The organism is Aeromonas salmonicida subsp. salmonicida (genome assembly GCF_001643305.1).
Classification (GTDB): domain Bacteria; phylum Pseudomonadota; class Gammaproteobacteria; order Enterobacterales; family Aeromonadaceae; genus Aeromonas; species Aeromonas salmonicida.
In genome coordinates, this window is the sequence record NZ_LSGW01000086.1 from 1 (window position 1) to 46,353 (window position 46,353).

39 protein-coding genes and 1 pseudogene are annotated in these 46,353 nt (G+C 60.5%); 20 read left to right on the forward strand and 20 right to left on the reverse strand.

The window, feature by feature from the left end; genetic code table 11:
- Window positions 1–674: sensor domain-containing diguanylate cyclase (locus tag AXW79_RS16240; RefSeq protein WP_063968080.1), on the reverse strand; the 674-nt coding region annotated here is incomplete at its 3' end.
- A 498-nt stretch (window positions 675–1,172) separates the two neighbouring features.
- Between AXW79_RS16240 and glnK the strand changes: the two genes are divergently transcribed.
- The 3 genes from glnK (at window position 1,173) to AXW79_RS16255 (ending at window position 4,013) form a co-directional block, all read left to right on the forward strand.
- Complete coding sequence (gene glnK / locus AXW79_RS16245) at window positions 1,173–1,511, forward strand: P-II family nitrogen regulator (RefSeq protein WP_005316576.1); 339 nt, start codon at window positions 1,173–1,175, stop codon at window positions 1,509–1,511.
- Between the two features lie 25 nt (window positions 1,512–1,536).
- Window positions 1,537–2,778, forward strand: coding sequence for an ammonium transporter (locus tag AXW79_RS16250; RefSeq protein ID WP_011899195.1), 1,242 nt, complete (start codon window positions 1,537–1,539; stop codon window positions 2,776–2,778).
- A 602-nt stretch (window positions 2,779–3,380) separates the two neighbouring features.
- A complete protein-coding gene (locus AXW79_RS16255; RefSeq protein ID WP_005316583.1) occupies window positions 3,381–4,013 on the forward strand; it encodes a porin family protein in 633 nt (210 codons plus the stop codon).
- Window positions 4,014–4,278: 265 nt separating this feature from the next.
- On the opposite strand, the gene AXW79_RS16260 is transcribed toward AXW79_RS16255, so the two are convergent.
- Window positions 4,279–5,283, reverse strand: a complete 1,005-nt coding sequence (locus tag AXW79_RS16260) for an AraC family transcriptional regulator (protein ID WP_225854277.1) — start codon at window positions 5,281–5,283, stop codon at window positions 4,279–4,281.
- Between the two features lie 57 nt (window positions 5,284–5,340).
- Here AXW79_RS16260 and AXW79_RS16265 point away from each other — a divergent pair, with 57 nt between their 5' ends.
- Window positions 5,341–5,739: a VOC family protein gene (locus tag AXW79_RS16265; RefSeq protein ID WP_005316589.1), complete on the forward strand. Its 399-nt coding sequence runs from the start codon at window positions 5,341–5,343 to the stop codon at window positions 5,737–5,739.
- Window positions 5,740–5,966: 227 nt separating this feature from the next.
- On the opposite strand, the gene AXW79_RS23820 is transcribed toward AXW79_RS16265, so the two are convergent.
- The 7 genes from AXW79_RS23820 to AXW79_RS16295 all read right to left on the reverse strand — a co-directional run bounded on the left by AXW79_RS23820 (window position 5,967) and on the right by AXW79_RS16295 (window position 18,275).
- A complete protein-coding gene (locus tag AXW79_RS23820) occupies window positions 5,967–6,803 on the reverse strand; it encodes a pentapeptide repeat-containing protein (protein WP_227534397.1) in 837 nt (278 codons plus the stop codon).
- 711 nt (window positions 6,804–7,514) lie between these two features.
- Window positions 7,515–9,578 carry an exodeoxyribonuclease V subunit alpha gene (gene recD, locus AXW79_RS16270; RefSeq protein WP_005316594.1) on the reverse strand — a complete coding sequence of 688 codons (2,064 nt, stop codon included), beginning with the start codon at window positions 9,576–9,578 and terminating at the stop codon, window positions 7,515–7,517.
- Window positions 9,575–13,195 carry an exodeoxyribonuclease V subunit beta gene (gene recB, locus AXW79_RS16275; RefSeq protein WP_005316597.1) on the reverse strand — a complete coding sequence of 1,207 codons (3,621 nt, stop codon included), beginning with the start codon at window positions 13,193–13,195 and terminating at the stop codon, window positions 9,575–9,577. Before recB ends, recD begins: the two co-directional genes overlap by 4 nt.
- Window positions 13,195–16,599, reverse strand: a complete 3,405-nt coding sequence (gene recC / locus AXW79_RS16280) for an exodeoxyribonuclease V subunit gamma (protein ID WP_005316602.1) — start codon at window positions 16,597–16,599, stop codon at window positions 13,195–13,197. The genes recB and recC overlap by 1 nt, the downstream gene beginning before the upstream one ends.
- 232 nt (window positions 16,600–16,831) lie before the next feature.
- On the reverse strand, window positions 16,832–17,224 hold the full coding sequence (locus AXW79_RS16285) for a DoxX family protein (RefSeq protein WP_005316605.1): 393 nt from the start codon (window positions 17,222–17,224) through the stop codon (window positions 16,832–16,834).
- Between the two features lie 40 nt (window positions 17,225–17,264).
- Window positions 17,265–17,951, reverse strand: coding sequence for a pirin family protein (locus AXW79_RS16290; RefSeq protein ID WP_005316607.1), 687 nt, complete (start codon window positions 17,949–17,951; stop codon window positions 17,265–17,267).
- Between the two features lie 30 nt (window positions 17,952–17,981).
- On the reverse strand, window positions 17,982–18,275 hold the full coding sequence (locus AXW79_RS16295; RefSeq protein WP_005316610.1) for a hypothetical protein: 294 nt from the start codon (window positions 18,273–18,275) through the stop codon (window positions 17,982–17,984).
- A gap of 257 nt (window positions 18,276–18,532) precedes the next feature.
- On the opposite strand from AXW79_RS16295, the pseudogene AXW79_RS16300 reads away from it, so the two are divergent.
- Together AXW79_RS16300 and AXW79_RS16305 are read left to right on the forward strand one after the other, a co-directional pair.
- Window positions 18,533–19,433: pseudogene (locus tag AXW79_RS16300) on the forward strand (LysR family transcriptional regulator).
- Window positions 19,434–19,871: 438 nt separating this feature from the next.
- Window positions 19,872–20,636, forward strand: a complete 765-nt coding sequence (locus AXW79_RS16305) for a helix-turn-helix domain-containing protein (protein ID WP_005316617.1) — start codon at window positions 19,872–19,874, stop codon at window positions 20,634–20,636.
- Between the two features lie 142 nt (window positions 20,637–20,778).
- Here the strand turns inward: AXW79_RS16305 and AXW79_RS16310 are convergent, their stop codons facing one another.
- Window positions 20,779–21,543: a UTRA domain-containing protein gene (locus tag AXW79_RS16310; RefSeq protein WP_005316620.1), complete on the reverse strand. Its 765-nt coding sequence runs from the start codon at window positions 21,541–21,543 to the stop codon at window positions 20,779–20,781.
- 232 nt (window positions 21,544–21,775) lie between these two features.
- Here AXW79_RS16310 and AXW79_RS16315 point away from each other — a divergent pair, with 232 nt between their 5' ends.
- The 6 genes from AXW79_RS16315 (at window position 21,776) to AXW79_RS16340 (ending at window position 27,089) form a co-directional block, all read left to right on the forward strand.
- A complete protein-coding gene (locus AXW79_RS16315; protein ID WP_005316623.1) occupies window positions 21,776–22,822 on the forward strand; it encodes an ABC transporter substrate-binding protein in 1,047 nt (348 codons plus the stop codon).
- A 9-nt stretch (window positions 22,823–22,831) separates the two neighbouring features.
- Window positions 22,832–23,665: an alkaline phosphatase family protein gene (locus AXW79_RS16320; RefSeq protein WP_005316627.1), complete on the forward strand. Its 834-nt coding sequence runs from the start codon at window positions 22,832–22,834 to the stop codon at window positions 23,663–23,665.
- A complete protein-coding gene (locus AXW79_RS16325; protein WP_005316629.1) occupies window positions 23,665–24,561 on the forward strand; it encodes an ABC transporter permease in 897 nt (298 codons plus the stop codon). Before AXW79_RS16320 ends, AXW79_RS16325 begins: the two co-directional genes overlap by 1 nt.
- Window positions 24,554–25,330 carry an ABC transporter permease gene (locus tag AXW79_RS16330; protein ID WP_005316632.1) on the forward strand — a complete coding sequence of 259 codons (777 nt, stop codon included), beginning with the start codon at window positions 24,554–24,556 and terminating at the stop codon, window positions 25,328–25,330. Before AXW79_RS16325 ends, AXW79_RS16330 begins: the two co-directional genes overlap by 8 nt.
- Before the next feature lie 6 nt (window positions 25,331–25,336).
- Window positions 25,337–26,344: an ABC transporter ATP-binding protein gene (locus AXW79_RS16335; RefSeq protein ID WP_005316635.1), complete on the forward strand. Its 1,008-nt coding sequence runs from the start codon at window positions 25,337–25,339 to the stop codon at window positions 26,342–26,344.
- An 85-nt stretch (window positions 26,345–26,429) separates the two neighbouring features.
- Complete coding sequence (locus AXW79_RS16340) at window positions 26,430–27,089, forward strand: HAD family hydrolase (RefSeq protein ID WP_005316638.1); 660 nt, start codon at window positions 26,430–26,432, stop codon at window positions 27,087–27,089.
- 38 nt (window positions 27,090–27,127) lie between these two features.
- Here the strand turns inward: AXW79_RS16340 and AXW79_RS16345 are convergent, their stop codons facing one another.
- Window positions 27,128–28,738, reverse strand: coding sequence for a sensor domain-containing diguanylate cyclase (locus tag AXW79_RS16345; protein ID WP_005316639.1), 1,611 nt, complete (start codon window positions 28,736–28,738; stop codon window positions 27,128–27,130).
- A gap of 109 nt (window positions 28,739–28,847) precedes the next feature.
- Here AXW79_RS16345 and AXW79_RS16350 point away from each other — a divergent pair, with 109 nt between their 5' ends.
- Both AXW79_RS16350 and AXW79_RS16355 read left to right on the forward strand, forming a co-directional pair.
- Entirely contained in the window at window positions 28,848–29,288 is a 441-nt protein-coding gene (locus tag AXW79_RS16350; RefSeq protein ID WP_005316642.1) for a DUF2214 family protein, read from the forward strand.
- Between the two features lie 146 nt (window positions 29,289–29,434).
- Window positions 29,435–30,334: a DMT family transporter gene (locus AXW79_RS16355; RefSeq protein WP_005316644.1), complete on the forward strand. Its 900-nt coding sequence runs from the start codon at window positions 29,435–29,437 to the stop codon at window positions 30,332–30,334.
- 125 nt (window positions 30,335–30,459) lie between these two features.
- On the opposite strand, the gene AXW79_RS16360 is transcribed toward AXW79_RS16355, so the two are convergent.
- Both AXW79_RS16360 and AXW79_RS16365 read right to left on the reverse strand, forming a co-directional pair.
- A complete protein-coding gene (locus AXW79_RS16360) occupies window positions 30,460–31,320 on the reverse strand; it encodes an AraC family transcriptional regulator (RefSeq protein ID WP_005316647.1) in 861 nt (286 codons plus the stop codon).
- Window positions 31,317–31,802: a GNAT family N-acetyltransferase gene (locus tag AXW79_RS16365; RefSeq protein ID WP_005316650.1), complete on the reverse strand. Its 486-nt coding sequence runs from the start codon at window positions 31,800–31,802 to the stop codon at window positions 31,317–31,319. Before AXW79_RS16365 ends, AXW79_RS16360 begins: the two co-directional genes overlap by 4 nt.
- Before the next feature lie 161 nt (window positions 31,803–31,963).
- Between AXW79_RS16365 and AXW79_RS16370 the strand changes: the two genes are divergently transcribed.
- The gene (locus AXW79_RS16370; protein WP_005316653.1) at window positions 31,964–33,412 is read left to right on the forward strand and encodes a catalase; all 1,449 of its coding nucleotides are present in this window, start codon (window positions 31,964–31,966) and stop codon (window positions 33,410–33,412) included.
- Window positions 33,413–33,757: 345 nt separating this feature from the next.
- Here AXW79_RS16370 and AXW79_RS16375 read toward each other — a convergent pair whose 3' ends face one another.
- Complete coding sequence (locus tag AXW79_RS16375) at window positions 33,758–34,084, reverse strand: YnjH family protein (RefSeq protein ID WP_005316654.1); 327 nt, start codon at window positions 34,082–34,084, stop codon at window positions 33,758–33,760.
- 215 nt (window positions 34,085–34,299) lie between these two features.
- Here AXW79_RS16375 and AXW79_RS16380 point away from each other — a divergent pair, with 215 nt between their 5' ends.
- Window positions 34,300–35,508: a hypothetical protein gene (locus tag AXW79_RS16380; protein ID WP_005316655.1), complete on the forward strand. Its 1,209-nt coding sequence runs from the start codon at window positions 34,300–34,302 to the stop codon at window positions 35,506–35,508.
- 145 nt (window positions 35,509–35,653) lie between these two features.
- A complete protein-coding gene (locus AXW79_RS16385) occupies window positions 35,654–36,427 on the forward strand; it encodes a substrate-binding periplasmic protein (protein ID WP_005316656.1) in 774 nt (257 codons plus the stop codon).
- 53 nt (window positions 36,428–36,480) lie between these two features.
- Here AXW79_RS16385 and AXW79_RS16390 read toward each other — a convergent pair whose 3' ends face one another.
- Window positions 36,481–36,861 carry a hypothetical protein gene (locus AXW79_RS16390; protein ID WP_005316659.1) on the reverse strand — a complete coding sequence of 127 codons (381 nt, stop codon included), beginning with the start codon at window positions 36,859–36,861 and terminating at the stop codon, window positions 36,481–36,483.
- 195 nt (window positions 36,862–37,056) lie between these two features.
- Between AXW79_RS16390 and AXW79_RS16395 the strand changes: the two genes are divergently transcribed.
- The 3 genes from AXW79_RS16395 to dhaR all read left to right on the forward strand — a co-directional run bounded on the left by AXW79_RS16395 (window position 37,057) and on the right by dhaR (window position 41,586).
- Window positions 37,057–38,436 (forward strand): bifunctional NUDIX hydrolase/phosphatase PAP2 family protein, encoded by a 1,380-nt coding sequence (locus AXW79_RS16395; protein ID WP_011899201.1) that lies wholly within the window; start codon window positions 37,057–37,059, stop codon window positions 38,434–38,436.
- The gene (ydiK, locus tag AXW79_RS16400; protein ID WP_005316664.1) at window positions 38,433–39,521 is read left to right on the forward strand and encodes an AI-2E family transporter YdiK; all 1,089 of its coding nucleotides are present in this window, start codon (window positions 38,433–38,435) and stop codon (window positions 39,519–39,521) included. Before AXW79_RS16395 ends, ydiK begins: the two co-directional genes overlap by 4 nt.
- Window positions 39,522–39,684: 163 nt before the next feature.
- A complete protein-coding gene (dhaR, locus tag AXW79_RS16405; RefSeq protein WP_011899202.1) occupies window positions 39,685–41,586 on the forward strand; it encodes a dihydroxyacetone kinase operon transcriptional regulator DhaR in 1,902 nt (633 codons plus the stop codon).
- A gap of 93 nt (window positions 41,587–41,679) precedes the next feature.
- Here the strand turns inward: dhaR and AXW79_RS16410 are convergent, their stop codons facing one another.
- The 5 genes from AXW79_RS16410 to AXW79_RS16430 all read right to left on the reverse strand — a co-directional run.
- Window positions 41,680–42,762 carry a glycerol dehydrogenase gene (locus AXW79_RS16410; protein ID WP_005316671.1) on the reverse strand — a complete coding sequence of 361 codons (1,083 nt, stop codon included), beginning with the start codon at window positions 42,760–42,762 and terminating at the stop codon, window positions 41,680–41,682.
- A gap of 159 nt (window positions 42,763–42,921) precedes the next feature.
- Window positions 42,922–43,638 (reverse strand): dihydroxyacetone kinase phosphoryl donor subunit DhaM, encoded by a 717-nt coding sequence (dhaM, locus tag AXW79_RS16415; RefSeq protein ID WP_005316674.1) that lies wholly within the window; start codon window positions 43,636–43,638, stop codon window positions 42,922–42,924.
- Window position 43,639: 1 nt separating this feature from the next.
- The gene (gene dhaL, locus AXW79_RS16420; protein WP_005316677.1) at window positions 43,640–44,269 is read right to left on the reverse strand and encodes a dihydroxyacetone kinase subunit DhaL; all 630 of its coding nucleotides are present in this window, start codon (window positions 44,267–44,269) and stop codon (window positions 43,640–43,642) included.
- A 15-nt stretch (window positions 44,270–44,284) separates the two neighbouring features.
- Window positions 44,285–45,355 (reverse strand): dihydroxyacetone kinase subunit DhaK, encoded by a 1,071-nt coding sequence (gene dhaK / locus AXW79_RS16425; RefSeq protein WP_005316680.1) that lies wholly within the window; start codon window positions 45,353–45,355, stop codon window positions 44,285–44,287.
- 238 nt (window positions 45,356–45,593) lie between these two features.
- The coding region (locus AXW79_RS16430) for an NCS2 family permease (protein WP_043151270.1) at window positions 45,594–46,353 on the reverse strand (760 nt) is incomplete at its 5' end.

Here is a 46,353-nt window from a genome sequence, read left to right on the forward strand (position 1 = left end):
CTGTCATTGATCTGCTTGAAGTCATCCACGTCCATGGCGATCACCGACAACGGCTGATGAAAGCGCTTGGCCCGTTCGCACTCCATCTGAATATCCCGCTCAAGCCGATAACGGCTGGCGGCGCCGGTCAGGGCATCGGTTTCTGCCAACTGGCGGTTCTCTTCCGCTTTTTGCTGCAAGGTCGCATTGAGCTGCACCAACTCGGCCGTGCGTTTGGCGATCAGCTGCTCCAGTGAATGGTTGCGTGACTCGAGCTGTTCATAGAGCAACTTGCGAGCATGGATATTGCGGTGGGCGCCTATCATGCGCGCCACTGAACCATCCGGATTACGCGCTATGATATGGCCGCAATCCTCGATCCAGATGTAGCTGCCATCCTGACAGCGGCAGCGGTACTCGACCCGATAGTCGGGCGCTGAACCACTCAGATAGGCATCGAAGCAGGCCATCACCCGCGCAATGTCGTCGGGGTGAATCACCCCCTCCCAGGTGAAAACGTTGTTGCCAAGGGAGTGGGGCTCATAGCCCAGCATCAGATACCAGCCTGGGTTGCGATAAACGAAGCCGGTGTTGGCATTCCAGTCCCAGATCCCGTCGCTGACCACCTCCAGAATGCCGTGCACTACGGCTTCACTGACGTCCGAGATCCTGATCGTGTCACTCTCTTGCAGCATAGAGACCATCCTTGTTCTTCTGCCCCGCACAGTGGCGAGGATGCTCAAGCCCGATTGTTGAATAAACAGCGGAGGGAGAACTATCACCCGAAACCTTGCCCACCGCTCTTTGCCCGCCCAGACCTGCCCTGCTATTGGCCATATTATCGGCAGAAATCAGGTTCGTATGAACAACGGCTGCAACCAGTGTGGTTCAGGTTATTGCGTCTGTCCGGTTATAAATCCGGGATGACGCAGGCAAGGCCATGAGCCATGCACACCCAGTCGACAAAGGACTCATCCAGCCGAGCCAGGGACGCCCCCCTGCGGCTGCGTTTCAGTAGGTGGCGATAATTGCACCAATGAGGGGCACCTCTTTGGCGCGGCTCTGTCCAGATTGGGTAAACATCACGCTATATGGGCTAGAGACAAACTTAAGGCATTGAAAATAAACACTAATACTTTTGGCTCACTAATTGCTTTGATCAGGCTCAACCACCAAAGGATTGGGGAAGCTGCATGAAACTGATCACCGCCATTATCAAGCCATTCAAACTGGATGACGTTCGCGAAGCCATCGCCAGTCTCGGCGTCGAGGGGCTGACCGTCTCCGAGGTCAAGGGCTTCGGTCGCCAGAAGGGGCACACCGAACTCTATCGCGGAGCCGAATACCAGGTCGATTTCCTGCCCAAGGTAAAGCTGGAGATCGCCACCCTGGCCGACAACGTCGAGCACATCATCGAAGCCATATGCAAGGCCGCCTACACCGGCAAGATCGGTGACGGCAAGATTTTCGTCTATGACCTGCAGGCTGCCGTGCGGATCCGCACCGGCGAGACTGACGCAGAAGCCCTTTGATACAACAGGAACCGAGGAACACAACATGGAAGAGTTGATCAAGTCCGTTTCAGAGCTGCGCTATGCGCTCGATACCTTCTATCTGCTGATATCCGGCGTGCTGGTCATGTGGATGGCCGCCGGTTTTTCCATGCTCGAGGCCGGGCTGGTACGCGCCAAAAATACCACTGAGATCCTGACCAAGAATATTCTGCTCTATGCCATTGCCTGCATCATGTTCCTGCTGGTTGGCTACAACATCATGTACGTGGACAACGCGGCCGGTGGCTGGTTGCCAAGCTTCGGCAGCCTGATCGGCACCCAGGCTGATGATGCCGGTCACTCACTGCACTCCGACTTCTTCTTCCAGGTGGTGTTCGTGGCGACCGCTACCTCCATCGTCTCGGGGGCCGTGGCCGAGCGGATGAAACTCTGGTCCTTCCTGCTGTTCTGCGTGGTGATGACGGGCGTCATCTATCCGATGGAAGGGTACTGGACCTGGGGCGGCGGCTTCCTCAAAGAGGCCGGTTTCTCCGACTTCGCAGGCTCAGGCATAGTGCATTTGGCCGGTGCCGCCGCCGCCCTCGCCGCCGTGCTGCTGCTCGGTGCCCGCCGCGGCAAATATGGCAAGCAGGGTGAGATCTACCCCATCCCGGGTTCCAACCTGCCGCTGGCAACCCTGGGTACCCTGATCCTCTGGATGGGCTGGTTCGGCTTCAACGGTGGCTCTCAGCTGGTGCTCTCCACCGCTGCCGACGCTACCGCCATCGGCACAGTGTTCGTCAACACCAATGCCGCAGCGGCAGCCGGTGTGGTCGGCGCCCTGCTGGTCAGCAAGCTCACCTGGGGCAAGGCGGATCTCACCATGATCCTCAACGGCGCTCTCGGCGGCCTGGTTGCCATCACGGCCGATCCCGCCTCCCCCAGCCCCCTGTTCGCCAGCCTGATCGGTGCCTTGGCCGGCGCCCTGGTGGTCTACGCCATCGTCGCCTTCGATCGCCTGAAGATTGATGATCCGGTCGGCGCCATCTCGGTACACGGTGTCTGCGGCCTGTTCGGCCTGATGGTAGTGCCCCTCTCCAACGAGAGCGCCACCTTCTCGGCCCAGCTGCTGGGTGCGGCCGTCATCTTCGGCTGGGTGTTTGGTGCCTCCCTCATCGTCTGGGGCCTGCTCAAGGCCACCATGGGGCTGCGAGTCAGCGAAGAGGAAGAGATGATGGGAGTCGACGTGCACGAATGCGGTATCGATGCCTACCCCGAGTTCGTCACCGTCAAATCCAGCATCTGATCGACTGAACAAGCACAATGCAACAGGGCCGGAGGCAAACCTCCGGCCCTGTTTTTTATCGCCAGAAACGGGTGCTGTGTGGATATCCTGGGTGCGCAGTGCCATGCACCCTCGTCATGCCCCAGTGAGGCCAATGGCAAAAATGTGTTCAACACAGGGCAAAGGTGCGCTGTTTATCGGGCTTGAGACACTCTGTGGGATTGAACGAATAACCGCCATCATGCCCATGATGACCTCTGTTTACATTCGCACAATAAACAAACCAACGATCAAAATGTCATTACCGACAGATGAAGAAAATATTCAATAAAATCAGATTTGTGCCATTCAAATTCGCCCCTGCCATTATATCTTGCCAGCCCACCTTGTTTTTATTTATATAAATAAAGCTAAAACTCTAAATGAGTCACTTATTGAGCATGATGTTCTGCCATTATTTTCCATAATATAAAAACCCATGATGACAATGGGTTGTTATTGCCGAATGCACTGACTATAATCCGCGGCCCCCCAGCAATGGCGGATAAAGGGAATATAAATAAACTTCATGGATAGAGGTATTTCAACCACGCAGAGTTCACGCATACAGGAATAATTTATCCATGAATACCTTCAATAAAGCGCTCGTTTTCTCCCTGCTCGGTCTGGGTATCAGCACTGCCGCTTGTGCAGAAGGCTGGTATGCAGGGCTGGATCTGATCACCTCCAAGGCAGATCTGGATGGCATGGCGCAGCAAGCGTATGACGCCAAATTGATGGACGATCGTCTCGATGGCGGTAGTCTGATCGTGGGTTACAGCTTCAAACCCTGGCTGGCCATCGAAGGTGGCCTGCATGCCCAGCAGATGAGCCAGCTGATGTGGATCACCAGCTCGGTGGCCACCGGCTTTGTTGATACCACCATAGACACCCGCAGCATCAGCTTGGCCGCCAAGTTCAGTCAGCCGCTGGCATATGGCTTCTCTGCCTACGCCAAACCCGGCCTCGCCTATACCCGCACCGAAGTCGAAGTGATTGGCAACGGCAGCATACCCGCGCTGGGAGTGAACGAGCAGGGTCGTATCGACGAAGCGAAAGGCCGGGTTCACCCCAACCTGGAAGTCGGTTTCGACTATGCCTTCAACAGCAGCATCTCTGCCGGTATCGGCTATGAGCGTCAATTCAGCGCCCTGACACTGGGTGACGATCACCACTCAATGGATACGTTCAAGCTGGGTCTTCGTTACCACTTCTAAGTTATCTTGTTCCTCAGGGGGAGATCTCCCCCTGCTTTTCCCGCCAATGGATCTTCTCTCCCGGTTTCCATCCGCCAGAATATAAGTCAAATCCGCCATTCAGATTATTTGACGATCTATATCCAAATCCGGTAATGGCTTTGTTACCTGATCCGCGCCGATATTCACCCTACTTATTCCCCCCATGTTTCACCCATGTTTGGGCATCTCATTAGATGCGGGCCAATATAGCTCAGTTGCCGCGCCAAATGGTGCCAGACAACCCCTATTTCGCTATTTCCCGATCAGGTCTGTGCGCCGCTGCTTCTATCGACTCAGTGCCGCCTCTCCGTGCGGATCCGGCTTTAAATGCGGGATGGTGCAGATTTCGATAATGGCTGGGAGCCAGACCCTGCTGGCGCTTGAAGGCGGTGGAAAAGTGATACTCGTTCTTGAAGCCGCACAACTGGGCCACCTGTTTCACCGAGTCGCCGCCGCTGGCCAGCAAGAGGGCGGCTCGTTGCAAGCGCAGCCGTTGCAGCAAGGCCATGGGGGCCAATGCAAAGTGCTGCTGACAGAGACGATAGAGCTGGCGCTGCGAGAGATGCAGGGCGTCTGCCATCCGCCCTATGTCCCAGCACTCGGTCAGGGATTCTTTGAGCATCAACTCGAGACGCAGGGCCTGCCGCTCGCCGCGGCTCTGCCCTTCTCCCTTTTGCAGCAGGCGGCGCAGATAAAAACCGAGTTGTTCTACCAGCAGCGCACTGAGCCGCGGGTCCTGGTGGCGCTCCTGCTCCGCATAGAGGTTCTCGATAGTGCGAAGCAGGGTTCCCTGCTGGGAGGTACATCCCAGCCTGGGGTGGCTGGCGAAGGCATCCCAGGGGGAATCCTTGTGCAGCAGCAGCCACACCAGATCCCAGTCGCCACTCGCCGCCGGTTGTGGCTCCAGCGCTGGCAACTGCCTCTCCGGTAATAGCGTCTCTGGTAGCTGATAGCAGAGCGGCTGGCCCGCCGGGATCAGGGCCCACTCCCCGACTTGCAGCCGCTCAAGACGATCGCCAATCAACACCTCCCCCTCTCCCCCCAGGGTGAGCAGAAAACAGTGCACGTCCTCAAAGCAACGCTCGATCCTGTAGTGGGTGCGCAGGCGAGAATAGCCCGCCAGCCATACCTGCTCTTGGGCAAGGGCGGGCAACAGGCTGTCACAGCAGATCTGTTCGCGGCAGTCGGGGGAGACATCAATGACTTCAGGATTGGCAGTTTCAGACATCATCAGGACGGGCTCAGCCATGTCGAACATTCAAGGCCCAGCATAGCATTAAGGGCATCAAGTCAAAGGAGACCAGCCATGCACATACATCACGTCGCCATCTGGGCACAGGATCTGGAGGCGCTCAAGGCATTCTACTGCACCCTGTTTGGCGGGCAGGCCAATGAGCGATACCACAATCCGGTCAAACAGTTTTCGTCCTACTTCGTGCGCTTCGAGGGGGGCGCCAGTCTGGAGCTGATGCACAGCCCCATCCTCTTTCCGGCAGATCTCAGCCTGCCGCACCCGCTGCAGGGGCTGGCCCATATCGCCTTCTCCCTCGGCAGTGTGGAGGAGGTGGACAAGATGACAGCCCGCCTCAAGCTGCTCAAGGGCGCCGAGGTCAAACACCTGGACGGCCCCCGCTGGACCGGCGACGGCTATTACGAAAGCACCTTTCTGGATCCCGAAGGCAACCGGCTGGAGCTGACAGTTTAGCCCCTTGATTGGCCCCTCATCCAGATCCTCTCCGTAGGTTCGATTAGCAAAGCGTAATCGGACGGCGGTAACGACATTGCGCCCTTCTCCCGCTTATATCAAAAGGAGGAGAAGGGCTGGGGATGAAGGGAAGGAAAAAAGAGATTACGCGGTAAACGTTGGGCTTCGCTGAGCCTGCAAAACCCAACATACGAAATACCTTCAGAGAGAAGGCTTTACAATATTTCTCATATGGAATCATCCATAATTTTTGATGTAAATTGACGCACGTACCTACAGCCATCTTTATTAAAGTAATCATGAATATTTTCTGCGTAGCGCTCATTCGTCAAGTTATATCCAGACAATATGGAGTACAGACTAAACTTCTTAGTTATTGATAATTCATGACCCGTGCAAAAATATTTTGAAAGTTTTTCCTTTGCAATAATCTCATCCTTTTTAAAAACTTTACCAGTGTTATCATTGGCTTCCCCAGATGTAAAAACATATGATATTTTTTGATTGGAAAAATTATTCAGACTAAAACTGGAATCGAAAAGACCAATTGCATTAAAGTCATTATCATAAAGCTTTGAGTGTTCTATGTTGGAACCATAGAATTGAGAACCTAGAAAGGTACTTCCAATTAATATGCTATTTCTAATTTGTGTATCACTAAAAATAGAACCGATTAGATGAGTGTTGTTGAAAATAACAGATTCAATATTGGAATTGAAGAATGAGCTGCCATCCAGAACAGACATGGAAAAATTAACCCCATGCAGGTTTGTGTTGACAAAATTTGTTCCCATCAGTCTTGCAAAACTAAGATTTGCACCAGATAAATCTGAATCATGAGCCCAAACTCTAGGTATAGACTGGCCCCATAAATCCAAATATTTCAAGCTTCTTGACCTTAAATCCAATGAAATTGAACGTGATATATTATATACATCCTCATGATATCCAGTCATAAGCGCAAAGCTATTAGCATTTTCATCGGGAGTATAAATTTTCTCTGTTCGATCTATTTTAATATGCGGAATAAACCATACTGTCCCCCCATCTTCATCATCTAACAAAGCTGAATTTTGCTTTATATAAAAAATCGGAGAGAAACTTGAGCTGATGAATATTGTATCTACACAGATGTATAAATGTAATGTCATGCACACTAAAAGTAGTTTATGAAAACTTTTCCTATAATCATCCCTATATAAATGCAATGTAGATTTGTAATTTTTCCCACATGAATATAAACAGATAACAAATGCCATAAGCTGTAGCAAAAAATACACTTTACTTTGATAGTCTGACAGCCTAATTAATAGCAAGTAAGTTGTGAGTGGCCCACTAAAGAAAACCGAAAAAATGACAACACATCTCAATATAATAGTGTTCGTGTCATTTTTTATTTTAAAAGAAAAAATAGACTTTGATGGCGATCGTACGATTTTGCATCGCCACTCCATAAGATAATATTCTCGTGATATGTAAATTGAGATTATAGATATAACAAAAGAGCTAAATATCAAAAAGCCTACAACTGACGTTTGTGTATTTATTATAGGTATATTAAAACCTTTTTGTGTATTAATAAATGCGCATCGGAAATAGAAAATAAATTCAGTAAAATAAATGCCTGCACTAAGCAATACGTTGTGAAAATTTTTACAAAATTAGCCTCATCACCTGAGATCGTTTCTGTTGATGTATTCTTACTTCGATTCAACATATTTATACTCTAATCGCTAAATAAAAGGCGGTAAATCCCTTTACCGCCGTCCCATCACTCACTCCCCCAACCTCTCCGCCAATCCGGAATAACGCTCGGTCTTTTTCCGTACCGCTTGTGCCAGCAGGGCGCGATCGCCGTAGAGATCGAGGCACGCCTTGGCCCGGGTGATGCCGGTATAGACCAGCTCGCGGGTCAAAAGCGGGCTAGGGCTGTCGGGCAGCACCAGCACTGTATGGGCAAACTCCGAGCCCTGGGATTTGTGGATGGTCATGGCGTAGACAGTCTCGTGAGGTGGCAGGCGGCTGGGCAAGAGTGCCCGCAGGGTGCCATCCGGCTGCTCAAACCATACCTTGAGGCGACCAGTTTCATCGGGCAGACAGAGCCCCATATCGCCGTTGTAGAGGCCAACCCCGTGGTCGTTGCGCACCACCATCACAGGGCGACCGGCATACCAGTCACCGTCGCGGGCGATCAGCCCGGCCCGTGACAGGGCCAGTTCGAGGCGCTCGTTAAGACCCAACACCCCGAACGGGCCATCGCGCAGGGCGCAGAGGATCTGGAAGCTGTTGAATGCCTTGAACACGGTCGCGGGCTCCTCCCCTGCGCGGGCCGCCTTAAGATAAGCGCCGTAACCGGCCACCCCCTGGGCAATCAGGGCGTTGTAAGCCTCCCCGACCCAGGGGTGCAGGCTGATATCGGCAAAGCCCATACCCCAGACTGATTCCACCGCAGTGGCATCGCCGCTGTTGCAGGCGCGCGCCAGCTGGCCGATGCCGGAGTGCTGATCAAAGCGCCAGCTCTTGGCCAGCAGGCAGAGGCTGTCACGCACCGGTGCCCCCGCTGGTGTGCCCTGCAAGCGGTAGCCGGTCTGGCGGGAGAGCCAATCCGCCTGCGCGGGGCTGATGCCCTGTTCGATAAAGCTGCAGATATCGCCGAGCACGGCCCCCGCCTCCACCGAGGCGAGCTGATCCTTGTCGCCGAGCAGGATCAGGCGGGCGTGGCTGGGCAGCGCATCGAGCAGGCGCGCCATCATGGGCAGGTCGACCATGGAGGCCTCATCCACCACCAGCAAGTCGAGGTGCAGCGGGTTGCCTGCGTGGTGGCGGAACTGGCTGCGCCCCGGGATCACACCGAGCAGCCGGTGCAAGGTGCCCGCTTCGGTGGGGATGGCTTCCACCCACTCGGGGGGCAAGTCCAGCGCCTGCAGGGCAGAGCCGATACTCTCGGTGAGACGCGCCGCCGCCTTGCCGGTGGGGGCCACCAGCCGGATCGCCGGGGCCTTGCCCGCTTGCAGGCCGGTCTCCACCAGAATGGCGAGCAGTTTGGCCACAGTCGTGGTCTTGCCGGTGCCGGGGCCGCCGGAGATCACGGCAAAGGGGCGCGCCGCCGCGGTAGCCGCCGCCAGCTTCTGGCCGTTGCAACAGAGCGCCTCGGGCACCAGCGCATCCAGCTGGTCAAGATCGCTCGCCGCCTGCGCGCTGGCCAACAGCCCTTCGATGGCGGGCCAATCCACTTCGCTCGGGAACACCAGGTCGAGATACTTCTCGATAAAGTGGCGGGCCGAGAAGTCGGGGGCTAGGCGGGCTTTCAGCAGCGCCCCGAACACCAGCCCGTAGTCGCGGGCAAACAGCCGCGACAGGGCCGGGGCTATCTCCGGCCATTCGGCTCTTTCACTCAAGGCTCGCAGATGGCGGGCCACCCCCTGTTCGTGATCGTGGTAGCGGGTGAGGTAGAGCCGCCCGTGCCACAGCCGCAGCGGCCAGCGCGGAGCGAGCCCGTCATCCTGCTCGGTACCAACGAGCGGGCTTGCCGCAAACAGGGCGGGCCAGCGGGCAGGATCCGCCAGATCAGCCAGCAGATCCCTACTCTGCTGGGGATCCAGCCCGAACGGGCGCAATGATCCGGCAGCCAGCATCTCAAGCTGCAGGCAGACGTGGCCGCGCCCCAGCTCGAAGCAGGTGAGCGCCGCCCCCAACACCAGCTCGGGGCTGCCGCCAAGATCGGCCACCAGCTTGGCAAATTGCAGATCCAGCTGGCGGATACGCCCCGCCAGCGCCAGTGCTTTCAACCGTTCGATCATGATGGTGCTGGTCGCCGTGCTGATCATGGTGTCGCTCATGCCTCTACCTCGTTCAATGGGTGGGATCCCGCTGCTGGCGACTCACTGCCTGCGCTAAACAACCGATCCAGCCCCAACACCAGTTCACGGCTCGGGCGGGTATGGAAAATGCCCCCCTGCGGCATGCCGCGCAGGAACAGATAGAAGACACCGCCAAAATGCTGCTCGAAGTCGTAGCCCGGCAGGCGCAGGGTGAGCAGCCGGTGCAGCGCCAGCGAGTAGAGCAGGTATTGCAGGTCGTAGCGATGCTCGGCCATGGCCCGCTCCAGCGCCGGTCGGCTGTAATCGGCCGGGCTCATGCCGAGGTGGTTTGATTTGTAGTCGAGCAGATACCAGCGCCCCTGCCACTCGAACACCAGATCGATAAAGCCCTTGAGCATCCCCTGCACTGTGGCAAAGCTCAGCGGCTTGTTGCCCCGCGACAGCGGGTCGTGCTGCTGGCAAAGCGCGGTCAGCGCCGGCGCCGTCACTCGCCCCATGGGCAGGAAGAACTCCAGCTCCACCTGTTTACGCTCGGGCGCCAGATCCCGCAGTCGCACCGGCTCGCCAAAGCCTGTTTCAAGCGGGGTATCGAGCACAGCCTCCACCTGCTGTTGCAGCACGGGCGCCCAGTCCTCGTCGAAGCCATCCTGCGCCAGCAGGGCAGCGATATGGTGTGACAGCGACTCGCCAGCGGCACTCTGAAAATCGATGGTCTCGAACAGGCTGTGGAGCAGGGTGCCGGGACGCGCCCCCTTCGGGAAGGTGAAGATGGAGGGCTCAGGCGCTGCCACCTCCCCCGACTCGGCCAGCAAGGCAGCCGCGCTCGCCGACTCTGTGGCTACCTCGTCATCGAAGCCGGGATTGGCGAGCACCCCCTTGCTGTGACCATTTCCTTGCGCCGCCAGACCCGAGTAGGAGCTGATCCACCAGTCCCGCTCAAGGGAGCTGGTAAAGTGGCGCACCTGCGGCTCGCCAAGCTGCTCCTGCTCCACTGGCAGCGGGGCGGGACGGGTGAGCGAGGGCTCACCGACAGCCACCCCGGGCAGCGCCTGCGACAGCTCGGTCAAAGCGGTCGCCAGGGTTTCGGCATCTCCCTCTTCGCCCTTTTGCAGCAGATAGCCGATGGCGGTGTGGTGCAGGTCTGTCTTCTCCGACTTGCCGTTACCGGCCCGCACCGGTGCCAGCCCCAGCCAGGTGGCGTAGACGCCCCGGGTCAGCGCCACGTAGAGCAGTCGCAAGTCTTCGGCGAGGCGCTCCTTGTCCGCTTCGGCAAGCGACGAGTCGGCGCCGGTCAGGTCGAGAATGGTGCGATTGCCCGCTTCATCCGCCTCGTGATAGAGCGGGGTCTCGGCGGTTCTGTGGCTGCAGATAAAGGGCAGGAACACCAGCGGGTACTCCAGCCCCTTGGATTTGTGGATGGTGACTATCTGCACCAATTTGCGCTCGGATTCGAGGCGCAGTACCTGTTCCGCATCCTGGCCGCTCGGGCGGCTCACCGCCTCCCCCAGCCAGCGCAGCAGGGCATATTCCCCATCCAGCTCGCTGCTCACCTGTTGCAGCAGCTCAGCCAGATGAAGGAAGTTGGTCAGCCGCCGCTCCCCATAGGGGCTCGCCAGCAGGGAGGAAGCGAGATTGCGCCTGTGCAGCAGGGCCCGCAACATGGCCAGCACGCCGCGGCGGTGCCAGATCTTGCGGTACTCCATAAACTCCTGCACTGCGCTCTCCCACGCCCGCTCGTCCGAGGCTAGCGCATCGAGCGCTTTGGCATCCAGATCGAACAGCCCGGTGGCGAGCGCCGCCCGCAAGCTGCGCTCTTCGCTCGGGTTCTGGCAGGCGTGCAAAATCAGCAAAATCTCCCGCGCCTCCACCTGCTCCAGCACGCTCTCGCGGTTCGACAGATAGACGGAGGCGATGGCGAGCCGCGCCAGCTCCTGCTGCACCAGCTTGCCCTCGGCACCGGTACGCACCAGCACGGCGATATCTCCGGCCTTCACCGCCTGATCGCCTATCTGCGCCTTGCCCTCACGGGCCAGGGTCAGCAGACGGTGGATCTCGGCGGCGGTAGCGCGCGCCATCTTGCTCTGGTAATCCCCCCGATTGAAGGTGGGCTGACCCGCCAGCTGCCAGCAATGGAGCACAGGTGCGGTGGCGCCATCGAGAACAAGCGCCTTGCTCTTGCCCTGCGCCTCCACCGGCAGGAAGGGGATATCCGCTTCGTAGATAAAGGGATCCTTGGCCCGCTCAAACAGGCCGTTGACCGCGCCGACCAGCGCACTGCTGGAGCGCCAGTTACGCCCCAGGGTGTAGTGGGCGCTCACATTTCGCCGCGCCTGAATGTAGGTAAAGATGTCGGCGCCGCGAAAACCGTAGATGGCCTGTTTGGGGTCACCGATCATCAAGAGTGCCGTGTCTTTGTGACCGCCGTAAAGACGGTGGAAGATGCGGTACTGCTGGGGGTCGGTATCCTGAAATTCATCGATCATCGCCACCCGATAGGTGGCGCGAATGCGATCGCAGAGCCGCTCGCCCAGGCTGGAGCCGAGGGCCCCGTCGAGATCCTTGAGCAGGTCATCGAACGAGAGCTGATGAGCCTGCCGCTTGCTGGCCTGCATCCGGCTGCGCACCACCCTGGCCGCCCGTTGCAGGATCAGATCACGAATACCGGGGCGGCTCGCCAGCAGTTCGTCGATCTCGCTGAACAGCGGCAGGGTTGGTAACGCCTTCCCCTTGCTCAGCTTGGCCTCCAATGCTTCCTGGCCGAAGCGCTCGAGATCCTTGGGCAGGGTATAACCGCTGGTCGGATCCTGTGCCCAGTCCCCGATCTTGGCGAGCCAGCCTTCGTAGTTCTTGCCGGTATAGAGCTTGATTTGCCCCTCTGTCTGGCGGCGGATCTCGTCCCCTTGCGCCAGCCAGCCATTTTTCACCGCCTCGATACGGGCCATGGCCGCCTGATGACGAGCGGCCAGGGTCTCATCCCCCAGCGCAGGCAGTATCTCCAGCTCGCTGTTGTCGAGCCAGCTGCTCATCTCCCGCAGCAGGGCGGCGGGGCTAGGCCAGAGCGCGCGCACCGAGCTGGCGAGGGTTTTATCCACTGGATAGAACTCGGCGCGCCAGTAGTCGCTCACCGCCTGCAGCCTTAGCTGGCTGTCGTCGGTGAGAAATTCGGTTTCAAAGAGGGCGCCCGACTCGAAGGCATTCTGCGTCAGCATCCGCTGGCAGAAGCCGTGGATGGTAAAAACAGCCGCCTCGTCCATCTGCCGTTCGGCGGCCAGCAGGCGACGGGCCGCCAGTTCGTGATCCTCCACCTCTTCAAGCAGCTGGGTCAGCAGCACATCCTTGCTCTCACCACGCAAAAACGCGAGGCGCGCCTCGTGGATGCGGGCGCGGATCCGCCCGCGCAGCTCGGCGGTGGCCGCCTCGGTAAAGGTCACCACCAGGATCTCGGTCACAGAGAGCGGCCGTTCGTGGGCGCTGGGCTGACCGGCATCCGCCCCCTCTTCGATAAGCGGGCCGTGCCCCAACAGCAACCGCAGGTAGAGACCGGCTATGGTGTAGGTCTTGCCGGTACCGGCAGAGGCTTCGATCAGTCGTTCACCGTGGAGGGGAAAGCGCAGGGTATTGAGCGGGTTAGCCATTATTTCAGCTCCTCCAGGGTCTTGAGCAGCGGGGGCAGGTGCTCGCGGGCCAGCGCCTGCAACTGGCTCAGCACGGCTTCATCCAGTTCGGGGAAACAGCGGGCAACGTAAACATCCTGCCCCTCACCGGTCACCATCCAGCCGCCGTTGAAACGGGTGAGGGCCGCCTTGTCGGCGGCATCCGGTTTGTCGGGCTCCTTCTCCATCGCCTTGAGCCAATCCCAGGCCGTGTTGGGGAAAAACGGCAGCGGTCGCTTCATCCCCTGCGCCCAGAGCGCCACCAGCGCCGCCAACTTGGGCCTTGCCTCGTCGGCCGAGAGCTTGGGCAGCCGCAGACTCTGTTTGGCATCGAACAGCAGGGTGTCACCGGGGGCACAGCTCAGGGAGAGGCAGAGGTGCTGGATCCAGCCCAGCAGCAGATCCTTGCCGTTGAAGCTGCCGGGTTTCACCACCAGCAAGCGCCCCTTCTGGGTGTCGATCCACCCTTGCAGCTGGCCCTGGGCCAGGGAAATATCGATCTCCACCGCCTGTTTTTCACTGACCCAGGGGCGCAGGCGCTCCGCCAGCTTGCCCATCTCGGCGTCCAGATCGTCCAGCAGCAGGCTGCCGAACCAGCCTTGGGGCAGCAGGCCGGTGAGCTGCAACCGCTCACGCCGCACCGCACTGTCACCCTCGGCCAGATGGGAATCGAGCAGCAGGGCCTTGAGCTGGTAGTGTTGCAGACCGTCCAGCTCGAATGGCTCGCTGTCCTCGATATTGGCTTCGTTGAGTTCAAACCACACCTTGAGGCGGCGGTTGAGGAAATACTTGGCGGGCTGGCGATAGAAGCGCAGCAGCTCCGCCAGCTCCAGCCCCTGCTCTCTCCCCCATTCGGGCGGCAATGGCAGCTCGCCACTCTGGAAGTTGGCGGCACCACGCACCGGGTTAAGGGCGGGCAGCCAGTCGGCGGCATAGGTAAAGAGGCGGGACTCTGCTTCCGGATAGAAGTAGCTGCGGCTGTAGGGGGTGAGCGGGTGCTCGACCACCAGGTGCTTGAGCAGCCGCTCGCCGGAGGCCTCGTCGTCGAGACGCTCATCCCCCGCCAGCACAAAGCCCTGGCGTACATAGTCGATCAGCTCCGCCAGCAAGACGGACGGCACCTTGTCGCTGTTGTCCTGGGCGCTGAAGCCCTGATAGCTGATATAGAGCCCCTGCTGGGCGCTGAGCAGCGCCTCCAGGAAGAGGTAGCGGTCATCATCGCGGCGCGAGCGATCCCCGCGCCGCGACGCCACCGCCATCAAATCGAACCCCATGGGGGCCAGGGTGCGCGGGTAGACGCCGTCGTTCATGCCGAGCAGGCAGACCTGCTTGAAGGGGATGGAGCGCATCGGCATCAGGGTACAGAAGTTAACCTGACCAGCGAGGAAGCGCTGGCTGGAGCGGGACTCCCCCAATACCTTGCCGAGGTAATCTTGCAGCAGGTCGGCGGTGATGGGTTGATCGAAGCGAGCCTCGCCAAGCTGGGTTTGCCAGTCGGCCAGCTGGCTGCGGATCAGTTGCAGCAGGCGCTCTTCTTCCTCGTCGGCCAGATAGAAGCGATCCAGCAAATCAAGGAGGCAGGCTGACCACTCGGGCAGGCTCTGCTCACGCTGCAAACGGGGCAGAAACTCCGCCAGTGAGTCGACAAACCAGGCCAGCTTGCCAAGGGCCAGGCCCTGCTGACCTTCGATCTCGGCATAGGGCAATATGCTGGCCACAGCGCCCTGCTGCCCTGCACCATGATCGGCGCAGAACGACATGCCCGCTACCGGCTCCCCATCCCCCATGGCAAAGCCCAGCAACATGCGGCGCAGGCCGAACAACCAGCTGTTGCCGGACATGCGCGGCAGCTCAAAGCGCTCCGGGTAGGCATCATCCAGCCCCCAGCGGATGCCGGTCTCCTGCACCCAGACCCGCAACTGGTTGAACTCGTCGTCATCCAGCTCGAAGCGGCGCAGCACGGCGGGCACCTCGAGAATGGCGAGCAGCTCACCGGCGCCGAGGCGGGCGCTCGGCAGATGCAACAGGGCGAGGAAGCTTTGCAGCAGCGGGCTCTCCTGACTGGCGGCTCTGTCCGATACCGCGAAGGGGATCTGGCCCCGCGCCCCAAACACGGCCTGAATGTAAGGGCCATAGCTGTTCACGTCCGGCATCATCACCACAACGTCTTTCGGGGTGAGGGACGGGTCCCGCTCGAACAGCGCCAGCAGCCGGTCGTGCAGCACTTCGAGTTCCCGCATCGGGCCGTGGCAGGCATGGATCTGCAAGGATCCATCCGCCGGATCGATCGGGCTCTTGTGGTAGCTGCTGTCGAGATCGAACTGGCCCTCGCCCCGCGAACCCAGCTCCAGCACATCCTTCTGGATCGCGCGCAGCAGCCTGACATTGCCACTGGCGTCCACCTCGTCGATATCGACGAAGGCCTCGATTTGTGACACCTCCAGCTCCATCAGCTGGTGCAGATAGTCGCGCCCCAGCTTGCCCATGGAGGCGAGCAGCGGGTTGGCGGGGCCCTGCAGGGTGTCGAGGTCCGTGCCCGGTTTGAGCTTGTTCTCCAGCCGCGCCAGGGTTTTGCGATCGAGCAGGTCGCCCCAGTAGTAGCGGCAGGGATTGGTGACGAACAGATGCACTTCCACCTCGGGTCGGCTGCCAAGGGCCAGCAGGGCTTCCACATAGCGCGGCGGCAACGCCGAGATGCCGAACACGAAGACCCGCTGGGGCAGCTTGCCCGGCAGATCACGGGTGCGTTGCAGCTCGTGAATAAACTCCTCGTAGAGGTTGGCTCTGTGGTAGCCGCTGGGGCTCAGTGCCAGGGTGCGGGCCACCAGCTCGCGCCACAGTTCCGGCTGCCAATCCTGACCACTCACTCCGGCCAGATCCTGGCTCTCTGTTCCGACCAGCCCTTCCCCCTCTTCCCAGCGAGCGATCCAGTCAGGCCGGTAAACCAGATACTGGTCGAACAGATCCGCCACCTTCTGGCAGAGCTGCCACAGTCGAACCTGTTCGGGATCCCCGGCAGGATCTTGCTCATCCCCACCGCCCAGATAGGCGGCGAGTGGTGCGAAGGCGGGACGATCCAGCAGGGCGGGCAAAATGGTCATCAGCTGCCAGCTCATGGCGCCCTTGTTGTAGGGGCTCTGACGGGGCACATCCGCCAGCACCCGGGTGAACATCTCCCAGATGAAGCTGGCGGGCAGCGGAAATTCGATATTGGCGGCGATGCCGAATGCCTTGGCCAGTTCCAGCTTGAGCCACTGGGCCATGCCAGGACTCTGCACCAGGACCTGTTCCTGCTCGAAGGGGTGAGCGAGAGGTGCCTGCCGGATGTGGTTGACCAGCAGCTCCTTGAGCAGATCCAGCTGATTGGAGTGGTAAAGGGTAAACATGGACGACTCCCGCCAATTCAAACGAGGGGGTGAGCACGGAAAAAGATGAGCGATTCCCGTCACTTCACACGAAATGAGATTGTCAGGGATCGAGGGGGAAGATGCAAAAGGCGCTTGTTGCCGCAGATCACGTCGCCATCATGCGAAGTGGAAAAGGGTCAATGGCGGGCATAAAAAAGCCGGTGCAGTTGCACCGGCTAAAAGGCGTTGGAAAACTTGAACCTTCAGGGTATTACCAGTTCTTGCCGAGGCGGGCATCCAGACTGAAGGCCCCTGCACCGGCCGCCGCCAGGGCCAGGAAACCACCGGCCACCGAGACGTTCTTCATAAACATCAACATCTGCATCTGATCCGCAGGCTGATAGTGGAAAATAAAGGCGGCCATCAGGGTAAAACCGGCCAGCAATACGGCGATGCTGCGGGTAAACAGGCCCAAGACCACCGCCAGACCACCACCCAGCTCAAGCAAAATTACCAGCGGCAACATGAACCCGGGCACGCCCATGGCTTCCATATAACCCTGAGTACCGGCATAACCGCCGATCTTGCTCCAGCCTGCCATCACAAACATCAGCGCCAGCAGTACACGACCCACCAGCAGTGCCATATCTTTCATCTTGTCCATTTCAAATTCCTCGTTTTACGTCAAATCACCGCTGACTGCTTCAGGGTAGGTCAAATAACAGGGCTTGGCTGGCACTCGTTGCCACCAGATCCCATTTGGGTTCATCACGACTGAGTACCCCGTCGCCGGGTCGGGCAGCCAGACCGTTGGCGGTCAGCTCCCCTGAAATCATCTGCAGGTAACCGTGTCGGCCAGCCAGCGCCCAGGTGAGACTCTCACCGGGTTCGAGCTGCAACTGCCATACGCGGGCCTGCTGGCGGATCCTGAAGGATCCTGCTTCGCCATCCGGTGATGCGACCAGCGTCAATCCCGGGTTTGCTTCAATCTTCTTCTGCTGATAACCGGGGGCCGTGCCGTGTTCGTTCGGCTCGATCCAGATTTGCAACAGGGAGAGCGGCTCCGTCTGCGAGGGGTTGTACTCGCTGTGCCGGATGCCGGACCCTGCGCTCATCAGCTGGAAATCCCTTGCCGGTATCTGCTCGGCGTGGCCGAGACTGTCCTTGTGCTCTATGGTGCCGCTCAGCACGCAGGTCAGAATTTCCATGTTGGCGTGAGGATGAGTGGCGAAGCCGCCACCAGGTGACACCAGATCCTGGTTGATGACCCGCAGCACCGAGTGTCCCATCCAGTCCGGGTCATAGTAGTGCCCGAACGAAAAACTGTGGCGCGCATCCAGCCAGCCGAAGTTGGCCTTGCCGCGCGCTTCTGCGGCTCTCAATTGCATCATGGTGTGCTCCTCACGTACCAAATAGGTCGATTAACGTTGGCGGCCGTCACCCAGGCTGACGGTCAGGTTGCCCTGAGTGCGGCTTGGTATCTTCACCTGCTGAGCGCCCATCAGATTGGCGTGGACAGAGGCAACCAGATCACCGGACTCATCGCGCACTTCCAGCATGGGGTTGGCCTTGCCATCCATCGCAGCGGTTGCATGCCAGTTTACAAACAGCACGCCCGGTGCGGCATTGAGGTCGGCAGGAACAGAAGCCTGTGCAAAACCTGCGGTCATCAGGCCTGCAACGGCCAACATCTTGATTACGTTTTTCATGTTCATTTACTCTCTTGGTATTTGTGTCATTGCCTAGGCCGGTTTGGCCAGAATCAATGCATCCGTGCAAGAGGTTATTCAAATAGTGTGTTGTTCTTTCACCGAAGTCAGACATCCTGATTTACGATGTCACAGCCCGGAACTACCTTTTATTTGGCCGCTCGGCCTTCCTGCCTAAGCGTTGATTGAATATTAAAGTGACTTGGCCTAAGTTGTTAGCGAGATAAACTGGCAAACATGTTCAAAAAAATTGAAGGTATGAAATGGCCAAGGAATCGAACAAGGAACGGGCGCTGACCCTGGAGGCGATCCGGGTGCTGGACGCCATCGATCGCGGCCGCCGCCGACGAGCTGGGCAAGGTCCCCTCGGCGCTGAGCTACACGGTACAGAAGCTGGAAGACGAGCTGGACGCCATGCTGTTTGATCGCAGCGGCCACAGAACCAAGTTCACCCCGGCCGGCCGCATGCTGCTGGAGCGGGGCAGGGTACTGCTGGAGGCGGCCGAACATCTGGTGGGCGAAACCCGGGCGCTGGCCCGGGGCTGGGAAACCGACATCACCATAGCCGTTGATGCCCTGGTGCCGGTACAGGCGCTCTATCCCCTGGTTGAAAGACTGGCCGAGCTGACGGATACCCGATTGAGGTTTCGCGCCGAAGTGCTGGCGGGCAGCTGGGAGTGTCTGGAAGATGGCCGCGCAGACCTGCTCATCTCCTCTCTCAACCCTGACATCATGATGACCGGCATCAAGCATCAGGCGCTGCAGGAAGAGGTGATGCTCTATGTCGCCCACCCGGATCATCCGCTGCATCGGGAGCCCGAGCCCCTGGCGGACGAGACGCTGCGCCGCTACCGCGCCATAGCGGTAGCCGACTCTGCACTGCGCAAACCCGTGCTCACCTATCGCCTGCTGGACAAGCAGCCACGCCTCACCGTCAGCACAATGACAGAGAAGCGTGATGCCCTGCTGGCGGGGATCGGCGTCGGCACCATGCCACTGAGCTGGATAGAAGAGGACATCAAGGCCGGTCGGCTCAAGGTGATCAGCCCCGAATATCGTCACCAGATCCAGGTCGTGCTGGCCTGGCGCCGCGATACCATGGGCAAGGCCAAGAGCTGGCTGGTGCGGGAGATCCCCAAACTGTTTCCCTGCAAGGGAGAGTAAGAGGGGGAACACTCAGCATGACAAACGGAGGCGGCGCTCGCCTCTGCTTGACGGCGGGCTCAAATTCGGGGAAAAGAAAAAAAGCGGACCTCTTGCGAGTTCCGCTCAATGCCAGGAAAGAATAAAAACCTTGCGGTTTAAAAAACCCTTAAATTGGAAGCAAACAATCGTTTTCTTAACCAGGAAGGTCTTGAATCCGATTCGTTTTGAATTATGCGCGATGTTTTATGCATCACCAGTAAAATGTTGAACGGTTGAAGGATATGCACCGCTGAGTATCACTATCTGCAACCTTCATCGCTAACTGGTCTGGCCATTTCAATCGTTTTCAACGGGTTTATTTCCTCTGGTTTTTTTAAGTGTCAATATCTGAGCCCATAACCAAAAAAGAACTCAGTTTCTGACACAACATAAAGATGCAGATAAAGGAATAGTTGCATGACCTATAGCCAGACCCTGGCCAACCACATTCTCGACACCCTGAAGAAGACCCTGACCGACAAGGGGATCCGCTATCAGACCCTGGCAGAAGCCATGGGCGTCTCCATCGCCACCGTCAAACGCATGATGAACAAGCCCTCCCTGCCGTTCGATACCCTGCTGGAAATCTGCCACCTGGTGGGACTCTCGTTCGAGGAGCTGCTGGACCGTACCCAGGATGCCCAGAGCCGCCGGGCCGTCTTCACCCAGGAGCAGGACGAGGCGTTTCACAAGGAGCCGGGGCTTTATGCCTTTCTCGCCAACATCTTCTGGCGCGACAAGACCCTGATCGATCTCAAGCGGGAGTACAGCCTGACCGATGCCTCCTGCTACCTCTACCTGCGCAAACTGGAGAAGCTCGGCATCTTGCAGCTCGGCATCGACAACAGCTACCACTTCCTCATCAGCGAGCGCATCAGCTTCGAGCAGCACAGTCGCTTCGCCCGCCAGCAGGCGCGCCAGGCCATGTCGGTGCTGGGGGACTATCTGGTGGAGAACATGCACAAGTCCAACAACTATATGGCGCTGTGCCAGCTTCATCTGGACGAGAGCGAGGCCATGGCGCTGATCGAGCGAATGAAGGAGTACTGGCATCAGGAGCTCAAGCTCAACCGCCCCGCCATCGGCCAGCGGGAGGGCAGCAAGACCTATACAATGTCGCTGCAGCTGGCGGACTGCGGTTATCAGAGCTTCGACGATCTGATCCCCAATATCGACAATTGATCCCGGCGGATCCTGCGGGATCCGTCTGATTTGATCAGCTTGATAGCGGCAATTCAGACCCTCTTGCTGCCATCGGATGCAGCGCCCGGGTGTCCAGATGAATGCGTATGGCCACTGTGCCCGTCCGTGCTCTGGCGCCCCTTTAGTCTGTGAGTTGAACTGTCTGCGATCTGCCTGCGACCGGCTGCAACACCCGCGTATCCAGACAGATACGTATGGCATCCGGCCGCCAGTGTTCAATATCGCAATCCACCAGTCCCCCTCTCTCGTCATAGTTGACCCGCACCAGCCGCAGCACAGGGCTCCCTTCCGCCAGATTGAGGGAGCGGGCTATGGTGCCCCGCGCCGCCGAGGGGGTGATCTCGAGGCTGGCCCCGCCCTGGCCTATGCCATAGCGCTGCAGGTAAAGCTCGGTGAGGGAGCTGGCCAGCGGCGCGCTGGCGATATCGGGAAAACGACTGGCCAGCAGATGGTGGCTGACGTGGAGCACGGGACGATCGTCGATCAGGCGCAAGCGGCGGATCTCGTAAAGCGGCGTGAAGGGATCCAGCCCCATCCAGTGACACAACTCGCTGCTGGCCAGGGCGCTGCCGTGGGCCAACACCCGGGTCTCGGCGATACGCTGCTGCTCGCCGATCCATTGGTGGAAATGGGTATGGATGGCGGGATCATAGGTGAGTCTGGGCGGTGCCACGAACCAGCCGCGCCGCTCAGCCCGGTAGATAAGGCCATCCGCTTCGAGGCTGGAGAGCGCCTCCTTGATGGTGATGCGGGTGGTGGCGAAGCGCTCGCTCAAGGCCCGTTCGGCGGGCAGCTGCTGCCCCGCCGCCAGCTGGCCGCTGCCGATATAGCGGCGCAGGGTCTGGCAAATCTGTTCACACTTGGAGGGGCTCCGGCCTGCGGCCATACCCTGCTCGCTCAATCGCAACTCAGTCACTGTCACATCCCTTGGTCATTCAGGTTTGTTCACCGCTGGAGTAGACCAGCGTCTATTGGCCCTGAGTTGTAACCCGTCTGGATGACAGTGCCGTGACAGCCCAATTGTCATCAAACTGCCATCAAAACGCCCCGCCACCGTCATATTCCCCCTCTAGCATCCCTCTCGAACCTTAACTGACCTAGTCCAGAGGGATGGGATGATGAAAAGCGTGATCGCAAGTGCACTGGCCCTGGTGGCCATCAGCCAACCACTTTTTGCCGCCGAAAATATCGCGGATCTTGAGAAGGCCGCCCGCGGCGAAGGCCAGCTCCACAGCATCGGCATGCCCGACAGCTGGGCCAACTGGAAGGACACCTGGCAGCAGTTGGGCAATATCTACGGCATCAAGCATCAGGATACCGACATGAGCTCGGCCCAGGAGATCGCCAAGTTTGCCGCCGAGAAGGTCAATGCCACCGCCGACATAGGTGACGTGGGCGGTGCCTTCGGTCCGGTCGCGGTCAAGCAGGGGGTTACCCAGCCTTACAAACCCTCCACCTGGGCAGACATTCCAAACTGGGCCAAGGATGCGGACGGTCACTGGATGCTGGCCTATACCGGCACCATCGCCTTCCTGATCAACAAGGACCTGGTCAAGGCCGCCCCCACCAGCTGGCAATCCCTGCTCGGCGGTGACTACAAGGTGACCCTGGGTGATGTGGGCGTCGCTTCCCAGGCCAACAACGGCGTGCTGGCGGCAGCCTATGCCACCGGCGGCAGCGAGAAGAACCTCAAACCTGCGCTGGAGCTGTTCGGCCAGCTGGCCAAACAGGGGCGCCTCTCCCTGAATGACCCTTCCATCGCCAATATCGAGAAGGGTGAAGTAGAAGTGGGTGTGCTGTGGGACTTCAACGCACTGAACTACCGCGACAAGATAGACCCCAAGAAGTTTGATGTGGTTATCCCGAGCGACGGCTCCGTCATCGCCGGCTACACCACCATCATCAACAAGTGGGCCAAGAACCCCAACGCCGCCAAGCTGGCGCGGGAATACATCCTCTCAGACGCAGGTCAAATCAACCTGGCCCGTGGCTACGCCCGTCCCATCCGCAGCAATGTGGTATTGCCGGATGACGTGAAAGCCAAGCTGTTGCCTGCCGAGCAGTATGCCAATGCCAAACCGGTGCAGGATCATGCAGCCTGGGAGCAGAGCTCCAAGGCCCTGCCGCGCCAGTGGCAGGAAACCGTCATGATCAACATGCAGTAAGGGAATCCCGTGCAACACAAGGTGATAGTGGTACTTGTGGATGGCCTGTCTGCCGAGGTAGCCCACACAATGGGCTACCTCACAGGCATGGTGGAGGCACAGCGCGGCTTGTATACGACCCTGAGCTGTGCCCTGCCCTCCCTCTCCCGGCCGCTCTACGAGTGCATCCTGACCGGCATACCGCCAGTGGCCAGCGGCATCACCCACAACGGTGTCAGTCGCTTGAGCCAGCATGAATCCATCTTCCATCTCGCCCGAGCCGGCGGCAAACGCACGGCAGCAGCCGCCTATTACTGGGTGAGCGAACTTTACAACCACAGCCCCTGGCTGGCGCTGCGGGATCGCTATACCCATGACGAACAGCTGCCTATCCAGCACGGCTGCTTCTACTGGGATGACAGCTACCCCGACAGCCATCTGCTGATGGATGGCGAGTGGCTCAGAACCCAGCATGACCCCGATTTTCTGCTGATCCACCCCATGGGAGTGGACGACGCGGGCCACCAGTTTGGTCTCGACTCGTGCCAGTACCGCAACCAGGCGCGCCGCATGGACAGCCTGCTGGCCGATCTGCTGCCCCAGTGGCTGGGGGAAGGCTACCAGGTACTGGTGACCTCGGATCACGGCATGAACAACGACTTGAGCCACGGCGGCACCTTGCCCGAGGAGCGCACTGTGCCGCTCTGGCTGTTTGGCGATGCCTTTGTGGCTCAGTGGCCTGCCGGACCTGCCTTGCAACAAACCCAGCTCTGCGGCCTGATGGCCGACTTGCTTGGCGTTGCCCATGACAAGCCTAGCGGCCTGCCGCTGCTCAAGGCTGCCTGCCTGCGCGAGGTGCACTGATGATCTCTGCCGCCACAAGGATCCTGCCGGATCAAGTAGTGATCCCGCGTCAAGCCCGTCGCCACTGGCTGCCTGCGCTGGTACTGCTGCCGTTTTTCCTCTTGATGATACTGTTCCAGCTCGCCCCCATGGTGTGGGTACTGGTGGGCAGCTTTCAAACCCCGGATGGCTGGGGCCTGGATCATTACCGGGAGATCCTGAGCTCCCCCTTCTACCTGCAATCCTTCACCAATTCGCTGCGCATCGCCGGTATCGCCAGCCTGGCAGGGCTTGCCATCGGCACCCTGGGGGCAGCGGCACTGCGCCAGAGCGGTGAGCGGGTCAAGCGAGCCCTGCTGGCGTTTGTCACCATGACCAGCAACTTCAGCGGTGTGCCGCTGGCGTTCGCCTTCATCATCATTCTCGGCATCAACGGCGCCATCACACTGCTGCTCAAATCCTGGGGCTGGATCGACGGTTTCAACCTCTACTCAGGGGCTGGTCTCATCCTCATCTACACCTATTTCCAGATCCCCCTCGCCCTGCTGCTGCTCTACCCGGCGTTCGATGCACTGCAGGATGACTGGCCCCAGGCCGCCGCCCTGCTGGGGGCCAGCAAGAGGCAGTATGTGTGGCACGTGGCGCTGCCGGTGCTGACGCCGGCACTGCTCGGTACTCTCATCATACTGTTTGCCAATGCGGTAGGAGCCTATGCCTCGGCCTATGCCCTCACCACGGGCAACTTCAACCTGGTGACCATACGGGTGGCCAGTCTGGTCTCCGGCGACATCTTCCTCGAACCCAATCTGGCGGCGGCGCTGGCGGTGATCCTGATGGTGCTGCTGGGCGTGGTGACGGCGGCAAATCAATGGCTGCTCAAGCGCAGCTACCATGCGAAGGGAAATTCCCATGAGTGAACTCCAACCAAGCTGGCCGCGCTGGGTGCTGAGCATCCTGGTGGCAACTCTGCTGCTGCCACTGCTGGCGACCCTGCTCTACTCCCTCTCCACCCGCTGGGGGGCGACTCTGCTGCCGGACGGCTTCACGCTGGAGTGGTATCTGCAACTGTGGGGGGACCCGCGCTTCCTGGCTGCCTTCGGCCGCAGCCTGTTTGTCTGTTTCGCCACCCTGCTGCTGGGCACGCTGGTGCTGGTCCCGACCGTGCTGGTGGTGGCCTACTACTTCCCCAAGCTGGATCCCTGGATGAACCTGCTGATCCTGCTCCCCTTTGCAGTGCCGCCCGTGGTCTCCTCGGTGGGGTTGCTGCAGATCTACGCCGACGGCCCGCTGCCGATTATCGGCACGCCCTGGATCCTGGTGGGCACCTGGTTCACAGTGGTGCTCCCCTTCATGTATCGGGCCATGGCCAACAGCTTGCAGGGCGTGCCGCTCAGAGATCTGATGGATGCCGCCCACCTGCTGGGGGCGAGCAGTACACGCGCCTTCGCCCTGGTGGTGCTGCCAAATCTGCGCAAGGGGCTGCTGGCGGCGCTGTTTCTCTCCCTCTCCTTCCTGCTTGGTGAGTTCGTGTTTGCCAACATGCTGGTGGGCACCCGTTACGAAACCCTGCAGGTCTATCTCTACAACATGCGCGCCACCTCGGGCCACTTCACCAGCGCGCTGGTGATGAGCTACTTCCTGCTGACCCTGCTGCTCACCTGGGCGGCGAACAGATTCCATCGGTGATCCCATATGTTCCATCTAGAAGTAAGCCAACTGCACAAATCCTACGGCGAGACCAAGGTCTTCGAAGGGATCGAATTCGGCATCCGCAAGGGGGAGTTGGTGACCCTGCTCGGCCCCTCCGGCTGCGGCAAATCCACCCTGCTGCGGGCGCTGGCCGGGCTGACGCCGGTCGATGGCGGTCAGGTACGGGTGGCCGGTGAGGACATCACCTGGCAGGCGCCCCAGAAGCGTGGCATCGGCATGGTGTTCCAGAGCTATGCCCTGTTCCCCAACATGACGGTGTGGGACAACGTGGCCTTCGGCCTCAAAATGAAGCCCCAGCCGGGACGGGAGCTGGCCGCCAGCGTGCAGGAGGCCCTCAGCCTGGTGGAGCTGGATGGCTTCGAGCGCCGCTATCCGGGCGAGCTCTCCGGCGGCCAGCGCCAGCGGGTCGCCCTCGCCCGGGCCCTGGTGGTACGGCCGCGGATCCTGCTGTTGGATGAACCCCTCTCTGCGCTGGATGCCCGCATCCGCCGCAGCCTGCGATTGCAGATCCGCGAGATCCAGCAGCGGCTCGAGCTCACCACCATCTTCGTCACCCACGATCAGGAAGAGGCGCTGACCATGTCGGATCGGGTATTCCTGATGAACAAGGGATCCATCGTCCAGAGCGGCACGCCGGAAGAGATCTACACCCGTCCCGCCAGCGAGTTTGTGGCGAGCTTTATCGGCCACTACAACCTGCTGGCCCCCGAGCAGGCCAAGTCACTGTTCGGTCCTCGTTTTCGCGGCACCCTGGCGCTACGACCCGAGTCCATCACCCTGCTGCCAGCGGGTGCGCAGAGCCTCGATCCCTGCCTGCCCGGCGTCATTCGCCAGCAGCAGTTGCTCGGCAACATCATCCGCTATCAGGTGGAGTGCGAAGCGGGGCTCTTGACGGTGGATACCCTCAATCGCTCGGCCCGTGACCTGTTGCCGGTGGGCACGGCCGTCACCCTGGCGGTGGCCCGGGATCAGCTGTGTGAGGTAGCATAAGCGATGGATTACTCCCCATTTATATCGGCGAGCGGCCAACATGCCGCCCGTCAATCATCACAGTTATGGATAGCTAGGAGCAGGCATGGCGCTGGCACTGTTTGATTTGGACGAGACCCTGATTGCCGGGGATTCCGCCAGCCTCTGGCTGGAGTACATGGTGGCTCAGGAGCTGGCCCCGGCGGGCATGATCGCCGAGGAGCAGGCCATGATGTCCCTCTACCATCAGGGCAAGATGGATATGCAGGAGTACATGGCGTTCACCCTGCAACCCCTGGTGGGCAAATCACGCCAGTGGCTCGGCCAGCAGTGCCACCACTTCGCCGAGCAGGTGTTGCGGGAGCGGATCTACCCCCAAGGACTGGCACGCATCGAGTGGCATCGTCAGCGTGGCGACACGCTGGTGCTGATCTCGGCCTCTGGCGAGCATCTGGTGGCGCCCATGGCGCAGATGCTGGGGATGGATCACTGCGTCGCCATACTGCTGGATGAAGAGGAGGGTCGGCTGACCGGCCAGACCCGCGGCACACTGAGTTTTCAGGAGGGCAAGGTAGTACGCATCAACCAGCTGTTTGCCACAGACGCAGCCCCCTGGCAGGAGAGCTTTGGGTACAGCGATTCCCACAACGATCTGCCGCTGCTGAAGGCCGTGGCCCACCCCCATGCGGTCAATCCGGCCCCCGGCCTGCGGCAAGTCGCCGCCGAACACGACTGGCCCACCCTCGACTGGCAACTCGCCTGCTGAATGACTGGCAACTGGCCTGCTGAATGAAGAAGAGGCCCTCAGGCCTCTTCGTTGCTCAACACGCTGTCGTTGGGCGGGATCCCCTTCTCGGCGACAGTTTCGTGCAGGCTGCCCAGATAGATGCGGTTCTTGCCATCGCGCTTGGCGTGATAGACCTCGGCGTCGGCCACCGCCAACAAGGTCTTGCCATGCGCTATCTCGCCGCTGGCCACCAGCCCGCCACTGAAGGTGATCTTGAGGCCGGGTTCACGCCAATCCAGTGACTCCACCCCCTTGCGAAACTGCTCCAGCAACATCTGGCAGAAGTGGATATCCGGATTCGCCATCAGCACCACCAGCTCTTCCCCGCCGTAACGGCAGACCCAACCGTGGTCCCCCAGCAGTTGCATACCCAGCTGTGCCACCCGCTTGAGCACTACATCCCCGGTCTGGTGGCCATAGGTGTCGTTGACCAGCTTGAAGTTATCGAGATCGAGCATGGCCAGACAGAAGGGCTGGCGCTCAATCAGCAGGCGATTCAAACGCTCGTCGAAGAAACGACGGTTGTAGAGACCGGTCAGCTTGTCCAGATTGGCCTGCTGGCGGGCCTCGTGATAATCCTTGCCCGCCTCGGCCAGCTCGGCATAGACATGCTTGAGCTCCTGCATTCCCCCCTGGGGCACATCGTCGGGTTGGGTCCGGCTGGCCCGGATCATGGAGGAAATCTCATTGAGCATGCGGCGAAAATAGCGGGACCACACCAGCGCCAGCATCACATAGAGCACGCAGGCCAGCGCCACCATCAGCAATACGTTGAGAGAGACCCTGTCGACCACCGCCTGAACACTGGCCGCGGGTTGCACGCTGATGAGCACCCAGTTCCGCTCCGGCAACTTGCTGTAAGCCACAAACAGCTGGGAATCCTTGTCCAGAAAGATGCCGTCCTCCCGATTGAAACGGGAAAGCCATTGAGGATGGTCCATGGGCTTGAGCAACCGGGCGGGATCCGGGTGTACCAGCACCTTGCCTGACTGGTTGACGATCATCTGGTAACCATTGTCAGCCTGCCGGTTCAGCTGGGCCGAGAAAGGCGCCAGAATGGCATCGACCGCAAAGACCCCCTGCACCTTGCCACTCTGGTCAGTCAGGGCCCGTGCCAGCGCTATGACCAGATTGCCATTGATGTAGTCGTAGTAGGGCTCGGTCCAGACCATTTCGCCCACATGCTGGCTGGCCAGCTGATACCAGGGCCGAACCCTGGGATCGAACTGGGCATCTGCCTGCCATTCGGGGTAGATCAGCATCTGGCGCTCGGCCGTGCCGACATAGATGTAGATCAGGTCAGCCATGACTCCCTTGTAAAGCTGCCAGGCCTTCAGGTAGGACTCTGTGTTGTGCAGGCGGGGGCCGCTGATATCGTCCACCTTCACCTGGTCATAGATCAGCGTAAACTGTCGTTCCATCTCGTGGAGATAGGGCTCGATAAAGACGTGGCGCAGCTGGTGATTGGTGGCGAGCAGACGCTGCTGCAACTCGTTTTGCAGGCTGCGTTCCATGTGCAGATAGTAGATGCCGCCCAGCATCAAAACGGGAATGAACAGCAGCAGTAAACCCAGCCGCATTCTGGCAACCAGAGACCAGGTTTTTTTGGAGACGACACGCTTGCCCAAACAGGACTCCTGCTACCACCAGACATGATGTAATGTCAGAATATCAGCCCGACCCGATGGCGTCCAAAAGGAAGCTCACTATGTTATTAATCAGAAGGATCTGTCACGGATGCTGAACCCGGACCTGCTGATGGCGCTGCACTATTGCGCCGTGATCACCCTGACAGGGGCGATCACTTCCGAGTATTTCCTGTTCCGGCGCGGCATGTCCATCGAGCAGGTACGCAAGCTGTTGCTGGCCGACGGTCTGGCAGCACTGGCCCTGCTACTCATCTTCATCACGGGTGTCTTGCAAGTGCTCGCTCACCCGGACCAACCCGCAATACTGCTTGCCAACCCCGGCTATCGCACCAAGCTGCTGCTGTTTTTCCTGATGGCCATCAGTTTCGGCTACCCCAGCCGCCTCTTCTATCGCTGGCGCCGCTCCCTGCGTCATGGCCGGGCCCCCATGGTCTCCATCCAGCAGCAGTTCTGGGTGATCTGGATCCTGCGCGGCAATCTGTTGCTGCTCGCCCTGATCCCTCTGCTGGCCAGCCTTGCGAATAGCTGATGCGATACGGCTCCTGCGTAGTCGTTCTCTCTTCACATAAGCCAGCCCTGGCGAGCCAAACTCGCGAGCCGCTAAAGACAAATCCCCCCGCAGACGGTTATCTTGGTGGCTGGCGCCGTGAGCCACTTTCTCAGGGATGAATCCGTATGCGTTCGAACATGATGTTATTGATGGCCGCCGCCATCTGGGGGCTGGGCTTCGTCGCCCAGCGCCTGGGGATGGATCACATGGGGCCTTACACCTTCAATGGCCTGCGCTTCCTGCTCGGCGCCGCCTCCCTGCTGCCACTGCTGTGGTGGCTCAAGTCTCGCCAGCCCTCGGGTCAGTCCGAAGATCGTCGCCTGCTGCTGACCGGGGGCCTGCTCGCCGGAGCCGTGCTGTTCAGTGCCGCCTCCCTGCAACAGGTGGGGCTGCTCTATACCACGGCTGCCAAAGCGGGTTTCATAACGGGTCTCTACATCATACTGGTGCCGGTGATCGGGCTGGCCCTGCGTCACAAGACAGGGACCAATACCTGGGTCGGCGCCCTCATCGCCATGGCGGGGCTCTATTACCTCAGCGTGACCGAGGACTTCACCATAGGCTATGGCGATCTGCTGCAAGTCGCGGGCGCCCTGTTCTGGGCCATTCACCTGCTGGTACTGGATCACTATTCGAGTCGGGTCGCGCCGATCCGGTTGGCGAGTGTGCAGTTCCTGGTCTGTGGCCTGCTCAGTCTCGCCGTCGCCTTCACCATAGAGATGCCGACTATCAGCGGTGCCGTGGCAGGGTGGCAGGCGCTGCTTTACGCCGGTCTGGTGTCGGTCGGGGTCGGCTACACATTGCAGGTGGTGGGTCAGCGCGGAGCCCATCCTGCCCACGCAGCCATCATCCTCAGTCTGGAGACGGTATTCGCCGCCATCGGCGGTGTGCTGCTGCTTGGCGAAATCCTCGATGAGCGGGCTATCGTCGGCTGCGCCCTTATGCTGGCAGGCATGCTCATCTCTCAGGTGCGCCTGCGCTGGTGGTGGAAATCGCGCAAGGATCGCCTGCCGAAGCAGGGCTAACGGCGCGGCGCGAGCGGCATGGCACAGAACGAAGTCAAAAAGAGGAGCCATATCGGCTCCTCTTTTTGTTGCACTCGTTGTTGCACCCACAATATTGCGTTTTGCTGTACTCGGCCCCTGTCCCTTCAGCGTTGAACGCTGGAGCAGAAGCTGACGTCGTCACGCAAGGGGTCATTGCTCACGCTGTGGTATAGCTCGAAACAGGGCCCGTCACCGAACGCCAACCCGGCGGCGACTATATCGCCCACATGCTCCTGCCAACGCGGCCCGTACTGACTGCGGTCCGTGATGAGGTAGCGGGACTGGGCGTAGCGACCGGCGGGAATAAGCTGGATCTCGACCTCCCCTGCCCCGACCGTGCCTGCCGGCACTGTCACACCTATGTCGGTGCGGCACTGGGCCGGCGGCGTGACTTCCGGGTTGTCGTGGTAGATGAAAATCCACTCCCCCTGCGCCAGACCCCGCGCACTCGCCCACTGGTGCAGTTGACCACAGACAGGGTCATACCCTTCGCCATAGGGGCCGGTGACGCGAATATAGGCCAGGGTGCGGGCATCCATCTCGATAGTTTTCATGGTGTTGCTCCTTGCTGATGAGTGGTCTTCAGCATAAGGGAGCAGCCGGTCACTGGCGTGTCCATCCTTGCTCAACAGGTGTCCATTCTTGCTCTTGTCCCGGCGAAACGCCCCCGGCGTACAGCCGTAGTGACGCCGAAATGCCTTGGCAAACGCCTGGGAGCTGGCCAACCCGGCGCCCAGCGCTATGGTAGTGACGCTGGCGTTCGTGTAACAGAGCTGCCAGGCAGCCCGCTGCATGCGCAGGCGCCGACACATCTCCCCCGGCGCCTCGCCCGCCACTGCGGTGAACACCCGGTGAAAATGATAGAGGGAGAGGCAGGCCCGATCCACCAGCGCCTCGATGGAGAGATCCGGATCCTGCTCCAGCGCTCGCAGTACTGGGATGAGTCTGCGACGGTAGTCGATCACGGGCGGATCCTGGCCATGTAGAGCGTATCCACATACTCGCCCTGGCGAAACGCATAACCGCGAGCCAGCCCCTCCTGTTCGAACCCGAACTTGCGATAGAGCGCCAGCGCAGCATCGTTGTCGCTGTAGACGGTAAGCTCGATGCGCCGCAGATTGAGCCAGTTGTCGGCCATTTCCAGCACGGCTCCCAGCAGGGCCGAACCTATGCCCTTTCCTGCCCAGTCATCTCGCACACCCATACCGATACAGGCCACATGCTTGCGCCTGGGATTGGGCTCCATATGCAATGAGATCTGGCCCACCAGCAGACCATCCACCTCCGCTACCAGCGCCACCACACCGCTGTTTTCCAGCCGCTGCTGCCAGACCCCCAACGCTGGATAAGGCAGTTGCAGAGTACCGGCCTGAGCATGAGGCATGGCATAGAGATCCCGCAAAGCGGGGGCATCGGTGGGTTCGGCATGACGGACGGAAATCTGCATATAGGGCTCCTTTGGCTGACTTTCATCATGCCCCATCACCAGTGCCGGGTCATCCCCCCACAATACCCATTTGCGATACCTATCAAAGGGCTAGGAAAGGCCCATTGGCCCATGAGGAGCGGGATCCGTAGGCTGACCCCTATCAACAAGGAGAGACATTCATGACTGACAATACACTGCACAGTGCCAACGGCGCCCCAGTCGTCGACAACAACAACAGCCTTACTGCCGGTCCCCGCGGCCCCGTGCTGATGCAAGATATCTGGTTGATGGAGAAACTCGCCCACTTCGACCGCGAGCGCATTCCCGAGCGGGTGGTTCACGCCAAAGGCTCGGGCGCCTACGGCACCTTTACCGTGACCCACGACATCAGCGCGTTCAGCAAGGCCGACCTGTTCAACGCCATCGGCAAGCAGACCCCGGTCTTCCTGCGCTTCTCCACCGTAGCCGGTGAGAAGGGGGCTGCCGATGCCGAGCGGGACGTACGCGGCTTCGCCCTCAAGTTCTACACAGAGCAGGGCAACTGGGATCTGGTGGGCAACAACACCCCGGTCTTTTTCATCCGCGAACCGCTGAAATTCCCCGATTTCATCCACACCCAGAAGCGGGATCCGCGCACCAACCTGCGCAGTGCCACCGCCGCCTGGGACTTCTGGTCACGCCATCCCGAATCCCTGCATCAGGTCACCATACTGTTCAGCGATCGCGGCATTCCCAAGAGTCTGCGGGAGATGAACGGCTACGGCAGCCACACCTTCAGCTTTATCAACGACGCCAACGAACGCTTCTGGGTCAAATTCCACTTCAAGACCGAGCAGGGTCACAGCTTCTACACAGATGAAGAGGCGGCCAATGTCGTCGGTCAGGATAGAGAGACCAGCCAGACCGATCTGTTCAATGCCATTGAGCGGGGCGACTTCCCGCGCTGGAAGGTCTATGTGCAGGTGATGCCGGAGGCCGATGCCCAGAGCTACCGGATCCACCCGTTCGACCTCACCAAGGTGTGGCCGCACAGCGACTATCCGCTAATCCCGGTAGGCGTGCTGGAGCTCAACCAGAACCCGGACAACTACTTCGCCCACGTGGAGCAGGCTGCGTTCACCCCAGCCAACGTGGTGCCCGGCATCGGCTTCTCGCCGGATCGCATGCTGCAGGGACGGCTCTTCTCCTACGGCGACACCCAGCGCTATCGCCTCGGGGTCAACCACGGCCTGCTGCCGGTCAACGCCCCGCGCTGCCCATTCCGCCACGGTGCCCATCGTGATGGCGCCATGCGCAGCGACAGCAATGGCGGCGCCAGTCCCAACTATCAGCCGAACCGCTTTGGCACCCAGCAGCCGAGCGAGCAGCACGAACCGGCCTTGAGTCTGGAAGGGGCTGCCCTGCACTACGACTTCCGTGACTACGACAGCGATTACTACAGCCAGCCGGGCAAGCTGTTCCGCATCATGGATGAGGGGCAGCGCTCGCGCCTCGCCGCCAATATGGCACGTTCCCTCATCAACGTGGAGGATGACGCCATCGTCGTCGCCCAGCTCCGGCATCTTGAGCAGGCCGACCCCGAGTACGCCAAGCGGGTGGAGCTGGCACTGGCTGCGCTGCAACGCTAAGCGACCAGGATGCAATAAAAGAACGGGGGCCGGCGGGCCCCCTTCTTTCAACCCCAGTACACGGGATAAATTCTGAGCCCACGGCACGTCGAGTCTTGCAGCAGAAACGGCAATAAAAAAACGGAGCCCCAGGCTCCGTTTTCAATGCTATATCAATCCCGAACGGAACGCGCTTCGCGCTCTGCCCGTTCCCGTACCAACAGGCGTTTATACCACCAGTTACTGCGACGACGTTGAGTATTGGAAGAGCGACGAGCCATTTCTTAGGTCCCAGCCAAGAGAAGGAAAGAGCCGCATTATGCGATAGAGATCACGTCCATGTCTTTAGCTGGATCAAGAAAAGCCTCACTGGCCCAGGCTAATTGTCTCCCTATCCGACGGTGCCCTGGTCACAGGCGTCACCTGAGGCGGCAAACGCCAGGCCAGTGGGCCATTGGTCTCCTGCTCGTTTTGCGGGCCACACTCCAGCCAGCGATTCCCCTGTTGAATTCGGGCACCCAGCGAATATTTCTGATCCTGATACCAGCAAATCCGTTCCGGCAGAGATCCCAACGGCAACACCCACTCGGTCCCGACCTCTGCCCGCGTCACCTTGACCGGTTCGGCTGCCACGCCGCTCGTCCCCAACATGGCCAGCAACAGGCAAGTCGTCCCACCCTTGATTCGATTCATGACATCACTCCTTGCACGATACCAGTATCGGGCGACCATAACAGGCGCAAACTTGATTAATAAGCCCAGCGCTGGCTGGCATTCCCGACCCAGTATGATAGCCTGCCAGCGCCTGCCCGTGCCCGTCAAAACCGGCGCAGGAAAAACCCGGTAGATTTGTCAGCCATCGACAAATATAACCTTATTTATCAAATCGTTATTTGGATATTATCCCAATGCGTATCATGCCGTTGCTCCAGGCGGCCTGCCTGAGCCTGATGTTATCCGCCTGCGTTGCCCCCCTGTTGATGATGAGCCCGACCAGCCAGCTGATGTGGGCGCTGCTCAAACCCCTGGTGGGCTTCGATCCCAACGAAGCCAATCTGTTCGAACAACCCATCATCAAGGATCGGATGACCAGTATTCTGGGCCCCAACTACGACAGCACCATGCAACTGCTCAAGACAGCCAACGAGCTGCAGCAGGAAGGCCCGCTGTTCTACGTGGTCTCCCGCTATGCCCCCATGCCGGATGTAGCCAAGCAGGCTGGCATGGTGTGGAACTCACAAACCAACCAGATGTCCGTCATGCTGCTCAAGGGGGATGGAACTCCTCAGGTATTTGGCGAAAATCTGGCGGCAGCGACACCGAGCTGGCCAACCGAGATGCAGGGCTGGCAGGCTCAAGCCAAACCGGCTGCGACCGCGCTATCCAGTGCCAACACTGCTCTGACCGATACCAACAAGGTACTGACAGGGGCCGCAGCGACCACCTCTGTACTCGGCAATGTGCTGGGTTCAATACAGCAAGGCGCCAGCAAGACCATGGCGGATACCACCAAGCAGGTGGTGGACAGTGCTACCGCGTCGGCGCAGCAGCAAGCCAACAAGGCCGTCGCCGATACCACCAAACAAGTCGTCAGCAGCGCCACCGCCACAGCGCAGCAGCAAGCCAACAAGGCCGTCGCCGAATCCACCAAGCAGGTGGTCAGCAGCACTACCACCACGGCGCAGCAGCAGGCCAACAAGGCCGTCGCCGAACCCGCCAAACAAGCCGTCAGCAGCGCTACCACCTCGGCGCAACAGCAGGCCACTAAAGCCGTCGCCGAACCCGCCAAACAAGCCGTCAGCAGCGCCACCGCCTCGGCGCAGCAGCAGGCCAACAAGGCCGTGGCCGAACCCGCCAAGCAAGCCATCAGCAGCGCCACCACCTCGGCGCAACAGCAGGCCAACAAGGCCGTGGCCGAACCCGCCGAGCAAGCCGTCAGCAGCGCCACCGCCTCGGCGCAGCAGCAGGCCACTAAAGCCGTCGCCGAATCCACCAAGCAGGCTGTGAGCAGCAGCAAGGCCACCCTTGATGCGGCAGCCAAGGCCGACGCGGCTCGGCGACAGAGCGAACAGGCGCGCGCAGCCGCCGAAGCAGAGATGGAAGCGCTGCTCAAATAATCCCGACAGGCCATCATACGATGGCCTGTTTTCCCTCCCTCTCTTCCGAATTGTGCTGCGAATCACCCCCTAGCAGCAGAAACCATGAACTTCTCGACATAGCCCCCTAAACTGGAAAAGATAATTTTTCGCAAGGAGTGCCGTCATGTCACGTCTGCTCAGCCTCATCATTTGCTGCTGTCTCGGAGCAGCACTGCCCGCCTCCGCATTCACCTACTATTCCGAGCAGAACATGCCGTTCAACGGCCAGGATGAACAGGGCAACAGCACAGGGTTGGCGGTCGAACTGCTGAGGCTGATGTGGCAGGAGATGGGGGAACCGGAGCAACCCATTCACTTCATGCCCTGGGCCAAGGCCTGGTACCTGCTGACCCAGCAACCGGATGCAGTGTTGTTCACCACGGCACATACGCTGGCGCGGGATCCTCACTTCCTCTGGGTTTGTCCCATCAGCCACTCCCGGGTCTCCTTGGTGGGCCGCAAACGGGATGCCCCCAACGTCAGCAACAAGGCCGACCTGACCAAATTGCAGATTGGTGTCATGCAGGCCGATGTAGGGGAACAACTGCTGCTCAATCGGGGCATCAGCCCCGCCAACCTGATGTCGGTGGAGCGGATGGATCAGGTGGTACGCCAGCTCATCATGGCCCGCACCGATCTGGTGGCGGGCAACGAGGTGATGCTGTTTCATCAAGCCAAACAGCTGGGTTTTCCACCTGATACCTTCGTCACCGTCGCGACCCTGGCAGAGCAGGACAACTGCTTCGCGTTCAATCCGGCGGCCGACAAGCAGCAGGTCGCTCGCCTGCAACAGGCGCTGGACAAGGTCAGACAGGGGGAGGCGTTCAAGCGGCTGATCGCCCGCTATCAGGATGTGGTGCAATCCCCGCCAGCGGATCACCTGCCCCTGATTGAATGAAGACAGATGCAAACAGGCCACCCGAAGGTGGCCTGTTTCATTGCAACGCACTGTTACTGGAAGTGGCTGTCGTGTTCGGACTTCTTGGCCTGGGTGCTTTCGCTGTGCTCGATGGCGGTGCGGATGAGATCCACCCCGGCCCGGATGATCAGCACCCCCATGTTGACCAGCTTGACGCAGACCCACATGAAGGTGATGAGCAGGATCAGCTTGAGCACAGTCTGGAATGCTTCCAGGAAGTTCTGTTCGAGCTGGCCGGTCAGGCCGCTGGCACTGGTCATCAGCCAGGTGTAGACCTCACGCACGAACGGGATTCGGCTCGGCATCTCCAGCACATCCAGTGCGGCAGGCAAGGCCTGAAAGATAACGATGCTGCCAAACAGTATCAGGATGACACCGATTGCAATGCCCAGAAAAAAACCAAACTGTTTCATGGAAGGTCCCAAGGTTTGCTGCATGAAAATAACATAGCTGCCAATACTAGGGACTGCCTCACCCCACGGCAATCCTTCCTCGCCTTGCTGCCGGGTGCCAATCCCGCCATTAGCTGGCATCCAGACAGGAAATCATTGCCCAACTATCTGATTTCTGTGACCCTTGTGCTCATCCACACCCACAGTTCAGGCGCCATGTTTCGCTACTGTTTTTTACTGCTTTGTGCCCTGCTGCTGGTGCAACCAGCCTCAGCCGATCCCACCGCCGCCGTCTGCGTGGTCAAGCATCAGCAACAACTGCTGCTGGTGCAGGACAGAGTCTCCTCCCGCTACAGCCTGGCCGGGGGCTACATAGATGCAGGCGAGACCCCGCAACAAGCCGCGCAGCGCGAGCTGTTTGAAGAGACCGGGTTGCGAAGCCGGATCAGTGGTGAATTGGGACAATGGCAGGGAGCTGTCCTGTTCGCCTGCCAGGCCCTGCAACCCATCAGGGTACAAGCAGGCTCGGGTTTCGTCTCACTGTTGCAGGCCCCCAACCTCGGCGGGGAAATACTCAATGCCAGGCTGATCGATCCGTCACAGTTGCCACATGCACAACGCCGCTTCCCGGCGCAGCTCGACTGGTTGGCGCCCAGATTGGCCGACATTCCCGACAGCCCTGTGTTGTGGCAGCACGACTTCAGTACCGACGGCAACGAGTTGCACCGGGCAGAGCTCCCGCTGATCCGGCAGTTGCAGAGCTGGCTCGGTACTGACGTGCTCTGGCTTGATGCCAGCAATCTGTTTGGTTCAGCCGCGTTTCAGCTTGCCCTGTTACCTTTGCTGCTGCCGCTGCTGGGCTGGCCTCGCCTGCGTCAGCTGTTGCTGGCCATGCTGACCCTTGCCCTGATGGTGCTCGTGGTCAAGGAGGGTATCGGCTGGCCTAGGCCCTTCCACCTCGATCCTGCACTGGCACAACAGAGTGCACAGGGCTTTGGCATGCCAAGCGGCCATGCTGCCTCGGCGCTGCTGTTCTGGGGCGTGCTGCTCAGGCTGTGCTGGCCGGCCAATCCCTGGCGCAGCGCAGCGTTGGCACTCTTGCTGGCTGCCACGACAGGGTTGGCCCGGGTCTGGCTCGGCGTTCATTTCTTCTCGGACGTGGCGGCAGGACTGCTGCTGGGCGCGCTGATGCTGGCAATTCACGCCGGATTATCCGGTATTTCAGCAAAGCTACCGAGCTGGAGCTGTCTGACCTTTGCCTGCGCACTGGCCGCCTGGTGGAGCCAATCCTCTGCCCTGGCTGGTCTTGCCATGTTCAGCCTGGGTCTGATGCTCGGCATGCTGCTACCCTTGGCGCGCGCACGGACACAATACTTGCGAATGCTGACGGTTACCCTGCTCGGTGGCCTGCCCCTCGGGGCGCTGCTGTGGTCGCTGCAAGGCTGGCTGACCAGCTCAGGACTCACTCTTCTGGGCCAGTGGCTACTCTATTGTTGCCTGGGGCTCTGGTTGAGCGCCGGCCTCTGGTGGATACTCTCACTCATGAACTCTGACCCGTTACCCAGGGGCTCCGGCTCCGACAAGGGATTGTTATGAATATGAAAAAAGTGGATTTAGCCAAGATCACGCTGGGGGTGCTGTTTCTCAGCATTCTCATCATCTCGTGCTTCATGGTGCTGCGCCCCTTCCTGCCTGCGCTGGTGTGGGCCACCATGATCACCATAGCCACCTGGCCACTGATGCGGATGGTACAGCGCCTGCTGTGGGGCAAGCGCATGCTGGCAGCCCTCTTCATGACGCTGGTACTGCTGCTGATGTTTGTTATTCCGCTGTTCATGGCACTGGCCAATGTGGCGGAGCAAGCCCCCATGCTGATCGAGCTGGGCACCACCATCAGCCACTCACCGCCCCCCGAGCTGCTCTGGCTGCAACAGATCCCTCTGGTGGGCACCAAGCTGTATGAGTTCTGGCAGCAGATCCTGGCGAGCGGCGGCCAGGTACTGTTTACCAAGCTGGCCCCCTACTTCGGTCAGACAGCCCGCTGGCTCGCCTCCCAGGCAGGCAATCTGGGCTTGCTGTTCGTGCACTTCCTGCTGACAGTCGGGATCTGCGGCGTGCTATATCACTCGGGTGAGATGGTGGCGACCGGCATTCGCCGCTTCGCCCACCGCCTTGCTGGCGAGCGCGGTGACAATGCCACAGTGCTCGCCTCCCAGGCGATCCGCGCCGTGGCCATGGGCGTCGTGGTGACCGCTCTGGTGCAATCATCCGTGGCCGGTATCGGCCTGCTGATTGCAGGCATCCCCTACACCATGGTGCTGGTGGTGGTGATGTTCCTGCTGATCGTGGCCCAGATCGGCCCCTTCCCTGTATTGCTGGCCTGTATCGGTTATCTCTACTGGAGCGGTGACACCACCTGGGGCACCTTCCTGCTGGTATGGTCACTGTTTGCGGGCACCATGGACAACATACTGCGTCCATTCCTCATCAAACGAGGGGCGGATTTGCCGCTCATCCTGATACTGGTGGGGGTTATCGGCGGCTTGCTGACCATGGGAATTATCGGTCTCTTCATCGGCCCGGTCGTGCTGGCGGTGGGTTACACCCTGCTGGATGCCTGGGTGAGAGAAGATGAACAAGCCGCAGCAGAGCCGCTGCTTGCCCCGCCAAAGGCGGAGTGAAGGTTTGGCAATAATTAGCTGATACAAAGAGCCGCCCATCGGGCGGCTCTTCTGTTTCCAATGACCTGAATGGCATTACCCAGCCTCTGAGGCAGGTCACTGAATCGGGCTCGCTGGCGTGGTTAAATGGTCTGCTCACATCTTGCCGGATATTGCTGTGACCATGCCATCTGACCTTCAGCCACTGCAGCCCTGGCCTGACTATCTGCAGGCCTCCTGGCTGCGCTGCGCCCACCAGACCAGCGCCACCCTCTGGCATCCGCCCCACAGCGCCAAGGGGCAAACCTTGCAGAGCCTGCGTCAGCGCAAGCGGGACTTGCTCACCACCGGCGAGATGGCCCTCGAAGATCTCTACGAATTTATGGAGCGGCGCCCCTGCGCCCTGCTGCTTACCGACGAGAGCGGTTGTGTGCTGGCCCGCACCGGCCACCCCGGCACGCTGGCGGAGCTGGCAGCGCTCGGGTTTGGCCCCGGCGCCTTTTTCAGCGAGGGGCGCATCGGCACCAATGCCATCAATCTGGCGGCGCTGGAAGGAGTGCCGCTCTGCGTCAGCGGCCCCCAGCACTTCAACCAGACCCTGCACCCCTGGCACAGTTGCGCCAGTCCGGTCTACAACAGCAATGGCCGTCAGGTCGCCATCATCGCCCTGATCTGCAAGGTGGAGGAGGCGAGCGCTGGCGATCTGGCGCTCACCGTCAGCGCCGGGCGCGAGCTGGCCCATCTGCTGCAGATGGAGACTCTGATGCAGGAGTCCCAGCACCACCTGAGCGAGCTCTACGCCCTGCTCGATGGCATGGATGACGGCGTGCTGGCCTGGGATCCCCAGGGCCGACTGCGCTACCTCAACGGGCTGGCGGCCAGTCGGCTGCGGCTCGATCCCGCGCTCTGCCTCGGCCAGCCGCTGGAGCAGCACCTGCTGTTGCCACAGAGGTTGCAGCTCGCCATCAAGGGGCAGACACCGCTCAGTCATGTGGAGGTAACGCTGGAGCGGCTCGGCGCTCAGGAGGGTGAGTTCATCAATGCGCTGATAAGCCTCAAGCCGCTGCCGGGGCCGGAGGGGGTCAGCTTTATCGCCCTGCTGCATCCGGTTGACCGGCTGCGGGCCATTCACCATCTGCGCCAGACGGTGCCCGAACTCTCCGCCCTGGTGGGCGAATCGAGTGCCATGCGCAAGCTGCTGCGCTATGCCCGGCAGGCGGCCCAGAGCACTGGCCCCATCCTGCTGCGCGGCGAGGATGAGGTGGGCAAGGCCCAGCTGGCGGAGGCGATCCACTTTGGCAGCGAACAGGCCGCTGGGCCCCTCATTACCCTCAACTGTCAGGCGCTGCCGAGCGAGCGGATGGCGTTGGAGCTGATGGGCTCTGACGAAGCGGGGCAGGAGCGGGCAGGCAAGTTCGAGCTGGCCCACGGCGGCACGTTAGTGCTGGAGCAGGTGGAGTGCCTCTCTGCCCCCATGCAGGCAGCGCTGCTGCAACTGCTCAAGACCGGCCGTATCCAGCGTTTCGATTCGGCCCGCATCCTGCCGCTCAAGGTGCGGATCATCGCCACCAGCAGCGCCCCGCTGGAGCAACTGGTGCAGGAGGGGCTGTTTGGCCGCCAGCTGCTCTATGCGCTGCAGGCGTGCGAGCTGTGGCTGCCGGGGCTGCGGGAACGCGCGGCGGATCTACCGGGTCTGATCAGCCAGCAACTAGGGGCGCAGGGGCGCGAGCCGGTGCGCCAGTTCAGTCCGGCGGCCCTCGATTGTCTGCTCGCCTATCCTTGGCCCGGCAATCTGGGGGAGCTGCGCAGCGCGGTCGAGCATGCCCTGCTCCATGCCGGTCAGGGGCGGATCCCGCCGGAGGCGCTGCCCGCCGCCATTCGTCACGGCTATCAGCTGGTGGCGAATGAGGTGGTGGGGCAACCGCTGCTCACCCTGGCCGAGCTGGAGCGGCAGGCCATTTTGCGCTGCGCCCACGCCTGCAAGGGACAGGTGAGCCAGATGGCCCAGCATCTTGGCATCAGTCGCACCACCCTCTGGCGGCGGCTGAAACTGCTGGGTATCGATCCCGCCGACTATCACGGCTGACGGCAACCCGAGCCGTCACCAACCGGCCCGCGAAAATGAAAAGGCCCCGCAGTTGCGGGGCCGTTTTATATGGCAAGGTCAGCAGTGGCGCGGTTACAGCCCCAGCTGGTGGGCGGTGACGATGGCCGCCAGCACATCCTCGGCGGTGACCTTGAACGGCATGTTATGGATGGTCTCACCTTCGGCAGTAGATGCCTTGGCCACTTCCATCAGGCGCGCCATGTCCAGCTCCTTGACCCCCATCATATGCAGGTTGGTCGGCAGGCCGATCGAGCGGCAGAAGGCCAGCACTGTCTCGATCTCCGCCATGGGCGCGTTCTCCAGCACCAGCTGCACTAGCGTACCGAACGCTACTTTTTCACCATGGTAGAGGTGGTGACACTCGGCGAGCTGGGTCAGGCCATTGTGGATGGCGTGGGCGGCGGCCAGGCCGCTGCTCTCGAAGCCGATACCACTCAGATAGGTGTTGGCCTCTATGATGTTCTCCACCGCCTTGGTGCAGAGCCCCTGCTCCACCGCCAGCTTGGCCTTGTAGCCATCGGCCAGCAGTGTCTTGTAACAGAGCTCGGCGATGGCCTGGGCCGCCAGGGTAGAGGCACCACCGGCCATGGTCTGGCAACCGGAGACCTTGTTGGCCCGCGCCTCGAAGTAGGTGGAGAGCGCATCCCCCATGCCGGAGACCAGCAGCCGCACCGGGGCCCGGGAGACGACGCCGGTATCCATGATGACCATGTTGGGGTTGGTCGGGATCATCAGATATTCGCTGAATTGCCCTTGTGGGGTGTAGATGACCGCCAGCGCACTGGTTGGCGCATCTGTGGAGGCGATGGTCGGCACTATGACCACTGGCACCTTCTGGTAGAAGGCGACCGACTTGGCGGTATCGAGCGTCTTGCCGCCACCTATGCCGATGATGACGTCGAACGGCGTCTGGTTGCAGCGGACCAGCAGGCGGTCGATCTCGGGGCGGGAGCATTCGCCGTTGAAGCAGTCGAACTCGGGCTTGATGCCCACGCCGTGGAAGCTGGTGGCAACCGTGTCGCCAACCAGCTTGGTGACGAAGGCATCGGCCAGAATGAGCGGCTTGGCACCGAGTGCCTTGACGTAGTTGCCGATATTGGCGAGGGCCCCGTTGCCTTGCACATATTTGCTGGGGCTGATGATGATGCGATCCATATTCTATCCCTCTCTCTAGTTCATAAGACTTCTTTTGAAACTAACAGGGGCGAAGGGGCGGCTGTGCCGGGGAGTCCTTCGTCTTTACTTGCATTACAGTGGCGCGGCAGCTGGCCCATTCGGTCGGTGCCGCACTTGGAAACGGGTTGGCGTGCGGCGTCAGTCGCCGAAACGCTCGTCGGCCAGCTGCTGGAAGCAGGTCAGGGCAGCCTCGGCATCTTCTCCCTGTGCCAGCAGGGTGAGTCTGTCTCCCTGACGTACGTTGAGCATGGTGAGCCGGGTCAGGCTGCGGGGATTGGCCTCTTTATCCCCCTTTTGCAGCCGGAGTTCAGCGGCAAAGGGCTTGAGGGCGGCCACCAGTCGGGCGGCGGGGCGCACATGCAGGCCGTGGGGGTTATCCACCACCACCTCGCAGCGCAGCCAGCCCTCGTCGGCTGCCGGTGCCGTCTCAGTGGCAACCTGTGCAGCTGTGGCAGGCAACATGGCTTGCTTGGGCCCCAGGGCGCCGAGCGCCTCTGCGGCCACCTCGTCGAGGCTCATACCTGAACCTGCCGCCACCACGGCAGCAAGGGTGCCCTCGACCAGCGGGGCCGGGCAGAGCCGCACCCGGGCGCTTAACTCAGAGGGCAACAGTTCGAGGGCGGTTTCGGCGCTCAAAAGGGCGCTGCCCAAGTCCATCAGCACCAGCACGCCACTGCCGTCGTCCGCTTCTTCTATCGCACTCATCACAGCGATGGCATCTGTGCCGATGGGGTGGTCGGGGTCATCGACCCCGGCCGCCAGCAGCAGTTTGGCCGGGCTGCCCAGTTGGTCGGCAAGCGCTTTCAATCCGGCCGCCAGCATGGCGCTGTGAGAGACAACTACGATTCCGATCATGTCACAACCTCGCTCTGTCACGCAGGGCGGTCAGCAGCAGCAGGGTCGAGGTCGCACCGGCATCCTGATGGCCTATGCTGCGCTCGCCGAGATAGCTGGCGCGTCCCTTGCGGGCCTGCATCTGTATGGTGGCCTCGGTACCGGCCGCGGCGGCTGCCACCGCCTTGTCCAGCGCATCATTGAGCGACAGCTCTTGCTGCTGCGCCTGTTGCAGGGCGGCCAGTGCCGGCCACCAGGCGTCGCACATTGTCTTGTCGCCCGGCTCGGCGCGGCCGCGAGAAACAATGCCCTCGACTCCGTCGCTCAGCATTTTGCCAAGCTGACTCAGGCTCAGGCTTTGGCAGGCGTCCGTACTGGCCGCCGCTCGAATGAAGAAGGTGCCGTAGAGCGGGCCGCTGGCGCCGCCGACCGAGGAGAGCAGGGTCATGCCGGTGGTTTTCAGCACCTGGCCGATATCCTTGCCTGCCACCGCAGGCAGCTTCTCGGCCACCTTGGTAAAGCCGCGCTGCATGTTGAGACCGTGGTCGCCATCGCCGATGTCGGTATCCAGCGCAGTGAGGTAGTCACGCTGCTCGGTGAAGATGTGTTCGCAGTCGAGCAGCCAATTGACGATGTGATGTTTGCTTAGCATGAGAGTAAGGGCTCCTTAGCAGCCGCGACGCAGGGCGGGGGTGTGAACGGGGGCATCCCACAGGGTCATCAGCTCGTCGTCCACCTTGAGCAATGTGATGGAGATACCTGTCATGTCGAGGGCGGTGCAGTAGGGACCTATCAGGTTGCGCACCAGATGGATGCCCGCCTCTTCGCACAGGGCCGCGAGGCGACCATAGACGCCATACAGCTCTGAAATCGGGGTGCCGCCCAGGCTGTTGACCAGGGCTATGACACGATCGCCCCGGTTGAGCGGTTCGATGAAGGTGTGCTCTTCCTGCCAGCTGCCGGAGGCTCTGTCCCAGTGGCGCAGGGTGCGGCCATAGGGGGTGTTGTCCGCCAGCTCGCTGAACATGTCATCCACTAGGGTATTGAGGTCGGTGAAGGGGCGGCGCGCTATACCGGGTTCGCCGTGGATGCCCACGCCAAACTCCATCTCGTTGTCCGCCAGAGTGAAGGAGGGCTTGCCGGCGGCAGGCACGGTACAGGCGTGCATGGCGACGCCTATGGTGCGGCTCTGGTTGTTGATGCGACGGGCCAGTGCCTCGCAATGGGCCAGGTCATAGCCCGCTTCGGCTGCGGCACCCACCAGTTTTTCGCACAGCACTGTGGTGGCGACGCCACGACGACCGGCGGTATAGAGGCTGTCTTTCACCGCCACGTCGTCATCGATCAGCGAGAAGCCGACCTTGACGCCATCGCCGTGCAGCAGCTCGACCGCGGTCTCGAAGTTGAGCACGTCGCCGGTGTAGTTCTTCACCAAAAACAGCACGCCCGCGCCGCCATCAACGGCCTGACCGCACTCGTACATCTGATCCGGAGTCGGCGAGGTAAAAATCTCGCCGGGGCAGGCGCCATCCAGCATCCCCTTGCCCACCAGACCGCCGTGCATCGGCTCGTGGCCGCTGCCACCGCCGGAGACCAGCGCTACCTTGCCCATCACAGGGGAGTCGGCGCGGGTGATGTAGTGGGGTTCGATACGTACCTTGAGCTCGGGGTGGGCGGCGGCCATTCCCATCAGTTGTTCACGGACCACGGCATCGACGGCATTGATCAGTTTCTTCATGGCTCACTCCTTGGCTTGCCACCGCTCGGGTGGGCAAATGGTTGATGAGGCCAGTCTAACGGGATAAATCGGGATAAAAATGACGGCCGGTTCGGTTCGGATTTGAAACAGGAGAAAGGTCATTGGCGTTTCAATCTGAAACAGCGAGAGGCAAACGGGCGAGAAACTGTTAGCGGCATCACAGCCATGAAAAGGGGCCCCGCAGGGCCCTTCGCTACAACCGGAATAAGTGGACGGGTTAGATGGCCCAGCCACCGGCATAGAAGACTACCAGTGCCACGGCGATGATGACGGTGCCGACGTTCAGCTTCTTCCACTCGGCGGCAAACAGGCGACCGACGACCAGCGCCACGAAGCCCAGCATGATGCCGGTGACGATGTTGCAGGTCAGCACGATAAATACGGCGCACAGCATGCCGGCGAGGGCATCGACCGAATCGCTGAAGTCCAGCTTGGTGACGTTGCCCAGCATCAGCAGGCCGACGTACATCAGGGCCGGTGCGGTGGCGTAGGCTGGTACCAGATAGCTCAGCGGCGAGAGAAAGATCATCATCAGGAACAGCACGCCGACCAGGGCTGCGGTCAGGCCGGTCTTGCCACCGGCCGCGGTGCCTGCGGCAGACTCGATGTAGACGGCAGCCGGAGCTCCACCCACCACGCCAGCGACCATGCTGCTGACGGAGTCGGCAGTCAGGGCCTTGCCGCCGCTGATGATGTGTCCACGCTCGTTGATAAGGCCCGCCTGACCGGCCACGGCACGTATGGTGCCGGTGGCGTCAAACACGGCAGTCATCACCAGCGCCAGCACTGTGGGGATGACCACTGGGTTGAGGGCGCCCAGCAGATCCATGCTGCCAACCAGAGAGCCTTTCTCGCCGGTCAGGCTCGGCATGGCGAAGAAACCCTGCCAGGTCACTTTCGGGTCGAAGATGAGGCCGAGGATGGAGATGGCGATGATCACCATCAGGATGCCGCCCGGTTGCATATTCCGGCCGATC

Excerpts from the sequence above, each read along its gene's own strand:
- AXW79_RS16340 (WP_005316638.1), top strand. The coding sequence starts at position 26,430 with ATGGCGCTGGCACTGTTTGATTTGGACGAGACCCTGATTGCCGGGGAT.
- recC (WP_005316602.1), bottom strand. The coding sequence starts at position 16,599 with ATGTTTACCCTTTACCACTCCAATCAGCTGGATCTGCTCAAGGAGCTG.
- AXW79_RS16295 (WP_005316610.1), bottom strand. The coding sequence starts at position 18,275 with ATGAACATGAAAAACGTAATCAAGATGTTGGCCGTTGCAGGCCTGATG.
- dhaK (WP_005316680.1), bottom strand. The coding sequence starts at position 45,355 with ATGAAGAAACTGATCAATGCCGTCGATGCCGTGGTCCGTGAACAACTG.
- AXW79_RS16290 (WP_005316607.1), bottom strand. The coding sequence starts at position 17,951 with ATGATGCAATTGAGAGCCGCAGAAGCGCGCGGCAAGGCCAACTTCGGC.
- AXW79_RS16395 (WP_011899201.1), top strand. The coding sequence starts at position 37,057 with ATGTTTCGCTACTGTTTTTTACTGCTTTGTGCCCTGCTGCTGGTGCAA.
- AXW79_RS16310 (WP_005316620.1), bottom strand. The coding sequence starts at position 21,543 with ATGGCCGCAGGCCGGAGCCCCTCCAAGTGTGAACAGATTTGCCAGACC.
- AXW79_RS16265 (WP_005316589.1), top strand. The coding sequence starts at position 5,341 with ATGCACATACATCACGTCGCCATCTGGGCACAGGATCTGGAGGCGCTC.
- AXW79_RS16355 (WP_005316644.1), top strand. The coding sequence starts at position 29,435 with ATGCGTTCGAACATGATGTTATTGATGGCCGCCGCCATCTGGGGGCTG.
- AXW79_RS16370 (WP_005316653.1), top strand. The coding sequence starts at position 31,964 with ATGACTGACAATACACTGCACAGTGCCAACGGCGCCCCAGTCGTCGAC.
- dhaR (WP_011899202.1), top strand. The coding sequence starts at position 39,685 with ATGCCATCTGACCTTCAGCCACTGCAGCCCTGGCCTGACTATCTGCAG.
- AXW79_RS16330 (WP_005316632.1), top strand. The coding sequence starts at position 24,554 with ATGAGTGAACTCCAACCAAGCTGGCCGCGCTGGGTGCTGAGCATCCTG.
- AXW79_RS16375 (WP_005316654.1), bottom strand. The coding sequence starts at position 34,084 with ATGAATCGAATCAAGGGTGGGACGACTTGCCTGTTGCTGGCCATGTTG.
- AXW79_RS16390 (WP_005316659.1), bottom strand. The coding sequence starts at position 36,861 with ATGAAACAGTTTGGTTTTTTTCTGGGCATTGCAATCGGTGTCATCCTG.
- ydiK (WP_005316664.1), top strand. The coding sequence starts at position 38,433 with ATGAATATGAAAAAAGTGGATTTAGCCAAGATCACGCTGGGGGTGCTG.
- AXW79_RS16335 (WP_005316635.1), top strand. The coding sequence starts at position 25,337 with ATGTTCCATCTAGAAGTAAGCCAACTGCACAAATCCTACGGCGAGACC.
- AXW79_RS16380 (WP_005316655.1), top strand. The coding sequence starts at position 34,300 with ATGCGTATCATGCCGTTGCTCCAGGCGGCCTGCCTGAGCCTGATGTTA.
- AXW79_RS16255 (WP_005316583.1), top strand. The coding sequence starts at position 3,381 with ATGAATACCTTCAATAAAGCGCTCGTTTTCTCCCTGCTCGGTCTGGGT.
- AXW79_RS16315 (WP_005316623.1), top strand. The coding sequence starts at position 21,776 with ATGAAAAGCGTGATCGCAAGTGCACTGGCCCTGGTGGCCATCAGCCAA.
- AXW79_RS16385 (WP_005316656.1), top strand. The coding sequence starts at position 35,654 with ATGTCACGTCTGCTCAGCCTCATCATTTGCTGCTGTCTCGGAGCAGCA.
- AXW79_RS16325 (WP_005316629.1), top strand. The coding sequence starts at position 23,665 with ATGATCTCTGCCGCCACAAGGATCCTGCCGGATCAAGTAGTGATCCCG.
- glnK (WP_005316576.1), top strand. The coding sequence starts at position 1,173 with ATGAAACTGATCACCGCCATTATCAAGCCATTCAAACTGGATGACGTT.
- AXW79_RS16365 (WP_005316650.1), bottom strand. The coding sequence starts at position 31,802 with ATGCAGATTTCCGTCCGTCATGCCGAACCCACCGATGCCCCCGCTTTG.
- AXW79_RS16250 (WP_011899195.1), top strand. The coding sequence starts at position 1,537 with ATGGAAGAGTTGATCAAGTCCGTTTCAGAGCTGCGCTATGCGCTCGAT.
- recD (WP_005316594.1), bottom strand. The coding sequence starts at position 9,578 with ATGAGCGACACCATGATCAGCACGGCGACCAGCACCATCATGATCGAA.
- dhaM (WP_005316674.1), bottom strand. The coding sequence starts at position 43,638 with ATGATCGGAATCGTAGTTGTCTCTCACAGCGCCATGCTGGCGGCCGGA.
- AXW79_RS16410 (WP_005316671.1), bottom strand. The coding sequence starts at position 42,762 with ATGGATCGCATCATCATCAGCCCCAGCAAATATGTGCAAGGCAACGGG.
- AXW79_RS16305 (WP_005316617.1), top strand. The coding sequence starts at position 19,872 with ATGACCTATAGCCAGACCCTGGCCAACCACATTCTCGACACCCTGAAG.
- AXW79_RS16285 (WP_005316605.1), bottom strand. The coding sequence starts at position 17,224 with ATGGACAAGATGAAAGATATGGCACTGCTGGTGGGTCGTGTACTGCTG.
- AXW79_RS16260 (WP_225854277.1), bottom strand. The coding sequence starts at position 5,283 with ATGGCTGAGCCCGTCCTGATGATGTCTGAAACTGCCAATCCTGAAGTC.
- dhaL (WP_005316677.1), bottom strand. The coding sequence starts at position 44,269 with ATGCTAAGCAAACATCACATCGTCAATTGGCTGCTCGACTGCGAACAC.
- AXW79_RS16350 (WP_005316642.1), top strand. The coding sequence starts at position 28,848 with ATGCTGAACCCGGACCTGCTGATGGCGCTGCACTATTGCGCCGTGATC.
- recB (WP_005316597.1), bottom strand. The coding sequence starts at position 13,195 with ATGGCTAACCCGCTCAATACCCTGCGCTTTCCCCTCCACGGTGAACGA.